Raw genomic sequence first — 57,671 nt, 5'->3', positions numbered from 1 at the left:
TTGGTGTTGGTCCGGGTGCTGTCGCCCATGCAGTAGCCGTAGTTCGTTTCGCCGATCTCGTTGCCGATCGGGGCGGCGGCGGGGTCCGAGGGGCAGAGCAGGGAAGTGATCTGCGTCCGCCACGGGGGGTAGGTGTTGGCGGTCTCCGAGTAGTTCGTATAGGAGGCGCCGTTGGCGTTCGGATTGCCGAACGCCAGGAACGAGGCCGTGGTGGCGGTCGCGCCGCTGCCGGTCGTGATCGTCAGCGGCTTGCTGACCTGCCCCCACAGGGCGGTCTGGTCGAGGTACGGCAGCAGGCCGACCAGCGGCGACATCATGCCGTGGCAGACCGAGCGGTCCGATTCGCCCGTCCCGCACAGCGGGAAGACGTTATAGGCGCTGTGATAATTATGGAGGGCCAACCCGATCTGTTTGAGGTTGTTCTGGCACTGGCTGCGGCGGGCCGCTTCGCGGGCCTGCTGGACGGCCGGCAGGAGCAGGGAGACCAAGATCGCGATGATCGCGATCACCACCAGCAGTTCGATCAGCGTGAAGCCGGTCCGGACGGACCGCCGGACGCGGGATGCGGGAGAAGCCAACGAGGACTCCGTGGGAGGCGCCGACCGCCGGAGGGGCGACGGCAGGGAAGAGGGGGAGGAATCGCCACGTTCCGCCGGCGAAGACCCGCCGCACCGGAAGAGATCGATTTACGAAGCGGGGAGTCTACTTCGCCCCCCTGTCCCCGCAAGATTCGTCCGGAAGCGAGAATCCCTGGTTCTGCGGGTCGGGAAAAATCTGAAATCGGGCCGCTTCGGGAAAAGTCGGCGTCGGTGGACCGGCGGCGTGATCCGCAGCGCCTCAGGCAGGGTTGGCGCCGGTCCCGAACGAACGCCGCCCGCCCGGGAGGTCCCGGGCGGGCGGTGCGCTCGACGTTCCTTCGGCCCGCGGGGCCGAGTCGTACGATTCCGGCTCAGAATTCGTCGACGACTTCGCCGCCGGTGCGGGTGGCCAACGCCCCCCAGACGCCGTAGGCGCTCTTGCCGCTGGCGGCCGGCTGGGGCAGCGTGCTGCCGGTGCCGGTCTGGGCGTTGATGGTCTCGGAGATGCTTTTCACGCTGCCGTCGCACATCACGACCTGCACGATGCCGGTGTGATAGCTGCCGGCGGACACGATGTAGTAGTTGCCGTTCTGACCGGGCGAGGCGCCGCGGGCGTTGTTGTCGTTGGAGCAGCTGGGGCCGTTAGGGGCGAGCACCGCGTTGAAGGCGCCGTACTGGTTCTCGTTGGAGCACCAGGCCCGACCGCGTTCGGCGTGGAACGTGGTGTAGCTGCCGCTCGCCCCGGTGGGGTAGTAGCCGGGGTTATTGGGGTCGGTGGAGTCGTTTAGGCAGGCGTTGACGTCCACGCGGCCGGAATCCGCCTGGCCGTTGGACATCACCCCGCCCTGCCAGGCCCGTTCGGGGGAGGGCCGGCCGATTTCGGCGAACAGCATGGTGTTGACCGTACCGTCGCGGGCGTCCCGCAGGCCGAGGCAGCGGCCCCAGGACCACATCCCGCGGGCCCGCCCGAGGTCGTCGTCGTGCAGGATGTCGCTGTCGCCGGCGTTGAAGGCGTAGTTCGTCTGACCGAGTTGATTGCCGGTGGGCGCCGGGGCGGGGTCGCTCGGACAGACCAGCGCCGGAATGACGGTCCGCCACGGCGGATAATTACCGGCCGGCTGCGAGTAATTGGAGGTGTTGGCCGGACCGAACGGGCCGAAATCGGGCGTGCCGTCGTTATTCGTGTCCAGCGGCTTGCTGACCTGATTCCAGAGGGCCGTCTGGTCCAGGTACGGCAGCATCCCGACGAACGGCGACAGGTTGCCCCACCCGCCGGCGCTCCGGAAGCTCGGGCCCATCCCGCACAGCGGGAAGGCCTTATGAGCGCTGTGGTAATTGTGGGCCGCCAAGCCGATCTGTTTGAGGTTGTTCTGGCACTGGCTGCGGCGGGCGGCTTCGCGGGCCTGCTGCACGGCCGGCAGCAGCAGGGAGACCAAGATCGCGATGATCGCGATCACCACCAGGAGTTCGATCAGCGTGAAGCCAGATCGCGCAGGTCGGCGACGCGGTTGGATCGGGGACGACATGAAGAACTCCGGGGGAGGGAACGCCGCTGGCCGGAGGGCGCCGCGGCAGGGAAAAAGGCGAAATGCCCGAGGAAACGCGAGGGCGACGCGCCGTCGCATCGTGCATCAACTTACAGGCATGCGTTCCGCGATGCGTCGGTCCAAAACGCAAAACCGCCGGACCGGTCAGTGACCGGCCCGGCGGGCGTTCGTCGCGGGGCGGGACGCGGGACGCGTCGCCTGCCCGAGGGAGTTCCGTCGAGGAAGCTCAGAAACCGTTCGCGGGCACTTCCAGCACCGGCAGTTCCGAATCCCACACCGGGGCGGGGGGCAGGGCCGCCCGGCCGACGGCCAGATCGTCCAGATCCGGCAGGTCCGGGATCTCCGGCGGCAGCGGGGCGGGGTCGGTTTCCTCCGCCGGGGCGTCCGGGGCGGCGGGGTTGTTCGGCATCGCCGGGGCCGCGGGCGGTTCGGTCGTCTCCGGGGCGGGCGTGACGGGCGCCGGGGCGGCGGGCGGAGCCGCGTCGGCGGGGTCGACCTCCGGCACGTCGATCGGATCCGGGGCCGGAGCGGGGACCGGGCCGAAGTCGCCCTCGTCCTCCACGGCCGGGGCGGGCGCCGGCGGGGCGACCAGTTCGTCCAGGCCGGCCGCCTCGGCGCCGAAGGGGCCGGGGTAGTCCAGGGCGCTCACGCCGGCCCGGTCCGGGCACATCGCCGCGTAGCGGGTGGGGGTGGGGCAGGGCTTGGCGTCGGGGCCGCAGCCGAACTGCGGGGTGCAGCGGCACAGGTCGCACTCGTCGTCGCAGCCGAAGAACTCCGAGATCGTGTCCTTGCAGCCGCGGCTGGGCACGAAGATCCGGTCGCCGGGCAGAATCTGGTAGTTCGTCGTACTGTCGCCCATCTGCACGAGGTGGTCGTAGCAGACCGGCAGCACGGTGCGGCAGTCGGCCGGCACCGACGGGCGGGCCAGGATGATGTCGCACCGCTTGGCGTTATCGGTCAGGCCGCCGGCGGTCAGGATGGCGTCCAGCACGGTCTCCCGGCCGGCCAGCTGGAACACGCCCGGCGTCTGCACGGCGCCCAGCACGTAGTACACGCTGCCGTTCGGATCGATCAGCCGCACGTTGACCTCGGCGGCGGTGGGGTCTTCGGCGATCGCTTCGGCGAGGACCTCGTCCCGCTCCGCCACCAGGGCGATGCGGCGGGCGACGACCTCTTCCACCTCGGCGACGCTCAGCCCCGCGACCGGGGGCCGGCCGAACCGACCGAGGTCGATCGTGCCGTCCGGCTGCACGGGCTGATCGGCGGGGAACCGCAGCGGGGTGTCGAACCGGGCCGGCTCCACCAGCACCGTGTCCCCCGGGGCGAGCCGGTAGGTGGGCAGTAAAGTTTTGGAGAACTCCCGCGGCACCTGGGCCGGCTGCGGCACAGAGCGGCGGGCCATGTCCGCCTGCGGGGTGAGGGGGTCGGCCTGACTCAAACCGCTCCCGGCGCAACCCGTCAGGGAGGCGGCGAGGCCCGTCGCGATCGCCGCGACCGCCAACGTGCGGCGGGCCAACAACGAGCGACGAAACGCGGACCGGAGAATGCGGCCCGGGCGAGAAAGGGGCGTCCGTGCCATGACTACCGCCGGGGGGAGGGAAACGAGACCGGCCGCGACGATGCGGCGTTGTCAAGTCAGATCGGCCGCCGCTCGCAATTCCGCCAGCCCGGGACGGGCGGTGGCGTCAGGCCGTCCGCCTGCGCCATGATGGGGGGACCTCTCGGGAAGGGTGGGTAAACTGGAGGGCCGTTCCGCCCCGGGCCTTCGGGGGCGGACCGCCCTGGGCCGAAGGATCGGCCGGACGCCGCGACGCTCCCCGGGCCGCGGCCGCGGTCCGGCTCGCCGGATTGTGCGGACGCCCGCGGGAGGCGCCGTCCGCCCGACGGGCCCCGGGCCGCCCCGCGCGGGATTACCGCTTCCGCGAGTGTTTCTCCCGTCTTAACCTCACCTCGCCCGCGGATGCGGGTCGATCCCTCTGGCGAACCTGACCGCGCCTGCCGTCACCGCCTTCCATGTCCACTGTTCCCCCCCCGTCGAAAGTCGGCTCGACGGCGGCCCCGTCGACCGATCCGGGCAGCCGATCCCGGCTGTGGTGGGCGACGTCGGCCGTGGCGTTGGTCGCCGTGGCGACCCGCGGGGCGTTGGCGTGGCAGTTGGACGCCGTCTGCCGCGACGCCCACTTCTACGAGATGCTCGCCGACCGGATGCGGGCCGGCGATCTGGACGGGGCGTTCCATAAGATTGAGTTGAACCTGTACGTCGCCGTGCTCGCCCTGTTGCGGGCGGCAGGGGAGGCGACGGGCTTCGGGGGGACGAACGCGGCGCTGGCGTGGGGCGTGCTCGTGGCGGGGCTGACCGTCTTCCCGCTGTTCGATTGGTGGAAGCGGCAGTTCGGGGTCGGCGTCGCCGTCGCCGGGATCGCCACGTTCGCGGTGCACCCGGCGTTCACGGAGACGGGCGTCGAACCGATCCGCGACGGGACCTTCTGGTTGCTGGTCGCCTGCACCTTCGCCGCCTGCCACCGGGCCGCCGAGCCGCAACTCAATCCGCCCGCCGGCGGCGGGCCGACCCCGCCGCGCTGGCGCTGGTTCCTGCTGGCCGGGCTGGCGGCGACCGCCGCGACGCTGACCCGCACCGAGGGCTGGTTGCTGTTCGCGGTGCTGCTCGGCTGGACCGCCGTGGCGGCGTGGCGGCGCCCCGCGGATCGTCCGCGGCTGTTGGGCGGGGCGACGGCCGCGGTGGCGACCGTCCCGGCGACGCTGCTGGCCGTCAACCTCACCCTGCTGCACGGCCATTCCCGATGGGAGTGGGGCCGGCTGGCCGTGCTCCGCCACATGTTCCGCTGGACCCGGCGGAAGCTGATCGGAACGCTGGCCAATAGCCCCGCCGCCGATCCGGCGGCGCACGCCGACGCCGTCGCCCAGGCTCCGGTCTTTCAGGACGCCGCCGTCGCCGCCACGGACCCGCACGCCCTCACCAGCGCCGCCGAGGCCGGCGACCCCCTGTGGTTGGTGTACGCCGAGGGCCTGCTCGGGGCCTACAAGCCCGTGTTCCTCCTGCTCTGCGGGGTCGGGCTGCTGTGGTACTGGCGGCGGATGCTCCGGCCGGACGCCCTGCCGTGCTGGTGCGTATCGCTGGGCGTGATGGCCGCGGTGTACCAGCGGCTGGCGCAGCACGGGGAGATCAACGGGCGGTACTTCCTGCTGCCGGCGCTGCTCTCCCTGCCGGTGGTCGGGTTGCTGTTGAACGACGCGGTCCGCTGGGCGTGGGCGTTTCTGCCGAGCCGGGATCGGGCGGGGGCGGTCCGGTCGCCGGTGCGGCGCTGGTGGCGGACGGCGTTCGTCGGGACGGCGCTGAGCGTGTTGGCGGTCCTGCACGTGGTCGACGGCCAGCAGGCGGACCACCCGGGCCGCGACGCGGAGCTGCACGTCGCCGCCGTGCTGGGGGACCGCCTGGAAGAGTCGCTGGCGAACGAACCCGCCGCCGCCCCGCGGGTGTGGGGCGTCGGGGCGGCCGCTCGGCTCGTGAAGGAGATGGAACGGGGGTTGGAGGACCGGGGGTTGGACGGCGAGGTGCGGACCGCGTTCGACGGCGTGCCGATCGAGGAGGCCGCGGCCGCCCGCCCGGACCTGATCGTGCTGCCGCGGAACTCCGGGCGGTCGTTCGACTTCGCCCTGACCGGGCCGGAGTGGCTCGCCGCCGGCTTCCGGGTGCTGCCCCCGCCGCCCGTGCACAAAGGCCGGCTCAACGAGCGCGAGATCGCGGAACGGAACATCTGGAACGGGCTGGTCGTGCTCGTGCCGGAGGACGCCGGCCTCGGCCGGACGCCCGCCGCCGCGACCGCCGCGGACGCCGCCGGCGCCCCCCCCGGCCCCTCGGCGCCGGCGACGCCCCAATCCCCGACCGAGCCGCAAACCGGCATCCGCGCGGCGGCGTCGTCCCGCGCCGCGCGTTACGCTGGCGCGCTCGACGGCTCCGGCCCGCCCGAATTCTCTGCGAGGCGCTGACCGTTCCGATGCCGCTCGTCCCCCTCGTTCCGCTCTCGCCCGAGACGCTGCCGTTGTTGTTCGCCCATGTCTCCATGGCCGGCGCCTTCGGCGAGCCGTGGCTGGACCCGTGGGTCTGGGCCGTGCTGTCCGGCATCACGGCGCTGGCGGCGGCGGGCGCCGGGGTGATGCGCTGGCTCGCCCCCCGGGTCGGCGCCGTCGACGCCCCGGACGGCGGCCGCAAGCTGCACCGTAAAGTCACCCCCCTGTGGGGCGGCGTGGCGGTGGCGACCTCCTTCGTGGCGGGCGTGGCGGTCTTATACGCCCTCGGCCGCACCCCCGCGGGGCCGGCCGCTCACCTCTGGGGCCTCACGCTGACCGCGGGGCTGTTCTGCCTCGTCGGCGCCTGGGACGACCGCCGCCCGGTCCGGGCCCGCACCAAGCTGCTGGGCATGATCCTCGCTGCGTTGCCGTTCGCCCTGCTCGGCCCGCCGGTCGCCCAACTGGAACTGCACGGCTACGTCCTCCGGTTTTCTGAATGGGGTCTGTGGGGGCAGGTCGGGGCGGTGGGGTTCACCGTGGTCTGGCTCGTCGGCTGGGCGAACGTCGTGAACCTCTCCGACGGGTTGGACGGGCTGGCCTCCGGCGTCGGCTGGATCGTGGCGATTTCCATCGCCGTGCACGGCGGGTTGATGGGCCAGTGGGGCGTGACCACGCTGGCGCTGGCGTTCTCCGCGGCGGTGTTCGGCTTCCTGCCCCACAACCTCCCCACCAAGCGGGCGAAGATCTTCCTGGGCGACTCCGGCAGCCTCTCGATCGGCGCCTGCCTGGGCATGCTGAGTTTGTGGATCGAAAGCAAAACCTTCAGCGGCGTGACGTTGATCGGCGTGCTGGCCGCCGGCGCCGTCAGCGGCTGGGACGTGCTGACCGCGATGGCCCGCCGCAAGCTGTCCGGCCAGAGCATCGCCGCCGCCGACCGTCATCACCTCCACCACCGCCTGCAGGACCGCGGGCTGAGCGTCCGCCGCACGCTCGCGGCGATTCTCGGGATGACGGCCCTCACCGCCGCCGCGGGCGTGATCGGGGCCCAGTTGCGGACGCCCTGGCTGGCCCCGGCCGTCTGTGCGGCGCTGTTCCTCACGCTGGCCGTCGCCAAGGTGTTCGGCCATCACGAAGCAGCCCTGCTGGGCGCCTGGGCCGGCGCCGCCTGGCAGCGGCGGACCGAATACGGCCTGCGGATCGTGCGGCCGTCGCGCTTGGACGACCCGTCGCCCGCCGACGCCGAACCCCCGTTGGACGTCGAACCCCTGTGGGACGCCGAGCCCCTGTTGGACGCCGAGCCCCGGTCGGACGCGGACTCCGCCGTCGACGAACCGACGCCGGTCCATCCCCACGCCGCCCGCCGCGCCGCCTGAGGCCCGTCGGCCGGGTCTTCGGTCCGGGCGCCGTCGCGGGCCGCCGTTGCGAGTTCGGCCGCGGGAGGCCACGATCCGGGCTCCCCCGGATCTCCCCCGGCGTTCCTCCACCCCTGCAGCGGTACCGTTCGATGGGCCTGTTTGATCGACTCCGCGGCGAACTCGTCGACATTATTGAATGGGTGGACGACGACCGTCACACCCTCGTCTGGCGCTTCCCCCGCTACCGCAACGAAATTAAGAACGGGGCCCAGCTGATCGTCCGCCCCGGGCAGACGGCGATCTTCGTCGACAACGGCCGCATCGCCGACGTGTTCGAGCCCGGCCACTACACGCTGAACACGGACAACCTGCCGATCCTCTCCACCCTCAAGGGGTGGAAGCACGGCTTCGAGAGCCCGTTCAAAAGCGAGGTCTACTTCGTCTCCACCCGCACCATCGGGGAGCTGAAGTGGGGCACGCCGAACCCCATCATGCTGCGGGACGACGACTTCGGCCCCGTCCGCCTGCGGGCGTTCGGCACCTACACCCTGCGGGCGCTGGACCCGCAGGTGCTGCTCAAGGAACTCGTCGGCACCGACTCCGCCCTGGAGACCGGCGAGATCACCGAGTTAATGCGCGGCGTGGTCGTCAGCGCCTTCGCGGACCTGCTGGGCGAATCCAAGATCGCGGCGCTGGATCTGGCCGCGAACTATCGGGAACTGGGCGACGACCTCGCCAAGATCGTCAACGAACGGATCGACGACGAATACGGCCTCGAAGTCCCGCAGCTGTATATCATCAACGTCTCTCTGCCGGAGAGCGTGGAGAAGGCCCTCGACGCCCGCAGCAGCATGGGCGTGATCGGCGATCTCGGCCGCTACCAGCAGTTCCAGCTGGGCAACGCCCTCGGCCAGCCGGGCGGCCCCGGCGGCGGGCTGGGCGAAGGCGTGGGCCTGGGCCTCGGCTTCCAGATGGCGAACCAACTGGCCCAAGGCAACTCGCAGATGGCCCCGGCTCAAGCGCCGGCCCCCCCGCCGCTGCCCGGGGCGACGATGTGGCACGTCGCCGCGAACGGACAGCAGAAGGGCCCGCTGCCCCAACCGCAATTGGAGCACGCCGTCCGCAGCGGTCAGGTCGGCCCGGACGCTCTCGTCTGGACCAACGGCATGTCCGGCTGGGAACCGGTCAGCAAGGTCCCGGCGTTCGCCAATCAGTTCGGCAGCGCCCCCCCGCCGCTGCCCGGCGGGTAGTTAGCCACAATCGATCGATGACCGATCAACCGCTAAAAATCGTTCTTTCAGGTGAGTGGCTGTACGACGGCGCCACGCCGATGACCGTCCACGTCGTGCAGATGGGCTACGACTATTGGTATGAGTTGGCGAAAGCCGACGATCAACTGGAGCCTGACGAGAAGCCCGATCTTAATCCGGACGGCGTGCGGTTCGATTTACTGTTCCGCACGCTTCCAAAATCTCCGCGGCATCCGGACCGCGCAGGCGGTCTCTCGGTGGATGAGGCGAAACGCCGAGCGGAGCAGTTGTTGCCCACTCCAATCCAGTGGCGATAGAAAAATCGACACCCAGAATTCAGGTTCAAACTAACCCGAAGCGTGAGCGAGGGCGGCGGCCGCAGGCCGGCGGGGGCCGGTTCCCTCGCTCACGCTTCGGGTTAGTAATTCCTCACCCCCTCACAGCGCCGCTTTGATTCGCTCCAGCGCGGTCTCGACGTTCTCGCGGCTGTTAAAGGCGCTCAGGCGGAAGTAGCCCTCGCCCGCGGCGCCGAAGCCGGCGCCGGGGGTGCCGACGACGTTGGCGTCGTTCAGCAGGCGGTCGAAGAACTCCCAGCTGCTGAGCCCGCCGGGCGTCTTCAGCCAGACGTACGGGGCGTTCTTCCCGCCGTAGACGTCGATCCCCACCGCGGAGAGGCCCTCGCGGATCAGCGTGGCGTTCTCCATATAGAAGGAGACCAGCTCCCCGGTCTGCTGCTGGCCGGCGTCCGAGTACACGGCCGCGGCGCCGCGTTGGACGATGTAGCTCACGCCGTTGAACTTGGTGCTCTGGCGGCGGTCCCACAGCTTGCCGATGGGGATCTCCGTGCCGTCGCTCGCCGTGCCGGTCAGCCCTTCCGGCACCACCGTGAAGGCGCACCGCACGCCGGTGAACCCGGCGTTCTTGCTGAAACTGCGGAACTCGATCGCGCAGTCGCGGGCCCCGTCGATCTCGTAAATGCTGCGGGGCACGTCCGGATCGGTGATGAACGCCGTATAGGCCGCGTCGAACAACAGCAGACTGCCGTGCTTCTGGGCGTAGGCGACCCACTCGGCCAGATACTCCTTCGAGGCGACGGCCCCCGTCGGGTTGTTCGGGTAGCAGAGGTAGACGACGTCCGCCTTCTCCTCCGGGATGGCGGGTTGGAAGTCGTTCTCGGCGGTCGCTTCAAGGTAGATCAGCCCTTCGTAGCGGCCGTTTTCGTCGGCCGGGCCGGCGTTGCCGGCCATCACGTTGGTGTCCACGTAGACCGGGTAGACCGGGTCCGCGACCGCGACTTTATTCGCCCCGTTGTCGGCGAGAATGTCGAGGATGTTGCCGCAGTCGCACTTGGAACCGTCGGAGATATAGATCTCCTCCGGGGAGACGCCGAGGCCGTTGAAATCGTGTTCGGCGATCGCCTCCCGCAGGAAGGGGTAGCCCTTTTCCGGGCCGTAGCCGCGGAAGGTGTCGCGGTCGCCGAGTTCGTCGATCGCGGCGTGCATCGCCTCGCGGATCGCCGCCGGCAGCGGCTCGGTCACGTCGCCGATGCCGAGCTTGATGATCGACTTGTCCGGGTTCGCCTCCTGAAAGGCCCGCACCCGCCGGCCGATCTCCGGGAACAGATACCCGGCTTTGAGCAGGCGGAAATGATCGTTGACGCGGGCCATGGGGGAGGTCGGAAGTGGGATCTCGGATGTCGGATGGATTCGCCGCGACCGGAGGGAGCGTTCGCGGGCGCCCATCATGGGGCTTCCGCCGGCAGGCTCAACGCCCGGGGGCGGGCGTTGAGGAGGAAGTCGTCGGCGAACCGCCTCACCCGTTCGTCGCCCTGATAACCCGCCGCCGTTCCGCTGTCCGTCTCCCACCGAGCCCCCGGGGAGAGGACCGTCAGCGACGGGTGGCGGACGCGGCCCCGCAGCACGTCGGCCACGACCAGGCCGACCCGCACCCGCGGGTCCTGTGGAACCGGCGCCCCCAGCCGCTCCAGCCCGCGGCGGTCGTAGTCTTCCGGCATGTCGTGACCGAACGGCCAGGTCCCGTCCGGGTCGTACCGCCGAATCTCGGCGAGCGTCATCGGTCGAATCACCCGGGCCTTCGGCACGCCCCCGGCGTACACCGCCCACCCCGGCCACACGTCCCAATACCCGCTGCGAGTCCCGAACGGCAGTAGCACGGCGGCCGCGATCAATAACCCCGCGGGCAAAGCCCGCGGACCGGCGGTCCGCAGCGTCGTCCACAGCGGCACGCCCTCCGACTTCGGGGCCGGCCAGAACAGCAGGAACTCGTGGGCGAGGAAGAAGGCGTTCCACAGCAGCACGCCCCAACTCTGATCGAGTTTCCACAGCGTCGCCACCACCGACGTGTGCATGAACACGGCCGCGATCAGCCCCACCCGCCGCAGGCTCGGTACGGCCAGCAGCACGGACAGGGCGATCTCCCACGCCGGCACCGCGAAGGCGATCGCCGAGACGGCCTTCTCGTCCAGCCCGTTCGCCTCCACCCCGAACAGCGACAAAAACCCGCCCATCAACCACGACCCCGGCCCCTCGGCGAAGGCGAGATCGAGCTTCGACAGCCCCGAATGAAACAACACCCCCACGGCCAGAACCCGCCCCAGCGTCACCGCCGCCCGATCGCCGGTCTCCGACTGCGGGCAGAGGCTCAACACCGCCCCTAACAGCAGGAATTGATACGCCCAGACCTGAATGCGGATCTGATTGAGAGCGAGAGCGAACGCGAGGGACAGGGTGAACAGGGCAGGGGCGAGGGCGAGCGCCCAAGTGAGCCCGAAGCGCAAGCGAGGCGCGGCGGCGTCTCCCCTCGCTTGCGCTTCGGACTCACGGGAAACCGCCATCCCGACGGCCCCGACCACGATGCCCGCCAGCGCGATCCAATCGCACCACGCCGGGGCGGGAATCAGCCAGGCGAATAACGGCAGTTGGGGAAAACTCGTCGGCGTCGGCGGGAGCCACAGCGGCCAGGTGACGCTGATCAACACCAGCGTCGCGGCGCCGGTGAGCCGGGTCAGCCAGAGGCGGCGGACGACGATCGGCAACGTCTTCATCGCAGTCGGACCCCGCCCTGGGTGAAGAGGAAGATCAGGCCGCACGCGATCAGCCCCGCGACCACCGCCAGCGTGATTTTAATCCACGAATACGGCCGCTCGCCCGTCACCCGGCCGGTTACGGCGTTGACGAGCACCTGGTGCGGTTCGCCTTTGTAGCGGTAGGCCAGCATCCAGACCGGCAACAGGAGGTGCTTGAAGGTCACGGCGCTGTGCCGGACGTCCATCGAACTGATCCGCTGTTCGTCCCCGCCGATCCGCCGGCGGACGTCGTACTCCAATTGTTGCCGCATGCGGGCGTCGGCGAGCTGGAAGCCCGGTTCTAACTCCACGTCGTAGGTGCGGACGAGGAACCCGGCGAGCAGCCGCTGGTCGTAGGGGTTCACCTTCGGCAGCGGCCACGGCTCCAGATCCTCGGCCAGGCCGCGACTGACCGCGTCGCTGGCGACCACCAGCGTGTCGTCGAAGAACCGCTCGAAGGCCCCGCTCGCCGGATACCACCGCGTTTTCCGCACCCGCCGCTTTTTGTCCCCGGTGCCGACGGTGACCCAATAATGCTCCCCCCGCTGGCCGTGATACCGGGTGAACGTGAGGGAATCGAACGTCCAATAGGGCAGATAGACGCCGTTGAATTTGCCCCGCACGCCTCGCTTTCGGAAATCGTTGGGGGCGAACCAGCGGCTGGCGACCCACTCCTTAAGGTTCTTCGCGGCCTGTTTTTCGGAGACCTGAAACGGCAGCACGCCGTCCAGGGCGATGCGGCTTTTCGCCTGCTCGGCGGCGTCCAGTTGCAGGGGCGTGGCGCAATAGGGGCACTCCGTGCCGGTGACGGTGCCGGCGAACAGCACCGTGCCGCCGCAGCTTCGGCACCGCACCTCCCGCATCTCGTCGTACTGGTGCGAGCCGGCGTCGTGCGTCTCCCGCAGGCGGGTCAGCATCGCCTGGAAGTCCCGCTCCTCGACGGCGGCGTCTTCGGCTTGCTCGACCGTTTCCTCCGCCCCGCAGAAGGGGCACTTCAACCCCTGCGAGCCGATATGGAACTCCAGCGCCGCCCCGCAGGTCGGGCAGGGGAAGGTGCGGCCCTTGCCGCGGTCCGTCAGGGCGCCGGCGAACCGGGTGGAGCCGTGCGGCTGCTCCTCCGGGGAGCGAGCCGGGGCGGGAACCGGCGGCGGGGCTTGCGAGGGAACCGGCGGGGGAGCGGGGGCGTCGGACATGGCGGCTCAGAAACTACCAGTCCGGGTGGCCTCCGTCGGCCGTCGACCGCTGGCGGTTTCTCGTCCCGACGCTCTGCGTCGGGACGCACGGGACGCACGGGCCGCACAGCCGCCGGACGCTCCGCGTCCCGAGAGCGTGATCGGCGTCCGTCAGCCCCGGACCGGCGGGCGGAGGAACGGGGCGGAGAGGGCGACGGCCGCCAGCAGGCCGCCGAACAGCAGCAGCGCCGGGTTCTCCGAACCGAGCCGTTCCCGGCTGAGGGCGACCAGCACCGGCCCCGCGGCGCACGCCGCCACCACGAGCGTCTGCACCGACCCGCGGATCGCCCCCAGCGCCCCGACGCCGAAGAACCGCGGCCACAGCACGTTCATCGTCACCGTCAACAGCCCCTGGGCGGAGCCGAACGCCGCCATCATCCCCCAGGCGAAATACCGGTCCTGAGCGACGAACAGCAGCCCGCAGCCCGCGGCGCCCAGCAGACCGACGACGCTCAGCAACAGCCGCGGCGGGACGCGGTCGGCCAGCACGCCGCCGAGGAACTGCCACCCCGCCATCATCCCGGCGAACACGGTGAAGCAGACGGCCGCGTCCGCCTCGCTCACCCCCCGTTCGCCCAGCATCGTGAGCAGGTGATAGAAGATCGCCGTCGCGATCATTCCCCACAGGCCCTGCACGGCCGCCCCGTACCAGAACTGCACGGTGCGGTAGGCCTGCGAGGCGGTGAGGGAGGCCCGCACGGTGTTGGGGCTGTTCTGCACGCCCGGCACGGGGCCGGCGGCGGCGTCGCCGTCCAGTTCCGACGCCCCGGGGGGCGGTTCGTCCGGGGAAACGTCCGGGGCGTCGCCGTCGACGCGCTGGCCGACGTCCGCCGGGCGGTTCCGATAGACGAAGAACAACACCGGCAGCAGAATCGCGGCGTTCGCCAGCCCGAGAAACAGGTAGCCCCGCCGCCAGCCCAGCCCGCCGAAGCCGCCGGTCTCCGCGGCGTCCACGGAGCCGGAGACGACGAGAATGAACACCGCCGGCAGAAAGGCGATCGCGGCGCTCTGCCCCAGCGCCACCAGCCCGCCGGCCAGACCGAGGCGGCGGTCGAACCACATTGCCGGGGTGTTCGAGGCGACCAGCGTCAGCGCCCCCTGACCCAGCGTTCGCAGCAGAAAGAAGCCCAGCGCCAGCACGACGAGGTTCGGGGCGGAGCCCGTCAGCGCGCACCCCGCGGCCAGCCCGACTACCAGACAGATCGCCACCGCGCGCAGGCCGTATTTGTCGATCGCCAGCCCCACCAGCGGCAACGGCGTCGCCGCGACCAGCGAGGCGACCATGTACGTCAGCGACAGGGCCGTCTCCGAGACGCCCAGATCCGCCAGGATCAGCGGGTTGAACACGCTCACCCCGTAAGTCTGCCCGACGCCGGTGCCGGCGTGCAGCAGGGCCGCGACCGGCACCATCAGCCAGCCGTAGAAGAACCCCGTGCGGGGCTTCGCCGGCGGCGCCGGGGCCTTCTGCGGGGCCGGCTCCTTCAACCGGACGGCGACGTCCGGACGAATCGGGGTTCGGGACGGAGGAGCGGCGGCGGGACGATCCGCGACGGCGGTGGGCACGGGGGACGTTGCGGGACCGGGGGCGGGCGGGGGGCCGGGGTTCGCCTCCCGGGATTGGCAACGGGGGGAGCGCGGGCGACCGACGGCGGCGGGAGTGGAGATCTTTCACGCCCCGCCGACCAGAGCAACCGCTCGCCCGCCGCGGCGGACCCAAACCGGCTCAATCCACGTTCGCCAATGGATCGGTCCGGTCGGTCTCCAACTCGAACAACCGCCGCACGTCCGGCCGGGTGAGGACGCGGTATTCCCAGACGACCAGAGCGAGCAAAGCGCCGACGACGCCGAGGCCGACGAGCAGAGGCGCTTCCCCGGCCGGTTCTCCGGACAAAGTGACGTCGAGTGGTCCGCCTGAGGCGACCAGCGCCAAAATGGCGAGCGGGATCAGGATCATCTCGATCCAGAGCAGGACCAACCCGCAGGTCCGCCAGCCCGAACTCAGTCGCAACAGGCCGGGACCAATAAATAGGCCGAGCACGCCGAAGTTGAGACTGATTCTGCCGTTCAGCAAGGCGGCGAGGACGTCCCAGGCCGCCAAAGCCCCGGTGATAATAAATAGCCAGGCGACGACCTTCAGCGCCGTCGGCAGGGGGCGGACGTCCGTCATTTCAACTCTCAACGGGTTCTCATTGAAGCCGGCGAAGCCGTCGGCGTTCCTACAGCTTCGTGCTGGCGTAGTAGTGCTCCATTCCGAAGTACATCACGGCGGCGACTCCGACGCTGGCGGCCAGCACGCCGGCTCCGATGAGGCGGGTGCGTTTGATCGTCCACCACATCACCAGCCCGGTCAGGCCCCAGCCGACCATCGCGATCGCCATCGCGTCCACGAACAACGACCAGACGAACCGATAGTTCCAGTGCGGCGGCTGGCCGTGCGAGGTGTGCAGCCGCAGGAAGAACGCCCGCGGGTTCATGCCGTCCTCGCCGGTGTAGCGCTCCACGTCGACGTGCCCGTCCTTCAACACGTACGTCACCCGGGCCGGCTCGCCGTCGACGGTCGCGAGGTAGTTTAATTTCGTCCAACCCAGCGGCCGCGGCGGGTTCTTCGCGTCGATCCCCGCTTTTTGCAGAACCGTTTGGGCGTCCCGCCGGCTGGACAGGAACGGGTCTTCGGGGAGCTTGAGGTTCGTCGCTTTAATCAGCGCCTCCGGCCGTTCGTCGTTCTCCGGGAAAGTCTCCACGGTGGCGGCCCCGGTGATCGGGTCGAGGTGCACCACCCGGCGGGCGCCACCCTCCCAGGTTTCGAACATGAGGTCGCCGGTATATTCCGGTACGCCGTCCGGGTGCAGGGCGACGGTCGCGTCGGCGGCGTGGGCGTCGAGGGCCGCGGTGACCTGCTCCGCGAGTTCCTCCGGCGTCGGCAGGCCGGTCAGCGAACCGCCGGCGTCGACGGGTTCGATCGTCGGGTGCGGAAATAAATCATGATGATTGAACATCGCCCCGGTCACGCCGTAGAGGAACACCCACGGCAATAAAAACAGACCGGCGTAGAGGTGCACCCGGCGGACGAGGATCAGCGCCCGCGTCTTGAGCGAACGCGGCCGGCGGACCGGCTGCGGCCGCTCGGCCGGGGCCTCGGACGGGGCGGCGGGCGACGGTTCGACCACAGACACGGCTTCCACCCGGGCGGGAACGCGGAACGCCGGCGAGCTTACCGATCCGTCCGCCGCCCCGCGATTCGCGGACGCCGAGACGCCGTTTCCAGACCAGCTCGAAGCGTCAGCGAGGGCGAGCGGGGCGCCCGCCGTTCTGCGGAAGGCCCTCGCTGACGCTTCGGGTTGGTGGTGCGAAGATCGGCAGCCGCCGGCTCAGCGGTAGGCGCCGTGGCAGTCGGCGCAGGTGGCGGCGGCCCGGTCGACGGCGGCCCGGAAGGCGGCGTAGTCCTTCGTCTCCCGGGCGGCCCGGACGGCGTCGTTGGCGGCGGCGGTGAGGGCCGTCGCCCACTGCTGGTAGTCCGGCTCGGCGGCGTTGTCGTAGGCCTCGTCGGCGGTGAAGCGGCCCAGGGCGGCCAGCACCGCGGCCTGCCGGGCCAGGTCGTCGCCGTGGTCCGTCAGGGCGGCGGCGTCGGGGGCCTCCTGCTGGAGATACTTCAAGGCGTCGCCCATCCGCTGCATGAGCGTGCCGCGGGGGGCGTCCAGTTGGCGGTCGAACTCCGCGACGGCGCCGTCGGGCGGGGGATTGCCGCCGAGGATCGAGTCCAGCGGGTCGAACGACGCCCGGGCCTCGTCCCGGGCCGTGCGGCCGCGGGAGCCGGCCGCCTCGCCCACTCGGACCGCGAGGGTGCGGACGGCGTCGGCGTTCTCCTTCCAGGGCACGCGGCCGGGGTGCTCCGCGGTGATCTGGGCCATCGCCGCCAGCACCGCGGCTTCTTCGGGCAGATCGGTCTGCATGCGATTGAAGGCCGCCACCGTGCCCACCGCGGCGGCGAGCTCGTTGCGGGCCCGTTTGATTTCGTCCCGCAGGTCCTCGGCGGAGATCACCGCCCCCCAGCCGCTGGCGTCCTCGCCCGTTTCCTCCTCGCCCGCGGCCCCGGCGCCCAGGGGCGCGCCCATGCCGGCGGGGGGCAGGGCGCCGCGGCCGGCGTCCGCCGGGGCGTTCGTCGCGACGCCGCCTGTGCTGCGGGGGGCGGACAGGCCGGAGCCGATGCCCGCCAGCAGATTGCGGGAGCCGGCATCGGTCGTCCCCACGGCGGCGACCCCGCCGGTCGCCCGGTCCGGAGCCGTGGCGTAGGCGTCGTAGGGGATGGTTTTGTTGAGCCACTTCCGACCGGCGGGGTCCGTGAAGGGGGCGATGCCGCCGTCGGCGGTCGCCCGGCCGGCCGGGGCGTTGCTCCCGGGGGCGCCGTTGGGAGCCGGCGCGTCGTTGGAGGCGGGGGAGCCGTTCGCCGAGGGGGTGCCGTTGGCGGCGGGCGTGCCGTCGGAGTCGGAGCCGCCGCACCCCGCCGCGGCGACCGCGACGCCCGCGGCGAGAACGACGGCGGCCGGTCGGCTCCACGGGCGACCGAGCCGCGTGCGATCGGCGAGCGAGCGGGGGGGAGCGAACTTCATCCCGAGAGTCTCCCGCCGGGCCGATTCCGCGACAACCCCGCTCCGGCCCGCGCCAACCCGGTCGGCCGGCGCCGCCGGCCGGCGCATCGGCCGGTTCGTTCGTCCCCGGGATCGAAAAGTCCTCGGCGCGCCCGGACAGCGGGTAAGCTGGCGAACGCGGCCTCCTGTCGTCGTCCGCCGCGCCCCCCGTTTGGATTGCTCCGCATGACGCCCCCCGAAAGGCTCCCCGCCGCCCTGCCGCCCCTCGGCCGGTCCGCCCGCTCCGGGTCCGCCCGCTCCGGGTCCGCCCGCTCCGGGGCCGCCCGCTCCGGGGCCGCCCGCCGCCGGGCCGGGTCCGCCCTCGCCGCGGTCGGGCTGCTGTCGTTGGTCGGCGCCGCCCCCGCCGACCCGCCGGCCCTCGCCGCCCCGGGCGCCGCCGGCGACGCGTTCTCCGGTTCCGCCCTGTCGGCCCCCGCCGCGTCGGACCCCGGCCTGATCCCCGGGTTGGCGGCGCCCGCGGAATCGTATGAGTCGACGCGGACGCCGGCGCCGACGTTACGGGCCGAGCCGCTCCGCACGGAGTCGTGGCGCTCCCTCGCCGCTCCGTCCGACGCCGGTGCGCCCGTCGTGGCGACGCCGGAACGCTTCGCCGCGCCGGAGGAGGACGCCGACGAGGACAAAACGGAACGTCGCGGCTGGCTCAGCTTCTCCCCACGGCGGATCCGGACGGCGTCGAACTTCGCCGGGTTCACCGACTTCGGCGACTCGTTCGGCCTCGGCGGGACGGGCGGCGGGACGGTCCTCTACGGCGAAAGCGAGGGGGGGAGCTACGGCGGAGATTCCGGGTACGAAACGCCGACCCTCGCCCCGCAGCCGGACCCGATCTCCTCCCCCCGCACGGCGTACCGCTCGCAGGACCTGGAGGACGTCGGCCCCGCCCCGGCGCCGCGGCCGGTCCCGATGGACCCCGCCGACGCCGGCCCGGTCGGCGACGACGACTTCCGTCCGGTGCCCCCGCGGACGGTTCCGCCGGCCCCTGCGGCCGCCCCGCCCCGGCGGCCGTCGCTCACGTTGCCCTCGGACACGGTGATCCGCAACGGCGTGCCGGTCCGCGACCTGCGCACCCCCGAACCTTCGCCGTACGCCCCGTACGTCGACGGCGACGCCCGCCCTTACGGCGCCCCGCTGCCGCCGACCGGCACGCCCTTCGGCGAACCGTACGGCGGGCGGCTCGGCAACCCCTACGCCGGCCCCGCCGGGTTGGGCGCCGGTCCCCTGGCGCCGCTGGGCTCCGCCGGGGGGATGTGCGAACTGGGCCTGTGCGACGGCGTCGTGCCGCTGTTCACCCGATTGGAGATCGAAGATCCGGACCACGTGCACCCCGCCGCCGTGCGGCAGGTGGTGGCGGTCGCCGACCCCACCCGCCCGGCTCCGCCGATCGGGCTGGCCAAGCTGTTCCACCGCGAATGCACCGGTTGCCGTCAGGGCTGCCGGGAGTGCGATCCGCTGTGCGACGACGGCGCCGCGTTGGTGTTCGTCGAGGTCTGCGTGCCCCCCTGCCGACCGGAGGAGGTGAAGGTCACCCGCCACGGCCACCGCGTGCACATGGACTTCGGCAAATACGAAGTCACCCTGACCGGCCGCGACGGCTACGTGAAGGTCGACTACGACGACTGAGGGGCGGCCGCAGGCCGCAAGCTCCAATGTTCAAGAACCCAAGAACCAAAGACGATCGGGGCCGCCGTCCCGATTTGGTTCTTGGGTTCTTGGTCCTTGAGGCTTCCCCGTGAACGTGACTGTCATGGGCCTCGGCACGCACGGCGGCGGGGCTGGGGCGGTGCGGGATCTCTGCCGGCGGGGGGCGCGGGTGACCCTGACCGATCGGCGGACGGCGGAGGAACTGGCGGCGCCGCTGGCGGCGCTGGGCTGCGAACCGGCCGTTTTAAAACTCGGCGGGCACGACCCGGCGGACTTTTTGAACGCCGATCTCATTGTCGCCTCGCCCGCGGTGCCGTTCCGGCATGAGTTATTGGAAGCGGCCCGCTCCGCCGGCGTGCCGGTGACGACGGAATTGGCCCTCGCCGCCGCGGCCCTGCCGGCGGGCGTCACGACCGCCGCGGTGACCGGCTCCAACGGCAAAAGCACGACCTGCGCCTTCCTGCACGCGATGCTGCGGGCCAAACACGCCCGCCTCGGCCGCGGCGCCGCGTGGCTGGCCGGCAACGGCGGGGGCAGTTTATTGGACGACATCGACCGCGTCCGGCCGGGCGACGCGGTGGTGTGGGAGGTGAGCAGTTTTCAACTCGAATATCTCCGCGAAACCGCCCCGTTTCGGGGAGCCCTGCGGGCGGACGCCGCGGTCGTGACGAACTTCGCCCCGAACCACCTCGACCGACACCAATCCCTCGCCGCCTACCGCTCCGCCAAGCAGGGGTTGCTGGAAAACCTGCGACCCGCGGACACGGCCGTTTTGAACGCCGCCGACGCGGACGTGAGGGACTGGCCGACGGCCGCCCGGCGGGTTCTTTTTGAAACCCGGCCGTGCCCGCTGCCGGGCGCTCATAACGCCCAAAACGCCGCCGCCGCGGAGGCCGCCGCCCGGGCGCTGGGGTGCACGGCGGAGGACGTCGAAGAGGGCCTGAAAACCGCGGTTCTCCCCCCGCACCGGCTGCAAGGCGTGGCGGAGCGAGACGGGGTGCGGTTCGTCGACGACAGCGCCGCGACCACGCCGGAGAGCGTGATCGCGGCCTTGGAGGCGCTGCCCGGCCCGCTGTTTTTGATCGCCGGCGGAGCCGATAAAGGCGCGGACCTCGCCGCCGCCGCCGCCGCGATCGCTCAGCGGGCCGCCGGGGCCTATTTCATCGGCACGACGGGACCGCGGTGGCGGGACTTGGTCGCCGCGGCGAACCCAAAATGTCCGGCATTGAACTGCGGCACGCTCCCCGCGGCGTTCGCCGCCGCCGTGGCCGCGGCCCGGCAGGCCGGGGGCGGCACGGTGTTATTATCGCCCGGCTGTTCGAGTCTCGATCAATTCGCCAGCTACGAAGCCCGCGGGGCCACGTTCGCAGCGATGGCGTCGGATGACGTCGATTCCTCGCTGCTCGAATAATTGTCCGGCCCCAGCGCCGGCAGTTCGATCTCAGTGTCGTTCGGGTCGAGCCCCGCGGGGATCTCCACGGCCCAAAGATGTTCCTGCCCGTTGACCGTCGCCCGAACTGTGGCGGGGCCGGGCGGGAGTTCGCTAGGCTCCTGCGATGACAGGAAGCCGGGGCCGATCTCCGAAACCGCGACTTCCCGATCGCCGCACAACAAACTCAGCGTGGTTCGCGCCGAGAACGGAGCGGACGGAACGGTCGGCGACGTTTGCGAAGGCGCCTGAATCATGATGCCGCACTTTCAAGAGGCCACGGAGCGAGCGGAGCGATTTGACGACCGGTACCGCATAGTCTACACGACGGAACTGGGAGCCGGCTATGACGGAATCGTCCTCGGCATGGCGGCCCCCTCGGCGGTCAAGGCTCTCCGCCACGAGCGGTTGTACCGAAAGGAGGTCGCGGTTTATCGCCGATTGGAAGAGCACGGCGTCCGAACCGTCGACGGCTTCCGTATTCCCCGGCTGATCCGAACGGACGACGAACTCTGGACGTTCGAGATGAGTTGGGTCAATCCCCCGTTCGTGCTCGACTTCGCCGGGGCCTACTTGGACGAGGAACCGCCGTGGGCCGGCGACGAGGAGGTCTACGGCACTTGGCTCGCCGAGAAACAGGAGCAGTTCGGCGCCGAGCGCTGGTCGATCGTCGCCGGCGTGCTGGCGACGTTTCGGCGGTACGGCGTATATTTGGCCGACGTGAAGCCCGGGAATATTGAATTCGCCGACGATCCGTAGGGGCCGCTGCGCGGACCGTCGCCCTGAGTTCATATCCCGCAGCACGGTCCGCTCAGCGGACCCTACAGCGGCGTCTTGCCCGGGGCGCCGGGCTCCTCCCGGACCAGCCGGGGGACGGCGTAGCCGGGCAGGCGGGCGTGCAGTTCCGTCATCAACGCCGCGGCCCGCTCGTCGGAGACCTCGAAGTGCCCGGCGCCGGTCACGCGGTCTAATTGGTGCAGGTAATAGTTCTGCACGCCGAGGTCCGCCAGGCGTTCGCCCAGGGCGGCCAGGGCGTCCGCGTCGTCGTTCACCCCTTTGAGCAGCACCGCCTGGTTTAACACCGGCACGCCGCTTTTGACGAGGGTTCGCAGCGCCTCGCCGCAGTCGGCGGCCAGTTCGTTTGCGTGGTTGGCGTGCACCACGACCCACGGCGTGAGCCGCGTGGACGACAGCAGGCCCAGCAAGTCGTCCGTGACCCGGTCCGGCAGGACGATCGGCAGGCGGGTGTGAATCCGCAGGCGGGTCAGGTGGGGGATCGCTTCCAAACGCTCCACGACCTGCCGGAGGCGGTCGTCCGTGAGCATCAGCGGGTCGCCGCCGCTGAGCAGGACCTCACGGATCGACGGGTCGCCCTCCAGGTACTCGAACGCCGGCGCCCAGTCCTCCAGCCGCCGGGGGTCCTCGCCGTAGGGGTAATGGCGGCGGAAGCAGTACCGGCAGTGCACCGCGCAGGCGCCGGCGAGGATCAGCAGCGCCCGGCCGCGGTATTTGTGCAACAGGCCGGGGACCGGGCGGGCGTCGGCGTCGCCCACCGCGTCGGCCGCGTAACCCGGCGGCGGGGGAGCGGTCTCCTGGCCCAACGGCAAGACCTGCCGGAGCAGGGGGTCGGCCGGGTCGCCGGGCCGCATGCGGGCCAGGAAGCTGCGGGGGACGAAGACCGGGAACAGCCGCTCCGCCGCCCGGCCCGGTTCCCGCAGGCGTTCCGGCAGACCGAGGGCGTCGATCAGGGCGTCCGCGGTGCGGAGCGACTCCGCCAGCGACCGCATGTAGGCCGGCTTGGGGGCGGACTTCGCGGCGGGCGGCGCCGGGACCGACGGCGGTGCGGGGGCGGCGGGCAACGCGGGCGGGTTTCCGGGCGGGGGGCCGTTTGCTACGGTTCCCCACCGCACCACACCCCCCGTCGGCCGTCAAGGCGGACGCGGGGCCGCTCGCGTTTCCGCTCACGCACTCCCCGCACAAGGCCCCCTCGCAGGGTCACGGATCATGGCCTCCATTAACGTCGGCGACTGGAAGAAGGGTCTCAAACTGGAGCTCAACGGGGAACCGTACGAGATTCTGGAGGTCAACTTCGTCAAGCCCGGCAAGGGCCAGGCGATTTATACGACCAAGATGCGGAACCTGCTCAAGGGCACGATCATCACCAACAAGTACCGCTCCGGCGACTCGCTGGAGGGGGCGGACGTCCGCAAGGGGGCGGCCCAGTACAGCTTCCGCGACGGCTCAAGCTACGTGTTCATGGACGAAACCACCTTCGAGCAGCACCCGCTGCCGGTGGAGAGCGTCGAGGACCGGATGAAGTTCCTCAAGGAAGGCGACACCGTCGACCTGCTGTTCTGGAACGAACGGCCGATCGACATGACCCCGCCCGCCCAGGTGCAGCTCGAAGTCACCTACACGGAGCCCGCCGCCCGCGGGAACACCACCTCCAACGTGACCAAGGCCGCCACCGTGGAGACCGGCGCCGAGGTCCAGGTGCCGGCCTTCATCGAGCAGGGCAACGTCATCAAGATCGACACCGAGAGCGGCTCCTACATCGAGCGGATCTCCAACTGACCCCTCTCTCGCAGGAGGCCCCCCGCAGGAGGACCGGGCATGGACGCCCCCACCGTCGTCGTGATCCTCGCCGCGAGCGCCGCGGCGCTGAAGATCCTCGCCGATCTGACCACCCGTCACCTGGCGATGGAGCGGATCCGTCTGAAGAACGAGGCCCGCGCCGCGGAGATGGAAGCCGCGATCAACGCAATGGCGCAGGCGACCGCGGCCGCTTCCGCTTCGACCCCGGACGCGGCCGGCGGAACGGGCACGCGAGCTGCCGCGTAAAAGCTTCCGGGCGGGCGGTCCGATCCGCCCACGCCGGTCGACTTCGGCCGGGTCCCGGCCGGCAGGCGGTGCGTAGAGTCAGGCCTGGCGGGATGCCGCCGACGTGTCGCCGCTCAACGCGGACTGCCCGCGGCCGCCCGTTCTGCCCGAGAAGGCTGTTTGGCGGGGCCGGCCCGATGGTGGAAGAACCCGTCCGGCTCAAGGGGCCGATCCTTGCGATCGTCACGGAGCGCCGCGACCTGGACGGCTATTCCCGACCACGGCGGAGCTTCGATCAATTCGAAATCGATCTGGAGATCGGCGAGACGTATTACCTTGTGACCGCGGACGAAGCAGAGGGAGATCCGTCCGACGAAAGCGCCCCATCAATGGACGCCTGCTGGGGCGACGTTCCCTAACCGCGACGAGAGAGCGGGCGTCGACCGCCCGTCAATTCCACTTGCTCACTTGGGCGACGGCCCGGTGGAGGTGGCGTTTGAGAACCGGCTTCTCCGCCGTGGGGGCGTCGGGGAGGAGGGCCGTCAGCAGGTCGACCGCCTGGCCGGCGCGGCCGGCGTGCAGGGCGATCAGGGCGAGGTCGCGGCGCTCCGTATAATCGGCCGGGCAGAGGGCCGAGAGCCGCGTCTGCACCGTCCACGCCGCCGGCCAGTCGCCGCGGCGGGCGTGGATCGCCTTCAAATTGTTCAGCACCCGCACCACGATCGCCCGCGGCGGGGCCGGGTGCAGGCTGTCGGCGATCTCCGCGGGGGCGAGGTCGCAGCGGTCCATCAAAAACTCGACCGCCTCGTCCGCGTTCATCACCCGACCGCCGTGGTAGGGGTCGCAGAACAGCGGGCCGGCGGCGGTGTCCAGCCGGGTGAGGAAGTGGTGCGGGGCGTTCACGCCGACCAACTCCAGCCCCACCCGACGGGCGACGTCCATATAGATCAGCGACAGGGCGATCGGCAGGCCGGTGCCGGTCTCGATCACCTGATGAATCAGGGAGCCGGCGGGGTCGTCGAAGGCCGCTTCCCCGCCGCACATTTCATGGTCGCCGCACAGCACGTCGGCGAGGGCGGTGAGGGCGGCGCGGCCGTCGGCGGCGGCGGCGACCGGGCCGCGGGCCTCCGTCGCCCGGGCTTTCAGCCAGCGCAGCGTGTCGGCGGGGTCGCAGGCGGGGTCGTGGTCCCGGGCGATCTCCAGCGCCACCGCGGTGAGGTTCACGTCCCGGCGGCGACAGGCCAGCTTCCAGAACTCGCCGTCCGGCTCGGCCTTGGCGGGGCGTTCCTCGGTTCCCTCGTCGATCAAGAGGCCCTCCTCGGTCAGGGGGCGCTCGTCCTGGGAACCCGTCGCCGGGGCGTGGCCCGCGGTCGGCGATTCGGACATGACGTGCGACACGGGGGCGGGGCGACGGGGGGAGGAAAAGTTCGGTCCAACGCGGGCCGCCGGGGCGACGTCGCGAACGGGCCGGCACGGGGAGGATAGGTCTCCGCCCGCGGGCCGGGAAGGGGATCCCGGCCGCGCCGCGATCGACGCACCCGCGGTATGCTGCGTTCTCGTCCCCTGCTCCCGCCGCTGTCGCCGTTCCATGAATTCCCCCGTTTTTCGCCGCCCCGCCGCGGCGCTGCTCCTCCTCGCCGTCGCCCTGTCGTCCGGGGCCGGCCGCGGCGTCGGTTGGGCCCAGGAGGACGCCGCCCCCGCGGCGGAGTCCGTAAAACCGGGCATCAACGACCGCTTCCTCGCCGAGGATCTCGACGCGGAGGAATGGGCCGGGCGATTTGAAGTGGAAAGCCGGGAGGCGTTCGCCGCCCGGAAGGCCGTCGTCGCCGCATTGAACGTCGAGGCGGGCCAGACGGTCGCGGACGTCGGCGCCGGGACCGGCACGCACATGGAGCTGTTCGCCGCGGCGGTGGGGGAGGGCGGCCGGCTGTTCGCGGTCGATCTGGCGCCGGCGTTCGTGGCCCGGCTGCGGGACCGGGCCGCCGACCGCGGGCTGTCGCAGGTCACGCCGGTGCTGTGCTCGGAACGCTCCGTGCTGCTGCCGGCGGACTCCTGCGACCTTGTTTTCAATTGCGACACCTATCACCACTTCGAGTTCCCCGACCGCACGCTGGCCTCCATTTATTCCGCCCTCAAACCCGGCGGACGGCTCGCGGTGATGGACTTCGAACGCATCCCCGGCGTCAGCCGCGAGTGGACGCTCGGGCATGTGCGGGCCGGCAAGCAGACGGTGCGGGCGGAGATCGAAGCCGCGGGCTTCGAGTTCGTCGCCGAGCCCGAGGTGGAGGGGCTCTCCGAGAATTATTTGATGATCTTCCGCAAGCCGTCCCCCGCGTCGGACGCCGCGGAGTGACGGCCGAACCGACGCCCGGCGAACCGACGCCGACCGAATCCGGCGAGCCTTTCCCCGAAGCCGTCGGCGGCGGGACGTTCACCACGGCGGCGCTGGCTGCGGTGGTGGCGGCGTCGATGATCGGCGCCGGCGTCTGGACGACCTCCGGTTATACGCTGGAGGCCCTCGGCACGCCGGGGCGGGTCATGTTGGTGTGGGCGCTGGGCGGGGCGCTGGCGCTGTGCGGGGCGGCGGCGTACGGCGGGCTGGCGGAACGCGTGCGGGGCAGCGGGGGCGAGTATTTATTTCTCGCCGAAACGCTGCACCCGCTGGCCGGATTTTTGGCCGGGTGGGTCAGTTTATTGGCCGGTTTCACCGGGGCGGCGGCGTTCGCCGGGCTGACATTAGAGGAATACCTCTGGCCGGACCGTCCCGACGAAGTCCCGGCGGGACTGCTCGCCGCCGCCGCAGTTTTGTTGTGCGGCGCGCTGCACGCCCTGACGCCCCGCGGGGGGACGCGGACGCAGACCGTCGTGGTCGCGGTAAAACTGGCGCTGATCGCTGCGTTCTGCCTTTATGCGGGGGACCGCTGGCTCCGCGGGTACTTTGTGAATTGGGACGCCTTCCCGAGGGAGCCGCCGGCGGAGGCCCCGGCCGGGTGGGCGCTGATCGCCGCGCTCGCCGGGCAGTTGGTGTGGGTCTCGGCGAGCTACTCCGGCTTCAACGCCGCGGTGTACGTCGCCGGGGAGGCCCGCGATCCGGGGCGGAGCGTGCCCCGGGCGATGCTGTGGGCGACGGCGGCGGTGACGGTTCTCTATTTAATGTTGAACGCCGTGTTCGTGTTCGCCCCGCCGCGGGACCGGGTCGCCGGGGCCGGCGACGTGGCGGCGGTCGCGGCGGAGTTTCTCGGCGGGAACCGGCTGGAACTGGCCGTGCGGGCGGTGATCAGCGTTGGGCTGCTGACGAGCCTGTCGGCGTTGGTGCAGACCGGCCCGCGGGTGTACGCAAAAATGGCCGCCGACGGGCTGTTCCCCCTGCCGAGCCTGTTTCGGTTGCGGGAGGACGGCTCCGCCCCGCCGTCTGCGGTCGTGTTGCAGGCCGTCCTCATCGCGGGGCTGTGCGTGGGCGGGGCGACGATCCGGGGGCTGCTCGATTATCTGGGGCTGACGCTCTCCCTCAGCGCCGCGGGGGCGGTGGCCTGTTTGTTCTTATTAAAGAGACGGGGCGAACCGGTCCCGGCGTGGCGGTTGGCGTGCGGGGGGATCTTCGTGCTCGCCACGGTCGGGTTGGCGATCGTGAAGTTGCTGAACCCCCCGCCGTGGTTCCACCCCCTCGGCCCGCCGGCCGGGCTGGCGGCGACGGTCGTCAGCGGGGCCGTGCTGTATTGGCTGTTCGTCAGCCGGCGGTCCGGACCGCTTTAATACGATTCGCGTTGAACCGTCGCGGCAATCCCAGCCCGGAGCGCGCGCTCCGGCGGTGAGTCCGTTCACCGGACGGCCGCGCCGACGGCCGACGCTCGCGCATCGGGCTGGTAACGGCCGCTACGAATCGGCGAGTTCTTCCTCCAGCGTGCCGTCGTCGAAGCCGACGCGGACGAAGGTGCGGGCGGCGGGGAAGGTCCGGTCGATGCCGGCCCGCAGGCTGGCCAGGCGGCGTTGGAAGTCGGCGATCTCCGCGGCGAACTCCGGCCGGCGGGCGGGCAGGGCGGCGGGGAGCACGTCCCGCAGGACCGTCCAGGCGCCGAAGGTCCGCTCCGCGGCGAGCAGCGCCACCTTGGCGCTGCCGGCCCGGTCCTTCGCGTGGCCCCGGGCGTCCGCCCAGGCGGCCCGCTGCAACTTCGGCCCCAACTGCACGCCGTACCAGCGGATCACGTCCAGCGCGTCCGCCGGCGCCACGCCGCAGGGGTGCACCGCGGCGGCGTCGCAGGCGATCTGGGCCGCCTCGCCGTGCTCCCGCAGCCAGCGCAGCAGATCGACGGCCAGCTCCCGGGCGGCGGCGGCCAGCGGGTCGGTCGGGGCGTCGGGCGTCTCGATGGCGGCGTCGCCGTCCCAGTCGTCGGCCTCGGCCTCCTCGTAGATCGCCGCGGCGGAGCCGTCGCCCTCCCAGACTTCGTCCACCGTGGAGGCGTCCGCCGGCCGCAGGTCGCCGCGGGCGTCCACGCCGTACACGGTCTTCAACGCCCGCCAGAAGCGGGCGCGGCGGTCGGCGTCGGTGTCGGCGGGGTCCGCCAGATCGCCGACCTCCAGCTCGAACGCCCGCAACCGGCAGCGCCCGGCCAGCGGGCAGCGCTCGCACCAGCGGTCGCAGTAATCGGAGACCCCGTCGATATACGGCCCGTCGGGACCGTGGGTCGGGGCGGCGTCGGCGGAGATTCCCATCGCGGGAAGTCTACGCCGCGGGCGGGGGGGGAGGAGGGAGGAGTGTTGAGTGAGGGGTGTTGAGTGAGGAGCGAAGGGACGGGCGGCGGTTCCCCGTCACTCCACACTCCTTACTCCTCACTCAATACCCCCGTCCGCCGTCCTCACCCGCGCGGCCCGCTCACGGGTGGAACCAGAACACCAGGGCGAAGAACAGGTACATCGCCAGGAACATCGCCCCCTCCAGCCAGTTCGATTCCCCGTCGGACAGGGCGTTGCCGGCGATCAGCACCGCCGCGGCGAGGCTGAGCAGTTCGAACAGGCTGAACTCCAGCGTCATCAGGTCGCCGGGCCCCCAGCCGTTCATGAACCCGCTGGCGAACACCAACGCCGGGGCGACCAGCAACGCAACCTGCAAACTGCTGCCCATGGCGATCTGGAAGGAGAGCTCCATCTTGTTCTCCCGGGCGACCCACACGGCGACCAGCCCCTCGGCCGCGTTGCCGACCACCGCGACGATCACCACGCCGAGGAACAATTCGCTCATGTCCAGCGTGCCGCTCTCCCGGAACAGGTCGATCGCGTGCACGAACGCCTCCGACAGGTAGGCGACGCACAGGGTGGCGCCCAGCAGCACGCCGGCGGCGACCTTCACCGACCACTCCGGCGCCTCGTGCTCCGCCTCGTCGGAGCGCAGCAGGAAGCGGTGCGTCCGCAGGCTGAAGATCAGCATGAGCACGTACAGCCCCAGCAGGATGCCGGCGCCGGCGAGGGTCACCTCGTCGGTGTACTCGGCGGCGATCGCCTTGGCTTCGGCCAGCCGTTCGGCGCGGGTCGGGGCGGCGGCGGGCGACTCTCCGTCGGCGGCGCCTTCCACCGCCTCCGCGGCCGCGGGAACGAGCGTCGGGTCGAGGCCCGGCAGTTCGGCGACGAGGTGCACCAGCGCCGGCACGGAGAGGATCAGCACCGTGACCCACAGCATCCCCACGTTGGCGTGGGCGCCGGTGCGGCTGAACCGCTGGGTCGTATATTTCGTCCCGCCGTAGACCATCGCCGCCCCCAGCACCAACAACAGGTTGCCGAGGATCGACCCCGTCACGCTGGCCCGCACCACGGGGTACAGTTTCGGGCCTTCGGAGAGGGCGAAGACGGCGATGATCAATTCGGTGATGTTGCCGAACGTCGCGTTCAGCAGGCCGCCCCACAGCGGGCCGGCGTAGAGGGCGACCTCCTCGGTCGCTTTGCCGATCAGCGTGACGGTGCCCAGGATCGCCAGGGCCGCGGCGATGAACAGCCACGTCGCCGAACCGTGCGTGGCCTGCAGGACGATCACGAGCGGCAGCCCGACCGCCAGCAGCACGGCGAGTTTCGGCAGCGTCTTCCAGAACGGTCGGGTGCGATGCGGCACGACCGGCGAGCGGGGGGCGCCAGCCCCGGGAGACGCACCGTGAGAGGAACCGGCGGGGGGCGGGGCGGGATCGGCCATGCCGGCGTGTGTCCGCTTTCCCCGCGCCGGTGTCCAGCGATCCGGGGCCGGGGGCTGCGCCCAGGGGACGCCGTCGCGGTGGGGAGCGGCCCCGACCGTCGGCAATGGCTAACTCCCTTTTCACAATTGGCAAGTCCGCCGCCGCGTACGGTTGACGCGGCGGTTCCGGTCCTGCAGGATGCTTCGATCGGCGGCCTGCCGCCCCGCGCGTCCGCGGGGAACTGCGACGGGCCCCACTTCAAGTTTTTCTGTGCGTGCGGCGATGGCTGAAGGTGTGATCAAGCGGGTGACCGATAAAGGCTTCGGCTTTATCGACGCCGGCACCGGCAAGGACCTGTTCTTCCACATGAGCAACCTCGAAGGGGTTCGCTTCGAGGAACTCTACGAAGGCCAGCAGGTCGAGTTCACCCAGGGCGAAGGCCCCAAGGGTCCGCGGGCTGAGCACGTCCGCCCGATCGGCTGAGGCCCTGCTCGTTCCGGGGGCCGTTCCGAGAGCGGCTCCCGCACGACGACCCTCGCACGACGGCGTGCGATCGCCGATTCTTTGGATCGGCGACCGTCACGGTCGGCGTCCGCTCCCTCGACGGATTCGACCGCGACCCATAAACTCCCCGCCCCGCCTCTCCCCGGTCCCGCCGGCGTGACGCGGGGCGGTTCTCGTTCGAGTCGGCCCGCGGGGCTCCCTCGGACGCATCCCCACTTCCCCGGCGCTGCGGCCGCGTGCCGCCCCCGGCGTTTCCCCCTCCACCCCTCGGCGGCCAGCCCCGCCGGCCGAACCCCAGGCTGTTGATGTTTCGCTGTCAAAACTGTGGCACCGTCGTTCCCCCGCGGACCAAAACGCGGTCGGCGATCGTGCAGCGGCGTCCGGTGGAGTACGCCGAACGCACCGCCGAGGTCCAGGGCCGCCGCGGCCGCGCCCGCACCCGCGTGATTGATCGCGGCGGGTTCGGCCATGAGATCATCCGCGAACTGAAGATCTGCCCCGCCTGTGCGGAGATCCTCGAAGAAGCCCCCATCCCGGAGAAGCCGGTGCGGGAGGTGTTCGAGGACGAAGATTACGACATGGACGACGACAACGACCGCGACGACGACGACGACAAGGACTGACCCGCCGTCGCTGTCCCGCCGTCGCCTCGCGCGTCCGCCGACCGCCGCGTCCCGGCTCCCCCGTGGGGCCGGGACGTTTTTTTATCGGGCCGTCCCGGGGAGGACGTTTTCTCCCCGGTCGTCGCCGCGGGTTTCGCCCCGCGGGGGAGCGGGCGGCGTCGGGCTATGACGGCGGCCCCCGAACCCCCGTCGAGCAGGAACCCCCAATGCGTGCGATCGTCTTCCGAGACTACGGCGGCCCGGACGTCCTCGAACTCTCGGAGCGGCCCGAACCGGAGTACGGCGGCGACGAGGTCCTCATCCGGGTCGCCGCGGCGAGCGTCAACCCGATCGACGCCCGGCTGCGGGCGGGCGAGATGAAGTGGATGCTGCCGGGCGGCTTCCCGCGCATTCCCGGCTACGACGTGGCCGGAACCGTCGTCGCCGCGGGGGATCGCACGGACTTTCGACCGGGCGAGCGGGTGGTGGCGTTCCTCGATCACCTCTACGGCGGGGCGTACGCGGAACTGGCGGTCTGCTCCGCGGACAGCATGATCCCCCTCCGCGACGGCGTGCCGTTCGACGAGGCCGCCGCGATCCCGCTGGCGGCCTCCACGGCCCTCCAGTCGCTGCGGGATCACGGCAAGATGGAGTCCGGCGACCGGGTGCTGATCAACGGTGCCAGCGGGGGCGTCGGCGCCTTCGCGGTGCAGATTGCCGCGGCCTACGGGGCGACGGTGACCGCCGTCGCCGGCGGGGACAACGAGCAGTTCGTGCGGGATCTCGGAGCCGCGGAGTTCCTCGACTACAAACAGAGCGACTTCACGCAGTCGGATCAGAAGTGGGACGTCATCTTCGACGCCGCCGGGAAAAGCTCCTTTGAGCAGGCGAAGGCCGTGCTGACCGAGGACGGCCGCTACGTCACGACCGAGCCGAGCCTGAAGAACGCGGCCGTCTCCCTGCTGAGCTGGCCGCGGGACCAGCAGAGCAAGGTGATGCTGGCCCAATCCCGGGCGGAGGACCTGACGGAATTGATGCGCCTGTACGACGCCGGCCAACTGAAGGTGACGATCGCCCGCCGCTTTCCCCTCGCCGAGGCCGCCGCGGCCCATCGGATGCTCGAAAACGACAGCTTCCGCGGGAAGATCGTACTGACGGTGGAGGAAGCGGCGGCGTGAGCCGACTCCTGCGGTCGGTTGTTGGCCGAGGAGGCGCGGTCGGTAGTGCGGCCGTTCAATGCCCCGTCATGCGTCGGCAGACTGCTATGAGCGTCCGTTCGTCTTGGCCTCTCGTCGCCTCGTTTCTCGTGACGCCGGGCGCAACCGCCGTGGCCCAGGACGACCCCGGCGGGGACGCGTGGAAACCGCGGCTCGTCGTTACGACCGACCTCGGGGCGGACCCGGACGAGGAGCAGTCGCTCGTCCGCCTGCTCGTCTGTGCGAACGAGTTCGACATCGAGGGGCTGGTCGTGTCGACCAGCTGTTGGAAGAAGTCGCAGAACTCGACCGCGATGCTCGACCGCGTTTTAGACGCCTAAGCGGCTGCGGAACCGAACCTGCGGGCGCACGCCGACGGCTACCCGACGGCCGCGTCCTTGCGGGCGGTCGCCGTGATGGGGCAGACGGGGTACGGCATGACCGACGTCGGCCAAGGCAAAGACAGCCGAGGGTCGGACCTGATCATCGCCGCGGCGGATCGGGACGAACCCGCCCGGTCTGGGGGAACCTGTGGGGCGGGGCGAACACGCTGGCGCAGGCGATCTGGAAGGTGCGGGAGACGCGGTCGCCGGAGGAGTTGCGGAAGTTCCTCGGCAAACTGCGGGCGTTCGACGTGCTCGGGCAGGACGACGCCGGGGCGTGGATCGTCAAGAACCACCCGGAGTTGCTCTACATCCGCGCGACCGGCGTTTACGGCTGGCAGCCGTCCGTCGAGTACCTGGACCGGTTCGTCCAGAGCCGCGGACCGCTCGGGGCGGTTTACCCGGACCGCAAATGGGCGACCGAGGGCGATACGCCGGCCTTCATGCACCTCTACCCCAATGGCCTAAACAACCCGGACGAGGTTCACCACGGCGGCTGGGGCGGGCGGTTCCGGCGGGAGAAGGAGAAGAACATCGCCGGCATGTCCTGCGTCAAAGCGGGAGAGAAGGCGTTCGAACCTTACGAGATGCACGGCAACACCCCCGAGGGCGCCAAAGCGATCAGCCGCTGGCGGCCAGACTACGACAACGACTTCGCGGCCCGGATGGAGTGGAGCGTGAACGGCGACTACGCCGCCGCCAATCACCACCCGGTCGCCGTGGCGAACGGCGACGGGTCCCGCCGCGTCCTGACCGTGTCCGTCGCCCCGGGCGCGACCGTCCGCCTCGACGCCGCCGGGGCCCGCGATCCGGACGACGACCCGCTGACGTATTCTTGGACCTACTACGCCGAGCCGAGTTCCTACCGCGGACCGGTCGAACTGTTCGACGCCTCCTCCGAGGTCGCGACGGTCGCGGTCCCGGCGGACTCCGGCGGCAGAACGCTCCACGTCGTCCTGAGAGTCCGCGACAGCGGCTCCCCGCCGCTGACCGCGTACCGGCGGGTCGTGGTCGAGGTGAACGAACGCCGGGGGGCCGGCGCTCCGTAAACGACGTCGCCCCCACAGGTCCTCGCGGCGGAGGGCCCGTGGGGGCGAAGTCGGGATGACTGGATTCGAACCAGCGGCCTCTACGTCCCGAACGTAGGCGTCTGTTCTGGAAAACCCTGTTATTGTAGGTTTATATGGAGGCGTCCGAGGCCCGATTCTCCCCCGAATCTTCCCGAAACGGGCCTATCGGACGGGCCTTTTTTCGTCTACGTACTGGCGTTCAGGTGATCCTGGACGAGGGGCGCTCCGATGCCGAAGAAACGAGAGATGAAGTTCCGGACCAAGGACCAGGGGGGCGGCGGCGGGGCATCGACCGCGGCCGGTACTTCCACCGGCAGAAGCGGGACGACGAGACCGTGGAGGAGTTCTACCGCCGCCTCCTGCCGAAGTTCCATCGGTAAGGCGACGCTCGACGGGGAGGCCGAAGTCGCCGACCCCGACCGCCGGGCGTGGGAGGGGCTGATCCGCAACGTCGCCCGCACGATGGACGAATGTGCGGGGAACGACACGCCCGAGAACCGTCGGACGTGGGTGATGCTGAACGACCTGCGGAACAGCTACCGGGCGTTGCTCGACGCCGGGCAACCGTGCGGCTACACGCCCGAACGGGTCGAATCGGACCCCGAGTGCATGGTCATCATAGACGGCTGCTACCCGGACGGCCCGCCTGAGGTGCCGCCGCCGTGGGACATCCCGATCGGGCGTCCGTCGCCGGCGGGTCTGACGGTCGGCGGGGCCGTCGGGAGGGCCTGAAGGAGAAGACGGCCGAAGCCAAAGGTGGGCAGATCTCCAAGGGTCGTCTAGTGAATCGTCACAGGATCGGTTGCGGGTAGAGCGACTTGAGCTTCACGCGAGCCCGCTCGGTAGTGAACTGCCAGTCCACGCCGGTCTGGCGGGCGTTCCGATCCGCCGCCCAGGCGGCGGCCTCCGACCGCACCTTATTAACTTCGGCGATTCGCCCGTTCAGGCACTGACGCGTCAACGCCGACAGCTCGCACTCGGACGTGTTCAGCCACGAGCCGTGCTTCGGCGCGTGGACCAGTTCGCGCTTCCGCGCTAGCCGACGCGCCTCCGCCGGCGGAAACGCTTTGTAGAGCGAGGCGGCCGCGTGCGTGTTCAGGTTGTCGCAGACCAGCGTGATCCGCTCGGCCTTGGCGTACCGCGGACCGTCGACCAACGACCGAACCTGTTCGGCCAGTCGACCGCCGTCTTGCGGTCCGTAACGCGGACGCTCCGCCAGCCGCCCAGCGGCTCGTTGAACATCCAGACGCAGCACCAGCCGTGGCGAATATATTCATGATCCTCGCGGGCGACGGCTCCCCGCCTGGTCGGCCGCGGCGTGCGGACGTGCTCGATCAACTGTTTGGGCTGCTCGTCCATGCAGATCACCGGTCGGGCCGGGTCGTACGGCCGGCGGTAGACGTCCAAGACCCGCTCCATGTCCGCGACGAAGGCCGCGTCGTCTTTGGGCGGCGTGCACCACTGCCGCTTCAGGTGCGGCTTGACGTCGTTTTTTGAAGAGCCCGCCGCACCGTCTCGTGCGAGACCGACTCGACGACTTCCAACTCGACCAGTCGGTCCGCCAGCAGCCGCAGGCTCCAGCGGCTCCGCCCCTCCGGCGGCGTCGAGCAGGCGATCGCCAGCAGCTGCGCCTCCGCCTCGCCGTCGAGGAGCGTCTCGGTCCTCACGGTTCGTTTGCGGCGTTCGAGCGACGCCAGCGGCCCCTCCTCGCAGGCCCGCTTCCGCCAGGATTCGATACTCCGAACGCCGGCCTTCACCTCGCCGGCGACGTCGACGTCCCGCAGGCCCGGCCCGCCGCCGGACTGATCGCACAACAGCAGAGCCCGGGCCTTCTGATGCTTGCCGGCGGCGACGTTTTGCCGCCGCGCGATCGCTTCCAGGGCCGACCGCTCCTCGGCGGTCAGCTTCAATACGTATCGCTTGTGCACGGCGGTCCTCCTTGGACGAAACGGGATCCGACCACCCAGCATACCAACCCGCAGGCTCCAGAGTGACGGTGCACTAGCAGGCTGCTGAAAAACTCGCTCGCAGCGGCGGCCCGGTCGCGCTAGCTTCGGAGCCTCGTTTCCCGAGCCGAGGCGCTGCGATGCGTGGACGAGCTGATCGCCAGCCGAAGATGTTTTTCTCGATCGATCTGGAGTCCCGGATCCGGCCGGATCACCCGCTACGCCCCCTGAAGAAGCGGGTCGACGCGATCCTGACCGGCTTGAACGAGCGGTTCTCGGCGGCGTACAGCCGCACCGGGCGGCCCGGCGTGCCGCCCGAACGACTGCTCAAAGCGTTGCTGCTCATGGCGATCTACTCCGTCCGCAGCGAGCGGCAACTGGTCGAGCGGATCGACACCGACCTGCTGTTCCGCTGGTTCCTCGACATGGACCCGGCCGAGGACGCCTTCGACGCCACCTCGTTCACGCACAACCGAAAGCGGCTCGAAGAGCACGGTCTGGCCGCGGCGTTCTTCGAGGCCGTCGTGTCCGAGGCGATCGCCGCGGGACTGTGCAGCGACGATCACTTCAGCGTCGACGGCACGATGATCGAGTCGATGGCTTCCGCCAAGAGCTTTCAGCCGATCGAGTCGGTCGAAGACGACGGGAGCGAGCAAGACGGCGCCGCCTTTAAGAGCCGCAACGCCGAGGTCGACTTCCGCGGCCGGAAGCGGACCAACGCCACGCACCGCAGCCGCACCGACCCCGAGGCCAGGCTGTACTGCAAGGGGCCGGGCAAGCCGGCCCTGCTGGCTCATCTGGGCCACTCGCTCGCGGAGAACCGCAACGGCCTGATCATGGAAGTGGCCGTGACCGAGGCCAACGGCACCGCCGAGTCCGAGGCGACGATCGAGATGCTGGACCGGTATCGCCGGAAACGCGGCCGCTCGCCGAAGACGCTCGGAGCGGACAAGGGCTACGACAACGGTCCGCTGCTATTGAAGCTCGAAAAACGCCGCATCACCCCGCACGTGGCGATGCGCGACGCCGAGCCGGCGGACCCGAAGACCGCCCGCAAAGATCGACGGGAGAAAATCGAGGCGCGTCTGCGCATGAAAGCGCGACTCGAAACCGTCGAGTACGCCGTGTCGCAGCGCGTCCGAAAGAAAGTGGAGGAGGGGTTCGGCTGGCTCAAGACGATCGCCGGGCTGAACCGCAGCCGGCACGTCGGCCGCTGGAAGCTCCGGCAACAGCTGGAGCTTTCCGCGGCGGCCTACAACCTGCTCCGCGTCCAAAAGCTTAAGCCGGTCTGAACGGGACGGGGGCGACCGTGGCGAACGCCCGACCCGCTTCGGACGGGGTCCGTTCGACGTCCTCCAGCAAGTTCGGTCCGGCCGATCCGCTTCAGAAAAATAGGCCGACGGAGACAAGCCGAACCACGATCGCCCCGCCGATAATAATACCGTTTTTCAGCAGCCTGCTAGGAGGCAAGAACGTCACGCCGGAAAAGGCCGGCGGCCCGAGTGCCAGGGACGTGTGGTCGGCGAAAGAAGCGGCGATTGCCGGGGGGGGCGGCGGGTCTTATTCTATCGGGGTCCATCGATCCGTTGGGGGCGGGGCGACCTCGGGGCCGGGTCGTTTCGGTTCGCTTTCTTCCCAGAGGTTTCGTGAACGAACCCCTTGTGACGCCGACGCGGCTGGCGGCGGTCTGCTGCGCGGTCTGGCTGACCGCGGCGGCGCCCGCCCGGGCGGCGGGACCGGCGGCGGACGCCCCGGCGGAGCCCACGCCGGCGGAGGCCCACGCGGCCCGGTACGCGGCGCTGGTGGAGCCCTTCCTGCGGCAGCACTGCTGGGATTGCCACGGCGACGGCGAGGGCATGGCCGGCTTCCGCGTCGACCGGCTCTCCCCGCACGCGGCGGCGGGCGAGTCGGCGGCCGGGTGGCTGGAGGCGATGGATCAGATCAACCTCGGCGCCATGCCGCCGGAGGAGATGCCGCGGCCGGACGCCGACCGGGCCTTCGCCGTGACCCGCTGGATCGCCGAGGGCCTGAAGGAAGCGGAGCGGGCCGCCCGGGCGACCGGCGGCGCCCACCCGATGCGACGGCTGAACCGCCGCGAATACGCCCACACCGTCCGCGACCTGCTGCGGCTCGACCCGAAGCTGCTGGCCCCGGTTGTGGAGGACCTGCCGGCGGACGGGAAGGTCGAGGGCTTCGACCGGCTGGGGGCGGCGTTGTTCTTCGACCGCACCCAGATCGAACAGAGCCTCGCCGCCGCGGAGCGGATCGCCGAGCTGGCGATCGTCGACGCCGCCCCGCCGCCGCGGCAGTCGCTGACCTGGGAGCCGGAGCAGGCGATCGTTCCCCCCCGAAACGAACTGAACTACGCGGAGTACTCCGGCGTCGACGGCCACCGGGTCGAGGCCGGCCCGCCGCCGCTGGAGATCGGCGAGGACGGCGTGCGGTTCGTGGACCGGGTGGGGAACCGCGGCGACGGCCCCTTCCAGCGGCTGTGCCGGCAGACGCCGAATCTGGCGGGGGTCGTCACGCAGGACGGCTGGTACCGCGTGCGGCTGCGGGCCGGGGCGGACCCCGGCCGCCGCCGGGAGCCGGTCCGGGTGCGGATGGAATACGCCGCGAAGACGCCGCTGGCCGAGGCGTGGGAGTTCGAGATCACGGCCCCGACCGACGCCCCGCAGACGGTCGAACGCACCGTCTTCCTCCGAGCCGCCGCGGACGGCGAACGCCAGAAGCTGAACCTCTCCTGGACCCCGGCCGACGAGGCGGTCCGCCCCACCGAGGAGCACCAGACGCACGTGCGGGCCGTCAAACAGGCCCGCGGCGCCCTGCGCGACGCGGTCGCCGGCGGGGACGAAGCGGAAATCGCCCGGCGGCGGGAGGACCTGGCCGACGCCCAGCGGGCCGCGGCCGGCTTCCGCGGGCCGGCGTACGAACTCGCCGGACCGCTGGACCGCGTGCCGCAGTTGTGGATCGACCGGCTGACGATCGACGGCCCGTATCCCTCCGGCGACAACGTCTACGAACCGGAGGTGCACGTCGCCCGGTTCGAGGCGGAAGCGGGGCCCCGCGACGACGGCTTCATGGGCATCCGTCCGCACCGCGAGACGACGACCAACCGCTTCGTCGTGGACGAGAAACTCGAGGTGCGGGCCGGCCCGGCGCCGTACGACATCCGCGAGACGGACGTGCTGTTCCGCCAGGGCGGGCCGACCTATCAGAAGGGCAACCCGTGGGGCCGGCTGGCGACGATCACGGTGGACGATTTGATTACGGAGGACGGCTACTACCGCGTCCGCGTCCGCTGCGGCGCCGACCCGGGCACGCGGGGGGAGCCGGTCAAACTGGCGGTGGCGTACAACTTCAAAACGCCGCAGGAAAAGCTGGTCGCGGTCGACGCCCTGCCGGCGCTGGACGACCCGGACGTGGTCGAGGCGACGCTGTTTCTCCGCCGCGGCGCCGACGACCAGCGCCGGCAGATCACGCTGCTCTACTCGGACCTGCGGGACTACATCGTCTCCACGCCGGAGTTCAATCAGCTCTTTCAGGACACGATCGGCGCCGTGGGCAAGATCGAGCGGGCGACGCAGGCCGGCGACGCCGCCGAGGCGGAACGGCTCACCGCCTCCCTCCGGGAGGCCCGCGCCCGGGCCAAGGCGTGGCCGGGGCCGACGCAGCACATTAAACCCGAATATGAGAACGTGGAGCCGCCGACGTTCCTGTTGGATTGGGCCGAGGTGGAGGGGCCGCTCCAGGAGCAATGGCCGCCGGCCAGCCACCGGCTGATCCTGTTCGACGGCGACGAGCGGCAGGATATGGATTACGCCCGCGAAATCGTCGCCCGGCTGCTCCCCCGGGCCTATCGCCGCCCGGTTTCCGAAGATGAGATCGACGCCGTGATGCGATTGGTCGAGGCGAGTTACGAACGGACCGGCGACTTCCATCAGGCCCTGCGGCGGGGGCTGACGCGGATTCTCGTCTCCCCCGGCTTCCTGTTCCTCAACCGCCCGGCGGAGACGGCCCCGGAGGACGCGGCGCGCTTCGCCCAGTACGCCCTGGCGAGCCGGCTCTCCTATTTCCTGTGGAGCACGACGCCGGACGAGGAACTGCTCGCCCTCGCCGCCGAGGGCCGGTTGAACGACGACAGCGTGTTGCGGGCGCAGGTCGAGCGGATGCTCGCCGACCCCCGCAGCCGGGCGCTGACGGACGGCTTCGGCGCCCAGTGGCTCGGCGTGAGCGAGTTCGGCAGCGTCATGCCGGCCGATCAATACCGCGAATACGACGTCGAATTGGAGGAGGCGTCCAAACTGGAGGCCCTCGCCTTCTTCGCCGAGGTCTTGAACGCAAACCTGCCGATCACGACGTTCCTCGATTCAGACTTCGTGATGATCAACGAGCGGCTGGCCCGTCACTACGAAATCGACGGGGTCGAGGGGCCGGAGATCCGCCGCGTGGCGATCGGGTCGGAGGTCCCCCGCGGCGGGGTGTTGGGGATGGCGGGCCTGATGACGCTGCTGGCCGACGGCACCCGCACGCTGCCGGTGCGGCGGGCGAATTGGGTGTTGGCGACCCTGTTCAACGACCCTTCCCCGCCCCCGCCGCCCAACGCCGGCGAGGTGCAGCCCAACACCGCCGGCGAGCGGCTGACCGTCCGCCAACGGCTGGAACGGCACCGCGACGAGCCGACCTGCGCCTCCTGCCACCGGGCCCTCGACCCGTACGGTCTGGCGCTGGAGAACTACGACGCGATCGGCCAGTGGCGGACGCACGCCAACGGCGAGGACTTCCGCGGCCGCAACGTCCCGGAACTGGACGTCTCCGGCGCGCTGCCCGACGGTCGGGAATACTCGTCTCTGGAAGAATTTAAAGCCGCCCTGCTGGCCGACCGCGACCGCTTCGCCCGGGCCTTCGCCGAGCGCCTGCTGACCTACGCCCTCGCCCGCCCGATCGGCTACGGCGACCGCGCGACGGTGGACGACCTCGTCGCCGCCCTGGAGGCCGACGGCGACCGCCTGCAAACGCTCATTCACACCGTCGTGCAGAGCGACGCGTTCCGCACCGAATAATTCCCCCGTGATACACCAACCCGAAGCGTCAGCGAGGGCGTCCACGCCGCAGACGCGGCCCCCCGCCGGGCTGCGCCCGACGACCCTCGCTGACGCTTCGGGTTGGTCTCCCGCCCTCCCGCCCCGCCTCCCCCGATGTTCAGCCGCCCCCGTCTCTCCCGCGAGACCCTCTCCCGGCGTTCGCTGCTCCGCGGGGCGGCGGGGGTGTCCGTCGCCCTGCCGCTGCTGGACGCGATGGGAGTCCGGGCCTGCAGCGAAGAGACCGCCGACCGCCCCGAGCCCGGCCGCACCGCCGACGGCGCGCCCAAGCGGGCGGTGTTTTGCATGTGGGGGCTGGGCCTGAACGGCCGGGACTTCACCCCGCAGACCGAGGGGCCGGACTTCGAAACGACGCCGATCCTCGCACCGCTGGAGCGGCGCCGGGGGGACTTCACCGTCGTCTCCGGCTTGAAGCTGACGCACTCCGGCGGGCACGGCGGGGACCGCACCTTCCTCACCGGCACCGCCACCCACGAGGCCGGTTCCGAACTGCGGATCTCCTGCGATCAGGAGTTGGCGGCGGTCGTCGGGCGGGACACGCGGTACCGGTCGCTGGTGCTCGGGGTGAAGCGGGGCACGGGGTTCGGCCAGCCGCAGGACCACACGCTTTCCTGGACGAAGTCCGGCACGCCGCTGCCCGCTGAGAACCGGCCGCACGTGCTGTTCGACCAACTGTTCCGGCCGGACTCCGTCGAGAGCGTCGCCGCCCGCGAGGCCGCCTTCGCCCGGCGCAGCAGCGTGCTGGACTCCGTGCTGGAGGACGCCCGCGACCTGCACCACGCCCTGGGCGCCGGCGACCGGGCCAAGCTGGACGAATACCTCACCGGCGTCCGCGATCTGGAGGTCGCCATGCAGGAACAGAAGTCCTGGCTGCACCGCCCCAAGCCGGAGGTGGACCCGATCGACTTCGGCTCCGATCAGGGCCTCGATCCGTCCAAGAGCGGGCTCGATTATCGCCGTTATCAACGGCTGATGTTCGACGTGATCACGTTGGCGCTGCAGACCGATTCGACCCGCGTCGTCTCCTATATGCCGCGGATGGACAACAGCGACGGCACCGGCGCCTGGAAGTCCGAGGGGAACCCGTACGGGTATCACACGATGACCCACCACGGCGAGGACCCGGACAAGCTGAAGTGGTTCACCAGGTCCGACGTGCTGTATATGCAGGAGTGGGCCTACTTCCTGGACAAATTGAAGTCCGTGAAAGAGGGCGAGGGCACGCTGCTGGACCACTGCCTGGTGACGTGGGGCAGCACCGGCGGGACGATCAACGCCCACAACAACCACCACCTGCCGGCGATCCTCTGCGGCGGGGCCGCGGCGGGGATCCGGCACCGCGGCCACCTGGTGCAGGAGGACCGCCGCCTGGGCGACCTCTGGGAGACGGTGTTCAAGGCGATGGACGTGCCGACGCCGGCCGACTTCCAGGGCGGCGAAGCCGACGGCCCGATCGCGGACCTGCTGGCCTGAGTTCCGCCGCGGCCGCCGCGGCGGGGCGATCCGCCGCCGTTGGACAGCGCCCCGCCCCGCGCGGACGATGGGCGGCTCGACCGGGCGGGGACGAGGGGATTGCCAACGCGTCGCCCGAGGGGGCCGCCCCGCCTGTCCCGAGTTCCGTCCGACCGCGCCGCGTCCGTCCGCCCATGAACCGGCTCCTCCCGCTCCTCCTGCTCGCGGCGCCCGCCGTCGCGCAGGCCGCCGGCTTCGCCAACGGGGTGAAGATCGGCGAGGTCGCCCCCGACTCCGCCGTGCTCTGGGTTCGCCTGACCGAACACGACGAGGCCGGCCAACGGGTGAGGCAGTGGACGCCCGAGGCGCCGAACTGGACGGCCCCCGGCCGGGCCGGCGAGGTTCGCTTTAAAATCACGGCGGACGGGTCCGACGAGAGCCGGACCACCGGCTGGGCGGCCGTCGACGGCGACGACGATTATTGCCATCAGACGACCGTCGACGGGCTGGCGCCCGACACGCTGTATCACGTCGTCGCGGAAGCCCGCGCGGGGGACGAAACCGCGACCTTCGACGCCTCCTTCCGCACCGCCCCGGCGGCGGATTCGGAGGCGCCGCTGACGTTCACGGTGTCGACCTGCCAGGAGTTCGACACCTGCGACGACTTCCAAAACGGCCACAAGATTTATCGCTCGATGCGGGAGCTCGAGCCGGCGTTCTTCGTGCAGACCGGCGACACGCTCTATTACGACCGGAAACAGCCGCTGGCGAAGGACATGGCGACCGCCCGCTACCGGTGGAACCGCATGTACGCCTTCCCCAACTTCGTCGCCTTCCACCGTCGCGTCCCGACTTATTGGATGCACGACGACCACGACCTGCTCAAGGACGACGCCTGGCCCGGCCAGACCTACGGGGATCTCACCTGGGAGCAGGGATTAAAGATCTGGGACGAGCAGGTCCCGCAGTCGGACCGGCCGTACCGCAATTTCCGCTGGGGGAAGCACGTCGAAATCTGGCTGCCCGAGGGCCGCGAGTTCCGCTCGCCGAACAATCTGCCGGACGGCCCGGAGAAGACGATCTTCGGCGCGGAGCAATGGCGTTGGCTGGAGACGTCGATGCGGGACTCCGACGCCACGTTTAAATTGTTCATTTCCGCCACGCCGGTCGTCGGTCCCGACCGCGCCCGCAAAAAGGACAACCACGCCAACGACGCCTTCGAACACGAGGGCCGCCGGCTGCGGGCGTTCCTCAATTCCGTGCCGGGCTGCTTCGTGATCAACGGCGATCGGCACTGGCAATATCACTCCGTCGACGCGGCGACCGGCCTGAACGAGTTCGGCTGCGGCGCCTCCACCGACGCTCACGCCGGCGGCTGGAAGCCCGACGACGTTCGGCCGGAGCACCGCTTCCTCCGCGTCAAAGGCGGCTTCCTCTCCGTCCGGATCGAGCCGACCCGGGCCGTCGTCACCCATCACGACGTCGAAGGCCGGCCGGTTCGCCGGACGACCCTGACGCCGTAACCTCGCCGCTGTTCTCCACAGCGTTTCCTTTAAACCCTCCCCGTTTCGATCGCTCCGAAAATGACGTTCGTTCAACGCTGCCTCCCGGCCCTCGCGGCCCTCGCCCTGCTGGCCCCGGCCGCCCTCGCCGACGACGCCCAGTCCGACGACGGCTTCACCCCGCTGTTCGACGGCGAAACGCTCGAGGGCTGGAAGAACCCCTACGAGTGGGGCGAGGCGGAGGTCGTCGACGGCGAGATCCGCCTCAAGGCCGATCGCAAATTCTTCCTCGTCACCGAGAAGGAGTACGACGACTTCATCTTCGAGGGGGAGGTGCACCTCCCGGAGGGCCCGGCGAACAGCGGCTTTATGTTCCGGGCGAACGTGGAGCCCAACAGGGTGTACGGCTATCAGGCCGAGGTCGACGGCAGCGACCGCGGCTGGTCCGGCGGGCTGTACGACGAGGGTCGCCGCGGGTGGTTTATCAGCCCGAAGCGCGGCGACAAGGCGAGCGAGAAGGCGTTTAAGGAGCGGGCCGGCGACACGTTCAAGCGGAACGGCTGGAACACCTACCGCATCACCTGCAAGGGCGACCACATCACCATCGCGGTCAACGGCACGGTCACCAGCGACTTCCGGGACGCCGTCGACGCCAAGGGCCACCTCGCCATCCAGCACCACGGCGAGAAGGGCGCGGTCTACCGCTTCCGCAACCTCCGCGTGAAGTCGCTGGACTCCGACAAGTAACCCCCGCCGGCGGGAACGACGTCCAGGACGACCGAGGCCGCCCGCCCCGACCGCACGGGGTGCGGCGGCGGTCGCGGGTGCGGCGGCCGGCCCGCCGCGGACGCATCGGACGGTTCGGATGATTGTCCCGGGGGTCCCCGCTAGGCTCGGCCGCCCCCCGACCGTTCCGCGAAAGCCCCGACCGTGCGACCGCTCGCCCTGCTCCTCGTCTGCCTCGGCCTCCCGCACGCTCCGGCGGCGGCCGCCGACCGGGCCGCGGCCCCGCCGAACGTCGTGATCGTGTTCCTCGACGATCAGGGCTACGGGGACCTGTCCTGCTACGGCTCCGAGACCGCGCAGACGCCGCGGATCGACAGCCTCGCCGCGGACGGGATGAAGTTCACCAGCTTCTACTCGGCCTATTGCGTCTGCTCCGCGTCGCGAGCGGCGCTGCTGACGGGTTGCTATCCGCCGCGGATCTCGATGCCGGGCGTGCTGGGGCCGAACTCCCGCGTCGGCCTGCACCCGGACGAGGTCACGATCGCCGACCTGCTGAAAGACCGGGGCTACGCCACGATGTGCGTCGGCAAGTGGCACGTCGGCGACCGGCCGGCCACGCTGCCGACCGCCCAGGGCTTCGACCGCTACTTCGGACTGCCGTACTCCAACGACATGGCCCGTCAAAAGGGCTGGGGCAACGACCCGCCGGCGCTGGACAAAATCTGGCGGCGGAAGAAATGGGACATTTATCAAAACGACCTGCTGCGGAACGAGGCGAGCGTCGAATCGCCGGTCGATCAGACGACGCTGACGCAGCGGTACACCGAGGAGGCGGTCTCGTTCATCCACGAAAATAAGGACCGGCCCTTCCTGCTCTATCTGCCGCACACGATGGTCCACGTGCCGCTGTTCGTCACGGACGACCGCTGGGTCGAGGACCCGCACGAGGCGTACCGGCTCGCGGTGGAGCACGTGGACTGGTCGGTGGGCGAGGTGCTGGACGCGCTGGACGAATTGAACCTCGCCGAGAACACCCTGGTCGTTTACACCTCCGACAACGGCCCGTGGCTGAGCAAGCGGCATCACGCCGGCTCCGCCGGGCCGCTGCGGAACGGTAAGGGCACGACGTGGGAGGGCGGCATGCGGGTCCCGGGGCTGTTCCGCTGGCCCGGGGTGATCCCCGTCGGGACGACGACGGACCGGGTCGCCGGGACCGTCGACCTGCTGCCGACGCTCGCCGAGGTCGCCGGCGCCGAACTGCCGGACCGGCCGATCGACGGCCACAGCCTGCTCGGTCTGCTGAAGGACCCGCAGGCCCCCTCGCCGCACGACGAGCACGGGCTGTTCTATTACAAGAACGGCCGGGTCGAAGCCCTGCGGCAGGGCCGCTGGAAGCTCCGCTTCGGCGGCAGGAACGCAGCGAACGTCGAGCTGTACGACCTCGACGCCGACGTCGGCGAGTCGACCGACGTGGCCGACGCCCACCCGGACGTCGTCGAGCGGATGACGGCCTTCGCCGAACGCTACGACAACGACCTCAAGGCGAACCAGCGGCCGCTCTGGACCGCCGGGAGGTAAGGCGCGCCCCGGGCTCACGGCCGCGACGGGCCGCCCCCCAACACTTCCAGCAGCGCCGCTTCGGTCGGGGGGTGGGGGCGAAAGTTGCCGGGGCGGCGGCCGCGGGCGATGTCGAGCGGCGTGTCGCCGCGGCGGTTCTTGCGGTTCCAATCGGCCGGGTCGGCCCCGCGGGCGGCGAGCAGGCGGACGACCGCCGGGCGGTTCTTGTAGGCCGCCCCGTGCATCACGGTGTCGCCGCGGCCGTCGACGGCGGTCAGGTCCGCCCCGCGGTCCAGCAACAGGGTGACGGCCTCGACCGCCTCCGCCTCCGTCCCGGCCGGCTCGTCGCCGCTGCCCAGCGGGCCGACGCCCGCGGCCGCCAGCAGCGGCGTGGCGCCGTCGTTCGTTTTCAAAGACTCGTCGGCGCCCAGTTCGAGCAGCGTCCGCATCAGCGGGACGTCGCAGGACTCGCAGGCCAGGACGAACGGCGTCGCCCCGGCCTTGTTCAACCCGGGCCGGCCCCGCGGCGTGCGGTCCAGCCGGGCGTTCACGTCCGCCCCGGCCGCGACGAGTTGGCGGACGAACGCCAAACTGCCCAGCCCGCCCGAGCCCCGCGGCGGCGGGTCGCCGTCGCCCCCCAGCGGTTTGCGGACCTTGGAGATCGCGTGCAGGGCCGTCACCCCGCCGGACCGGCCGTTCGGATCCGCCCCGGCCTCCAGCAGCGCGGCGGCGAGGGCGAAGTGGCCGTTCTCCACCGCCAACCCCAGCGGGGTTGTGCCGCCCTCCAGCCCGTCGCGGGGCCGCTTCTTCACCGTCGCCCCGGCGTTCACGTCCGCCCCGGCGGCCAGCAGTCGCGCGACGACGTCCCCCCGGCCCTGCCGCACGGCGAACAGCAGCGCGGTGAACCCGCCCGGCGTCGCCGCGTCCCGGTCCGCCCCGGCGGCGAGCAGGCGGTCCACGGCCTGTCCGTTCCCCGCCGCGGCGGCCCACATCAGGGCCGTCTGCCCGGCCCGCTCCGTCGCGTTCGGCTTCGCCCCGGCCGCCAGCAGGGCGTCGATCGGCCCGACGGCGCCGGTCCGGGCGGCGGTCATCAGCGGCGTCTCGCCGCCGGGGGCGGGCCGGTTCGGGTCCGCCCCGGCGGCCAGCAGGGCCGTCACGCAGGCGGCGTCCCCCGCCTCGCAGGCCAGGGAGAGCGGCGTCACCCCGTAGCGGTTCACTGCGTCCGCCTCCGCCCCCTCGCTCAGCAGCCGCCCCACCGCGGCGGCGTCGCCGACGGCCGCGGCGTCGTGCAGCGGGGTGGTCGCGGGAAGCGCGTCCGGCGGGGCGGACAGGCAGAGAAGCAGCAGTCCGGCGGCGGTCACGCGGCGTCTCCCAGCAGGCCGGCGACGGTGCCCTGGCTGTCGCCGAACGACTCCGCCGGCACGCCGACCTCGTGCAACAACGTGAGGTGCAGGTTCGCCAGCGGGGTCGGCTCGGCGAACCGTACGTGCCGGCCGCCGGCGTGGTTCCCCGCGGCCCCGCCGGCGACCAGCACCGGCAAGTCCGTGTGGTCGTGCACGTTCGGGTCGCCCATCCCGCTGCCGTACAGGTAGAGGACGTGGTCCAGCAGCGACCCGCCGGCCTCCGGCACGGCGGCCAGCTTCTCCAGGAACTCCGCGAACAGGCCGACGTGGAAGCGGTTGATCTGCGCCACCTTCGCCACCTTCGCCGGGTCGTTGCCGTGGTGGGTGAGCGGGTGGTGCGGGTCGGTCACGCCGGCCTCGACGTAGGTGCGGTTGCTGGTTTCGCGGGCCAGCTGGAAGGTGATCACGCGGGTCGCGTCTCCCCGCAGGGCCAGCAATTGCAGGTCGAACATCAGCCGGGCGTGCTCCGCGTAGGAGGCCGGCACGCCGGTCGGGCGGTCCAGGTCCGGCAGATCGCCCTCGGCCGCGGCGGCCTCGGCCCGGTGCACCCGCCGTTCGACCTCGCGGACGGCGTCCAGGTAGCCGGCGACGCGTTCCCGATCGCCGGCGCCCAGTTCAGCGCCTAATCGTTTGAACTCCCCGACGACGCTGTCCAGCAGGCTCCCGCGACGCCGCAGGGCCGCCCGGCGCTGCTCCGGCGTGCCGCCCTCGCCGAACAGGCTTTCGAAGACCAGCCGGGGGTGGGCCTCGGCGGGCAGCGGATCGGTCGGGGAGGCCCAGGAAAGGTTGTTCTGATAGACGCAGGCGTAGCCGTTGTCGCACTGGCCGACCATGCTCATCAGGTCCATCGCCAGTTCCAGCGACGGCAGCTTGGTGTCCGTCCCGAGATGCCGGGCGGCGATCTGGTCGACGGTCGTGCCGAGGCGGTAGTCGCTGCTCTCGGTCCGCTTCGCCTCGGCGGCGGAGAGGAACGCGGCGTTGGAGGTGGCGTGCGTGCCGGGGTAGGCCTTCCGCAGTTCGAGGTTCCCCACGACCGACACCCTGTCCCGCACCGCTTCCAGCGGTTCCAGCGACGGCGGCAACGCCCCCAGCGCCTCCCCGCCCGGCGTGCCTCCCTCCGGCGTCCAGCGGGAGGGGTCGCAGCCCATCGGCATGTACACGAACCCCAGCCGCCGCAGCGCCGCGGGGGCGGCCGGCGTGGCCTCCTGAGCGGTGAGGGCCGGCGTCATCGCGTCCAACAACGGCAACCCGACCGCCGCCCCGGCCCCCTTCAGCAGCGTACGACGGGGCAGGGCGCGACGGGCGACGAACACGGGGCGGCTCCTGGGAGGGGATGCGGCGGCCGAACGAATCGGCGCCGGCTGATGATAGCAGATCGCGGGCGGCTCGGGTTCCCTTCCCGCAGGTCGCGTGCGGAACGGCCGCTTCGCGGACGGTCGGGGCTCGGACGCCGCGCAGCGGCGAACCCGGCCGCGGCGGGATCGCCCCCGCGGCCGGGCCGCTCGGTCGGGTTGTCACAGTCGGTTCTGACAGCACGCAGGTCGTTCGCCGCCCCGCCCGGTCTGCCGGGGCGACCCGGCGCCGGAGCCCGGCCGGTGTACGCCGGGGCAGGAGTGGAGAAGGAGGATTCGGGCACACGGCGTTCGCCGGGCTTCGGAAACGGCCCGCCCGCGGCGCCCGGGGCCGGACGAGCGGCTGCTCGATGGCTCTCCCGGACGGTCGCGCGGCGGGTGTCGGCGTCCGTGCCGACGGGCGGGGAGGCGGATCGCGCCGGTCGGCTGCGCAGGCCGACGGGCGCGGGGGCGAGCGAACGCGGCGTCCCTCACCAAGGTCGGCCGCGTCGTTCGCCCCACGAGGCGCCCGCCGGCCGCCCGCGTCGGTGTGGGCGGGAACGGCGGGGCCTCGCCCTACGCGGGAACGGGACCTGTTTTGCCGGAACCCGTTGCCGGATCAGCAGTTCGGCGTACGAACCGGCCGACGACCCGACGCTCCGCCGGATCGGGCGGCCGTCGCAGAACCGTCCCCGCCGCTCGCCCGGGGCGGCCGATTCACGTCGACACGCCTTTCCGAGACGTCTTGCCGGCCGACCCCGGCCACCCCGCCGCGGGTCCCCGATTCACCCCGATTGGTGAGGTTCCAGAAGCCAGTGTGACAGGCGTACCCTGAACCTCCGACGGGCCGTAGGCGTCTCAGTCTACAGTTACTGACGCTTTCCGATCCCGCGGCCCTGCCTGAAAATCTGCAGACCCCCAGATGGGTTGTACCTGTAAATAGAGCCGTGTGACATGCCCGATCCCGTTCCAGAGTTGCTCAAGGCGAAGGGGCCGATGCTGGCCTCCGCCGTCGCACGTTTGCTGGTCGAGGGCGGCGTCTCGCCCGCGGCCGCACGGCAGCGAGTTAGTCGGGCGGCGTCACGAGGGCAGGTCCACCGACATCGCGGGCTGAACCTGCCGAATAGGGACTCCTTCCTCTGGGCCCCCGGACAGAAGAACGACGCCGAGTTCTGGGAGGGGCTGGCGAGGGCCCTGCGCTCCAAGAACTCGATCCACGCAATCGCCGCCGATGCCCTCGCCGCCCGCGGCGGGATCGTGCGGGAGGAGGATTTCAACCGGTTCAGCGGAGCCCCGCGGAAGCTCACGAAGCAAGTTTCCGCAGGCCGCGTCCGGGAAGGTCTCACCGCCGTCGGGGCTCTTCACCAGATCGCGGAGCCCGACGGGGCCGTCCGCCTCCTCCTTCATCACGACTGGCCCGGGTTCTACCTAGACGGCGACGGGGCCGCCCGCGGCCGCGATCTGGCCGAGCGGGTCGTCATCGACGGCACCGGCGAGTGGCTGCGACGGACCGGGCTGGGAGCTTTCAACCTCGTGAAGACGGATTCCTCGCCAGGCGGGGCTGAATTCGGCCACTTCGACTGGGCCCTCACCGCCCCGAGCTACGTCGTGCCGATCGGTCGGCCGGGCGACGACAAGAACCGCAAGACGGGGTTCGTGACGGTCGACGTGCTGCTCGGCGACGATCTCACGGACCGGCATATCGCGTTCTTTCTCCGCAAGGTGTCGGTGCTGCGGAACCTGAGTAACACCCCGCCGTTCCTCGCCGTGCTGGTCGCAGGCGGGTACGACAGGTCCGCGTTGCAGGCCGGCCAACGGGCGGGGGTGCTGCTGCTGACCCCGGACCACCTGTTCGGCGGCGGGACCGGGGCGGCACTGAGGGAACTGGTGAAGACGCTGACGAACGCCGGGGCGGTGGCGGCGAAGAACCCGGACAAGTTGGCGCAGCTGCTCGGGACCCTGTCGAAGATCGAGGGCGCGGCAGAGAGCCTGCGGGGGCCGCTTTTCGAACTGCTGACCGCCCATCTTGCTAAGAAGCTCCACGGCGGCGGGGTGGAGGTGCGGGAGCCGGTCAACCTGCCCGACGGCCGCCAGACCGATGTGGACGTGCTGTGCAAACTTGGCCGCACGGACGTATGGCTGATCGAGTGCAAGACCGTTTCGCCGGGTAAGGCCGTCGACGACGATCTGGTCAAGAAGTGGGTCTTCGAGCAGATCCCGCTGCTGCGGGCGTGGCTGGACATGCGGCCGGACCTCCGCGAGCAGAAGCACCACTTTGAGTTCTGGACTTCCGGCGAGTTGTCAGCCGACGCCCTCACGCTGCTGACAGCGGCGGCCGGGGCGAAGAAGTACGCAGTCGGTTGGAAGGACGGGGCGGCGGTGGAGGCCGCCCTCGCCGACACAAGGAACGCCCCGCTGCGGAAGGTATTCCGCGAGCAGTTCCGGAAGCACCCGCTGAATCGGCTGACTGACTAACGCAACTCGGGACCAGCTTGCGCGATCACGTCGTCCGCCGCCCGCAGGCGGAACGGCACGCTCTCCGCGATGGCCGTCAGTAGGGCGGCGGTCCGGCAGGGTGGCATGGTCTTCGACTGGGTGCCATGCTCTCACCGGCCGGCGGAGCGGCCGCGGAGCCGGACGGGGTGAGCATGCCGAGCGACGTTCGCCCGTCCTCCCTGACCGCCGCGTCACTCGCATGCTCACCCGACTCGTCCGCTCCGCTCCCGAGCCGTGAGAGCATGGCACCCGGCGCCGCCCGTCCGCGAGTCGCTGCCCGTTCGAGGGTTCTGCGCACGAACCAGACGCCCGTAGGGTCCGCTCTGCGGACCGCCCTCTCCGCCGACGCGGTCCGCACAGCGGACCCTACGGCGAGGCGCCCGCCGCCCGCATCCGGAACGGGACGCTCTCCGCGACGGCGGTCAGCAGGGTCGCGGAGCGCCAGCCGCCGCTTTCCGCTCGCCGCACGATCGCCCGGACGGCGGGGGCGTCGTGGGGGGTGAGGCCGCGGCCGAGGGCGTAGATCAGCAGCTTTTCCGTCAGGGCCGTGGCGAACAGGTCGGGGCGGTCCAGCAGGGCCGCTTCGAGGTCGGCGACGCCGGCGAGCGATTCGCCGCCGGGGAAGCCGCCGGTCGTGTCGACGGGGCGGTCCTCCTCCAACCGGCGCACGCGGCCGACGGCGTCGTAGCCCTCCAACGCCAGGCCGAGCGGGTCGATCCGGTCGTGGCAGACCGCGCAGGCCGCGTTCGCCCGGTGCTCCGCCAACCGCTCGCGGACCGGCAGGCCGGCCGCCACGGTGTTGTCTTCCAAATCCGGAATATCCGGCGGCGGGGGCGGCGGCGGGGTGCCGAGCAGGTTCTCCAATACCCACGCCCCCCGCAGCACCGGCGAGGTGCGGGTCGCGTAGGAGGTGACCGTCAGCACGCTCCCCTGCCGCAACAGGCCGCCCCGCGCGTTGTCCGGCAGGGGCACCTTGCGGAACCGGCTGCCGCGGACGCCGGGCAGGCCGTAGTGCATCGCCAGCCGTTCGTTCAGGTAGGCGTGGCCGGGGGCGAGCAGGTCCGTGACCGGGCGGTCGGTCCGCAGCACGTCGGCGACCAGCAGTTCGGACTCCCGGCGGAAGGCGTCGCGGAGGTTGTCGTCGAAGTCCGGAAACCGCCGCATGTCCGGGGCGGCGCCCTCCAGATTGCGGAGCCGCAGCCACTGGCCGGCGAAGTTCTCGGCGAGGGCGTCCGCCCGGTCGTCCGCCAGCATCCGCCGCACCTGCCGGCCGACTTCGCCCGGCCGGGAGAGTTCGCCCCGCTCCGCCAACTCCAGCAGTTCGTCGTCCGGCCCGCTCGCCCAGAGGAAGAACGATAGCCGCGAGGCCAGTGCCACGTCGTCCACCGGGTAGGCCTCACCGTCCGTCAGGCCCGGCGGGTCGCGTTCGATTTTGAACAGGAAGTTCGGGTTCACCAGCACGCCGGCGACGGCCAGTTCCAGCCCGGCGTCGAAGGCCCTTTCCCCGGGCTGCGCGGCGTCGCGGCCGGCGTCGTAGAGGGCGAGTAGCGGGGCGAGGTCGGCGTCGGTCACCGGTCGGCGGTAGGCCCGGCGGGCCAGTCGGGCGAGGGCCGCGGCGGCCCGGTCGTCGTCGCTCAGGCCCTCCGACAGCCCGCCCAGCAGCCGCCGCCGACTGGGGGAGTCGCCGGCCTCGGAGGCGCCCAGCGGGCCGCTGATCGTCACCTGATAAACCGCTGGCGTGCGGCGCGGGTGACGGTAGAAGTTGAACCGCGCGTCCGGCGGCCGGCGGGCGGTTTCGATCAGGGAGCGGCCGACCCGGGCGAACGTCGCCCCCACCGCGTGCGGCCCCGCGGGAACGTTCAGCCGGACGGTCAGGTGCCGGTCGACGGCCGCGTGGTCCGGCGCCTCCCAGCCGTCCGTTCCCTTCTTTCTGCGGGGCGGTTCGACGGTGAACGACGCGGCCGGCTCCCCGTCGAGGAGGATTTCGAACCGGTGCGGGCGGTCGAGGCCCTCGACCTCTTCGTTGCGGTCCCGCATCAGCCGGACGGCGATCTCGTACTCGCCCGTGCGGGGGAAGTCGTGGGAGACGACCGTCCCCCCGCGGGTGCCGGGCGGGAGGCCGGCGGCGTGGGCCTCCTGGGTGCGGTCGGGGGGCAGCCGCACGGTGACGCCCCCCGCCCCGCCGGGGCGACCGACCGCCTGCCGGGCGATGCGCTCGGCGGCGGAGACGAACCGGTTCAGCCGGGTCGGGGAGAGCCCGCCGACGGTCACGTTGTCGAACCCGTGCCCCTCCTGATCGGCCGGCAGCAGCTCCGCGGCGTTCACCTCGACGGCCAGCAGATCGCGGACGGCGTGCCGGTACTCGGCCCGGGTGAGCCGCCGGAACGTCGCCGTCCGCCCCGGCCGCGGGGTGCGCGCGGCGGCGGCGTCGAGGCCGGACTCCAACGCCCCCAGCGCCGCCGCGACCGCGGCGGCGTCCGGCCGCGGCATCTCCGCGGGCGGCATCTGCCCGGTCCGCACCCGCCGCACGACGGCCTCCCAGACCGCGGCGTCGGCCGCGGGGTCGTGCGGGTCGGCGGCGGCGAGGTCCAGCCCCCCCTCGGCGGCCGGCCCGGCGTGGCAGTCGAGGCACGCCTGCTCCAACAACGCCGCAACCGGCTCCCCCGCACCGGCCCCGCCCCCGCACAGCGCCCCGACGAACGCCCCCGCGAGGACGGCTCGGGTCGCCGTTTGGATCACGGGACGGATCACGGGAGCGTGCGGTGGGAGGAATCTTCGAAGCGACCGGCGCGTCTCGGGACCTCCTGCCCGACGGTCCGACCGCGGTTCCACCGCCATCCTGAGCCGCCGCCGCCGCCGCCGCCACCTCGACACGCCCCGCACCGCCCCCGGCCGAACGCCCGTCGCCCGCCGGCTGGGCGGGCTGCGACGCCATCTGGAGCTGAGCAGCGCGCGGACGGCCGCGTTGAAACTCGAATCGGAGGTGCAGGCGGCGTCACGGACGTCGAGGGCTTCGACCACGGCGATCGCCACGGCCGTCGCCAGCCGCCCTGACTCCCCGGAACGAGTCGCAGTCGAGGGCGAGAAAGGTCTCGCAGAGTCAGCTTGGAGTCAGGCGGGAGTCAGACTGAAGAGTCGCAGCGAGAATGCCGCGAGGCGTTGCGTTGGCCCTCGGGGTCGATCAGCGGCGCCCGCTTCGATCGTCCGCAGAGCGGCGGGCGCTTTACGGAAGGGGCGTCGCGCCGCCAAACTCCCGGCGTCCCCAGCCACATGCGGGGCCCACGCGCCCCCTTTATGAGTCCTCGAAGCAGTGCCGCAAATTCTCGCCGGCGGAGCGGTGCTGCTGACGGGGGCCGCGGGGTTCGTCGGGGCGGCGGTGGGGGAGAAGCTGCTCGCCGCCGGGACGCCGGTCGTCGGCGTGGACGACCTCAACCCGTACTACTCGCCGACGCTGAAGCGGGCCCGGCTGGAGCGGCTCGTCGCGGCGGCGGAGGCGTCGGGGGCCGAGTTCGACTTCCGCCAAATCGACCTGGCCGACCGAACCGCCTGCGAAGAAATCTTTGCGTCGCGGCCGTTCGGCGGAGTGATTCACCTCGCCGCCCAGGCCGGGGTGCGGCACAGCCTCGACAACCCTCACGCCTACGCCGCAGCGAACCTGACCGGGTTCCTGAACGTCCTGGAGGGCTGCCGCCGGCAGGCGGAGGCGTCACGCGAGGACGGGGAGTCGCGACCGCCGCACCTGGTCTACGCCTCCAGCAGCAGCGTGTACGGGGAGAGCCCGGAGCCCGTGCTGTTCGTCGACCGCCCGGCGGACCACCCCGTCAGCCTGTACGCGGCGACCAAGCGGGCGAACGAGCTGATGGCCCACAGCTACGCCCACCTCTACGGCCTGCCGTGCAGCGGCGTGCGGTTCTTCACCGTCTACGGCCCGTGGGGCCGGCCGGATATGGCCGTGTGGAAGTTCACGGAGCGGATCCTGCGGGGCGAGCCGATCGACGTGTACGGCGAGGGGCGGATGCGGCGGGGGTTCACCTACGTCGACGACGCCGCGGAGGGCGTCGTCCGCCTCGCCGCCCGCCCGCCGGGACCGGCCGCAGGGCCGGCCGCGGGGCCGCCGACGTCGCCGGACGTCGGGGCCGGGCCGTTCCGCACCTACAACCTCGGCAGCCGGGAGCCGGTGGAGCTCATGCGGCTGATCGAGGTGATCGAATCCGCCTGCGGACGGCGGGCGGAGAAGCGGTTCCTGCCGATGCAGCCCGGCGACGTGGTCTCCACGGCCGCCGACGTCGGACCGCTCGAGGAGGCGATCGGCCTCACGCCGTCGACCCCCATCGAAGACGGCGTCGCGGCGTTCGTGCGGTGGTACCGTGACTACCACGCGGCGTGACGGCCACGGGTCCTTCCGCTGGCGCCGGGCGGTCGGAAACGGGTTGCACTGCGGGCGAAAGGCCCCCGTTCGGGGGTCTTTTAACCTGGGGATCGGCTCGTTTTCGGGCGGAACGGCGGCAACGTCTTGCCCCGCCTCGGCTTCGGTCGGAAGATTAAATCCGAGCGGCTCGATGTCAGGGAGGGTCGGCCGGCGGCGTCCGTCGAACGCCGACGGTCGGCTTTCGCCGTTCCTTCGTTCCGATCGCCCGCCCCGCGGCCGCTCTGCCCTTCCGGTGTCATGATCCGCCCCTCCCCCGCTCATCGCCGCCGCCGCATCATGGTCGGCATGATGCGGCGGTCGAACGGCGATGCATCCGCGGGTCGGTTCGACGTTTTCGGCGAGGGTGCGGACGACGGAGATTCGCCCGACGGCCAGGCGAACGCCCTCGGAGTTCCGGGCGTGAACGACAGGAGCGGCTCTCCCGCGACGACGGTGACCGAGGACGACGGAGAGGCGGAGCCCACGACGCTCGTCGTCGAGCGGCCGGAGCCCGCGGCGGTTCGCTCCGTTCCCGCGGTTCCGGAACGCCGGCCGGAACGGGCGGACAAAGACGGGCGGGACTTCCCCGTCGGCCCTCTCAGCCCCCTCGACGGCGCAGCGTTCCTGTTGCCGAACTGGGATCCGGGAGATCCGTCGCGGCCGGAGGTCGTGCTGCGGGACGCTCGGGACGGCTCGAAGATCCGGTATCGCTTTGCGGCGCCGCAGGCGGTGATCGGCACGGCCGCGGGGGTGCACATGCCGGTCCGTGGCGAGGGGCTGGCGGCGCGTCACGCGGTGTTGCAGGCGCTCCGCGGGGGGGTGCTGTGTCTGGCGGGCGAACCGGGCGGGTTGAGTTCGAAGGAACGGCGGACGGACGCCCTCCTGCTGGTCCCCGGCAAGCAGGTGCGACTCGGCCCGTACGAGCTGACGCTCCGCAGCGGGTGCGCCGCCCCGCCGGGGAGCGGTCGGCCGCGCCTCCGACTCCTGTACCCCCGCACGGAGACGCCGCCGGAGATGAACTCCCCGCGGTTCTGCCTCCTGCCCACGGACGGCCGCCGGGCCGGCGCCGCGCTCACCCCTCTCCGGCCCGTGGCGACGGTCGGCCGGCGCCGGGGCGCCGATCTCGTCCTCGCCGCCCCCGCCGCCGACGCGCTGCACGCGCTGCTCCTCTACGGAACGGACGGCCCCTGGGTGGTCGACCTGCGAAGCGCCGGCGGCACCCGCGTCAACAACGCCCCCGTCCGCCGCCGACGCCTTGCACTGGGCGACGTCGTCGCCTTCGGCGGAGAAGAGTTCCGCCTGCTGCCGGAGGAGCTCGATCCGCGACGGATCCCCCCAGCGAGAGCGCCGCGGACCGCGTCAACCTCCCCGTAAACCTGCTCCGCCCGGGGGTGGCTGAAGCCCTCGAATGACGCCGTCGTCAGCTTGTCATTTCGATTAAAGCGAATGCGGCCGGTGACCGCCCGGGGAGGAGGAGGTCGCCGGGAGGTGAGACCAGGCCGCTACCCGCTGGCGGCCAGTCGACCGACGCGATTGCGGAGGCGATTTCTATAGAATCGTCGGTTCTTGAGATCAGCTCACGCTTCGACGCCTCAACCCGCTTGGCCGTACGCGATCGACGTGGGGCGAGTTTGTAAGACTTCTCCGCCGCCCTCGGAGACGGGCCGCCTGCGACGACGATTCCTCCGTGCCGTCGTTCGGCGTGCCGAAGTCACACGACCACGAACAGGATGGCGCCGGCCATCTCGAACGATTCTGCGACGGCGGTCAGCAACGCGCCTTGGACGTTCCGAGAGCGGCCTTCGCCGTGCTGACCGGCCACTGTTTCCCATCCCACAGCGCCAATAAGGAACAGGCCTCCGAGGGCCACCATGCCCCAGCGGGTCGCCGAGGGCAGACGGCGGAGAAACGGAACGGGGAAGACGGCGAATGCGGCAGCGAACGCCATTCCGACGAAGACTTATTTATAGGGCGCTCTTCAGGTAGCCGCAGCGCGTGGGCGGCGGGATCGTCCGCTTTCGAGCGTCCCGTTCCCGCCCGTCGGCGCCGCCGCGGTTTCTTCCAAGGAACGCCGGGCCGAAGTCCTGCGGGAGTGCGACTCCGGACGGGGCGCCCGCGAGGTCGCCGCCCTGTTTCGCGTCTCCGAAAGCCGGGTGCGGCGGGTCAAGTAGGAGCGGCCGATCGCGGCTGGACCGTCAACGGTCCGACGCTGTGCCGGGCGTTGCGGAC

Annotated in this window: 44 protein-coding genes, 1 tRNA gene and 3 pseudogenes (1 of these 48 running past the window's edge); 28 read left to right on the top strand and 20 right to left on the bottom strand. The window is 71.3% G+C overall.

Translation table 11 applies throughout. From position 1 onward, the window contains the following. The 3 genes from ACG2DA_RS02330 to ACG2DA_RS02320 all read right to left on the bottom strand — a co-directional run. A protein-coding gene (locus ACG2DA_RS02330) for a DUF1559 domain-containing protein (RefSeq protein ID WP_395253850.1) crosses the window boundary here: on the bottom strand, positions 1-578 show its 5' portion. 592 nt of this gene lie to the left of the window's left edge; only the first 578 of its 1,170 coding nucleotides appear in the window; it begins with the start codon at positions 576-578; its stop codon lies off the left edge, out of view. A gap of 371 nt (positions 579-949) precedes the next feature. Beyond that, positions 950-2,104, bottom strand: a complete 1,155-nt coding sequence (locus ACG2DA_RS02325; protein WP_395253849.1) for a DUF1559 domain-containing protein — start codon at positions 2,102-2,104, stop codon at positions 950-952. 247 nt (positions 2,105-2,351) lie between these two features. Then, on the bottom strand, positions 2,352-3,641 hold the full coding sequence (locus tag ACG2DA_RS02320; protein ID WP_395253848.1) for a polysaccharide biosynthesis/export family protein: 1,290 nt from the start codon (positions 3,639-3,641) through the stop codon (positions 2,352-2,354). 497 nt (positions 3,642-4,138) lie between these two features. Here ACG2DA_RS02320 and ACG2DA_RS02315 point away from each other — a divergent pair, with 497 nt between their 5' ends. From ACG2DA_RS02315 to ACG2DA_RS02300, 4 genes are all read left to right on the top strand, one after another. Continuing rightward, complete coding sequence (locus tag ACG2DA_RS02315) at positions 4,139-6,133, top strand: glycosyltransferase family 39 protein (protein ID WP_395253847.1); 1,995 nt, start codon at positions 4,139-4,141, stop codon at positions 6,131-6,133. A gap of 8 nt (positions 6,134-6,141) precedes the next feature. Continuing rightward, on the top strand, positions 6,142-7,527 hold the full coding sequence (locus ACG2DA_RS02310; protein ID WP_395253846.1) for a glycosyltransferase family 4 protein: 1,386 nt from the start codon (positions 6,142-6,144) through the stop codon (positions 7,525-7,527). A 131-nt stretch (positions 7,528-7,658) separates the two neighbouring features. Then, a complete protein-coding gene (locus tag ACG2DA_RS02305; RefSeq protein ID WP_395253845.1) occupies positions 7,659-8,759 on the top strand; it encodes an SPFH domain-containing protein in 1,101 nt (366 codons plus the stop codon). Positions 8,760-8,776: 17 nt separating this feature from the next. Then, on the top strand, positions 8,777-9,076 hold the full coding sequence (locus tag ACG2DA_RS02300) for a hypothetical protein (RefSeq protein WP_395253844.1): 300 nt from the start codon (positions 8,777-8,779) through the stop codon (positions 9,074-9,076). Positions 9,077-9,196: 120 nt separating this feature from the next. Here the strand turns inward: ACG2DA_RS02300 and ACG2DA_RS02295 are convergent, their stop codons facing one another. From ACG2DA_RS02295 to ACG2DA_RS02265, 7 genes are all read right to left on the bottom strand, one after another. Beyond that, positions 9,197-10,426, bottom strand: a complete 1,230-nt coding sequence (locus tag ACG2DA_RS02295) for an LL-diaminopimelate aminotransferase (RefSeq protein WP_395253843.1) — start codon at positions 10,424-10,426, stop codon at positions 9,197-9,199. Between the two features lie 74 nt (positions 10,427-10,500). Then, complete coding sequence (locus tag ACG2DA_RS02290) at positions 10,501-11,823, bottom strand: hypothetical protein (protein ID WP_395253842.1); 1,323 nt, start codon at positions 11,821-11,823, stop codon at positions 10,501-10,503. Continuing rightward, positions 11,820-13,037, bottom strand: coding sequence for a hypothetical protein (locus ACG2DA_RS02285; RefSeq protein ID WP_395253841.1), 1,218 nt, complete (start codon positions 13,035-13,037; stop codon positions 11,820-11,822). The genes ACG2DA_RS02290 and ACG2DA_RS02285 overlap by 4 nt, the downstream gene beginning before the upstream one ends. A 150-nt stretch (positions 13,038-13,187) precedes the next feature. Continuing rightward, entirely contained in the window at positions 13,188-14,639 is a 1,452-nt protein-coding gene (locus ACG2DA_RS02280) for an MFS transporter (RefSeq protein WP_395253840.1), read from the bottom strand. 160 nt (positions 14,640-14,799) lie between these two features. Beyond that, a complete protein-coding gene (locus ACG2DA_RS02275; protein WP_395253839.1) occupies positions 14,800-15,243 on the bottom strand; it encodes a hypothetical protein in 444 nt (147 codons plus the stop codon). A 49-nt stretch (positions 15,244-15,292) separates the two neighbouring features. Further along, a complete protein-coding gene (locus ACG2DA_RS02270; protein ID WP_395253838.1) occupies positions 15,293-16,258 on the bottom strand; it encodes a PepSY domain-containing protein in 966 nt (321 codons plus the stop codon). Positions 16,259-16,444: 186 nt separating this feature from the next. After that, positions 16,445-17,683: a hypothetical protein gene (locus tag ACG2DA_RS02265; RefSeq protein WP_395253837.1), complete on the bottom strand. Its 1,239-nt coding sequence runs from the start codon at positions 17,681-17,683 to the stop codon at positions 16,445-16,447. Between the two features lie 204 nt (positions 17,684-17,887). Here ACG2DA_RS02265 and ACG2DA_RS02260 point away from each other — a divergent pair, with 204 nt between their 5' ends. From ACG2DA_RS02260 to ACG2DA_RS02250, 3 genes are all read left to right on the top strand, one after another. Then, the gene (locus ACG2DA_RS02260; protein WP_395253836.1) at positions 17,888-19,339 is read left to right on the top strand and encodes a hypothetical protein; all 1,452 of its coding nucleotides are present in this window, start codon (positions 17,888-17,890) and stop codon (positions 19,337-19,339) included. 109 nt (positions 19,340-19,448) lie between these two features. After that, positions 19,449-20,771 (top strand): Mur ligase family protein, encoded by a 1,323-nt coding sequence (murD, locus tag ACG2DA_RS02255; protein ID WP_395253835.1) that lies wholly within the window; start codon positions 19,449-19,451, stop codon positions 20,769-20,771. Positions 20,772-21,047: 276 nt separating this feature from the next. Beyond that, on the top strand, positions 21,048-21,548 hold the full coding sequence (locus ACG2DA_RS02250; RefSeq protein WP_395253834.1) for a hypothetical protein: 501 nt from the start codon (positions 21,048-21,050) through the stop codon (positions 21,546-21,548). A 62-nt stretch (positions 21,549-21,610) separates the two neighbouring features. Here the strand turns inward: ACG2DA_RS02250 and epmB are convergent, their stop codons facing one another. After that, on the bottom strand, positions 21,611-22,576 hold the full coding sequence (epmB, locus tag ACG2DA_RS02245; RefSeq protein WP_395253856.1) for an EF-P beta-lysylation protein EpmB: 966 nt from the start codon (positions 22,574-22,576) through the stop codon (positions 21,611-21,613). Between the two features lie 217 nt (positions 22,577-22,793). Between epmB and efp the strand changes: the two genes are divergently transcribed. The 3 genes from efp (at position 22,794) to ACG2DA_RS02230 (ending at position 24,028) form a co-directional block, all read left to right on the top strand. Continuing rightward, complete coding sequence (efp, locus tag ACG2DA_RS02240) at positions 22,794-23,363, top strand: elongation factor P (RefSeq protein WP_395253833.1); 570 nt, start codon at positions 22,794-22,796, stop codon at positions 23,361-23,363. Positions 23,364-23,402: 39 nt separating this feature from the next. Then, positions 23,403-23,630 (top strand): hypothetical protein, encoded by a 228-nt coding sequence (locus ACG2DA_RS02235; protein ID WP_395253832.1) that lies wholly within the window; start codon positions 23,403-23,405, stop codon positions 23,628-23,630. Positions 23,631-23,806: 176 nt separating this feature from the next. Then, entirely contained in the window at positions 23,807-24,028 is a 222-nt protein-coding gene (locus ACG2DA_RS02230; RefSeq protein ID WP_395253831.1) for a hypothetical protein, read from the top strand. A 31-nt stretch (positions 24,029-24,059) separates the two neighbouring features. Here the strand turns inward: ACG2DA_RS02230 and ACG2DA_RS02225 are convergent, their stop codons facing one another. Beyond that, positions 24,060-24,995, bottom strand: coding sequence for a SirB1 family protein (locus ACG2DA_RS02225; RefSeq protein ID WP_395253830.1), 936 nt, complete (start codon positions 24,993-24,995; stop codon positions 24,060-24,062). Between the two features lie 202 nt (positions 24,996-25,197). Between ACG2DA_RS02225 and ACG2DA_RS02220 the strand changes: the two genes are divergently transcribed. Next, the gene (locus tag ACG2DA_RS02220) at positions 25,198-25,962 is read left to right on the top strand and encodes a class I SAM-dependent methyltransferase (RefSeq protein ID WP_395253829.1); all 765 of its coding nucleotides are present in this window, start codon (positions 25,198-25,200) and stop codon (positions 25,960-25,962) included. Continuing rightward, positions 25,959-27,362 (top strand): APC family permease, encoded by a 1,404-nt coding sequence (locus tag ACG2DA_RS02215; protein ID WP_395253828.1) that lies wholly within the window; start codon positions 25,959-25,961, stop codon positions 27,360-27,362. The genes ACG2DA_RS02220 and ACG2DA_RS02215 overlap by 4 nt, the downstream gene beginning before the upstream one ends. Before the next feature lie 120 nt (positions 27,363-27,482). Here the strand turns inward: ACG2DA_RS02215 and ACG2DA_RS02210 are convergent, their stop codons facing one another. Both ACG2DA_RS02210 and ACG2DA_RS02205 read right to left on the bottom strand, forming a co-directional pair. Beyond that, complete coding sequence (locus ACG2DA_RS02210) at positions 27,483-28,319, bottom strand: hypothetical protein (protein ID WP_395253827.1); 837 nt, start codon at positions 28,317-28,319, stop codon at positions 27,483-27,485. A gap of 160 nt (positions 28,320-28,479) precedes the next feature. After that, positions 28,480-29,706 carry a calcium:proton antiporter gene (locus ACG2DA_RS02205; protein WP_395253826.1) on the bottom strand — a complete coding sequence of 409 codons (1,227 nt, stop codon included), beginning with the start codon at positions 29,704-29,706 and terminating at the stop codon, positions 28,480-28,482. A gap of 340 nt (positions 29,707-30,046) precedes the next feature. Here ACG2DA_RS02205 and ACG2DA_RS02200 point away from each other — a divergent pair, with 340 nt between their 5' ends. The 5 genes and pseudogenes from ACG2DA_RS02200 to ACG2DA_RS02180 all read left to right on the top strand — a co-directional run bounded on the left by ACG2DA_RS02200 (position 30,047) and on the right by ACG2DA_RS02180 (position 33,498). Beyond that, on the top strand, positions 30,047-30,247 hold the full coding sequence (locus ACG2DA_RS02200; RefSeq protein ID WP_395253825.1) for a cold-shock protein: 201 nt from the start codon (positions 30,047-30,049) through the stop codon (positions 30,245-30,247). 326 nt (positions 30,248-30,573) lie between these two features. Continuing rightward, positions 30,574-30,891, top strand: a complete 318-nt coding sequence (locus tag ACG2DA_RS02195) for a hypothetical protein (protein ID WP_395253824.1) — start codon at positions 30,574-30,576, stop codon at positions 30,889-30,891. Positions 30,892-31,097: 206 nt separating this feature from the next. After that, entirely contained in the window at positions 31,098-32,048 is a 951-nt protein-coding gene (locus ACG2DA_RS02190; RefSeq protein ID WP_395253823.1) for an NAD(P)-dependent alcohol dehydrogenase, read from the top strand. Positions 32,049-32,116: 68 nt separating this feature from the next. After that, positions 32,117-32,901: pseudogene (locus tag ACG2DA_RS02185) on the top strand (DUF1593 domain-containing protein); the annotation flags it as partial. Beyond that, positions 32,893-33,498: a hypothetical protein gene (locus ACG2DA_RS02180; RefSeq protein ID WP_395253855.1), complete on the top strand. Its 606-nt coding sequence runs from the start codon at positions 32,893-32,895 to the stop codon at positions 33,496-33,498. The pseudogene ACG2DA_RS02185 and the gene ACG2DA_RS02180, both read left to right, overlap by 9 nt. Before the next feature lie 51 nt (positions 33,499-33,549). Here the strand turns inward: ACG2DA_RS02180 and ACG2DA_RS02175 are convergent. Then, positions 33,550-33,672, bottom strand: a tRNA-Pro gene (locus ACG2DA_RS02175). 93 nt (positions 33,673-33,765) lie between these two features. Here ACG2DA_RS02175 and ACG2DA_RS02170 point away from each other — a divergent pair. After that, complete coding sequence (locus ACG2DA_RS02170; protein WP_395253822.1) at positions 33,766-34,251, top strand: hypothetical protein; 486 nt, start codon at positions 33,766-33,768, stop codon at positions 34,249-34,251. Between the two features lie 58 nt (positions 34,252-34,309). On the opposite strand, the pseudogene ACG2DA_RS02165 reads toward ACG2DA_RS02170, so the two are convergent. Then, positions 34,310-35,489 (bottom strand): annotated as a pseudogene (locus ACG2DA_RS02165) (IS630 family transposase). A 146-nt stretch (positions 35,490-35,635) separates the two neighbouring features. Here ACG2DA_RS02165 and ACG2DA_RS02160 point away from each other — a divergent pair. From ACG2DA_RS02160 to ACG2DA_RS02135, 6 genes are all read left to right on the top strand, one after another. Further along, positions 35,636-36,757, top strand: a complete 1,122-nt coding sequence (locus ACG2DA_RS02160) for an IS5 family transposase (RefSeq protein ID WP_395253821.1) — start codon at positions 35,636-35,638, stop codon at positions 36,755-36,757. Positions 36,758-37,111: 354 nt separating this feature from the next. Beyond that, positions 37,112-40,528 (top strand): DUF1592 domain-containing protein, encoded by a 3,417-nt coding sequence (locus tag ACG2DA_RS02155; protein ID WP_395253820.1) that lies wholly within the window; start codon positions 37,112-37,114, stop codon positions 40,526-40,528. Positions 40,529-40,663: 135 nt separating this feature from the next. Further along, a complete protein-coding gene (locus tag ACG2DA_RS02150) occupies positions 40,664-42,040 on the top strand; it encodes a DUF1552 domain-containing protein (RefSeq protein ID WP_395253819.1) in 1,377 nt (458 codons plus the stop codon). Positions 42,041-42,213: 173 nt separating this feature from the next. Continuing rightward, positions 42,214-43,542, top strand: a complete 1,329-nt coding sequence (locus tag ACG2DA_RS02145) for an alkaline phosphatase D family protein (protein ID WP_395253818.1) — start codon at positions 42,214-42,216, stop codon at positions 43,540-43,542. 60 nt (positions 43,543-43,602) lie between these two features. Next, the gene (locus ACG2DA_RS02140; RefSeq protein WP_395253817.1) at positions 43,603-44,268 is read left to right on the top strand and encodes a DUF1080 domain-containing protein; all 666 of its coding nucleotides are present in this window, start codon (positions 43,603-43,605) and stop codon (positions 44,266-44,268) included. A gap of 183 nt (positions 44,269-44,451) precedes the next feature. Further along, positions 44,452-45,825, top strand: coding sequence for a sulfatase (locus ACG2DA_RS02135; protein ID WP_395253816.1), 1,374 nt, complete (start codon positions 44,452-44,454; stop codon positions 45,823-45,825). A gap of 14 nt (positions 45,826-45,839) precedes the next feature. Here the strand turns inward: ACG2DA_RS02135 and ACG2DA_RS02130 are convergent, their stop codons facing one another. Both ACG2DA_RS02130 and ACG2DA_RS02125 read right to left on the bottom strand, forming a co-directional pair. Next, positions 45,840-47,165 carry an ankyrin repeat domain-containing protein gene (locus ACG2DA_RS02130; RefSeq protein ID WP_395253815.1) on the bottom strand — a complete coding sequence of 442 codons (1,326 nt, stop codon included), beginning with the start codon at positions 47,163-47,165 and terminating at the stop codon, positions 45,840-45,842. Further along, entirely contained in the window at positions 47,162-48,520 is a 1,359-nt protein-coding gene (locus tag ACG2DA_RS02125; RefSeq protein WP_395253814.1) for a DUF1552 domain-containing protein, read from the bottom strand. Before ACG2DA_RS02125 ends, ACG2DA_RS02130 begins: the two co-directional genes overlap by 4 nt. Positions 48,521-49,492: 972 nt before the next feature. Between ACG2DA_RS02125 and ACG2DA_RS02120 the strand changes: the two genes are divergently transcribed. Next, a complete protein-coding gene (locus tag ACG2DA_RS02120) occupies positions 49,493-51,013 on the top strand; it encodes a hypothetical protein (RefSeq protein ID WP_395253813.1) in 1,521 nt (506 codons plus the stop codon). Positions 51,014-51,400: 387 nt separating this feature from the next. On the opposite strand, the gene ACG2DA_RS02115 is transcribed toward ACG2DA_RS02120, so the two are convergent. Then, positions 51,401-53,785 carry a DUF1592 domain-containing protein gene (locus tag ACG2DA_RS02115; protein WP_395253812.1) on the bottom strand — a complete coding sequence of 795 codons (2,385 nt, stop codon included), beginning with the start codon at positions 53,783-53,785 and terminating at the stop codon, positions 51,401-51,403. Positions 53,786-54,344: 559 nt separating this feature from the next. Here ACG2DA_RS02115 and ACG2DA_RS02110 point away from each other — a divergent pair. Both ACG2DA_RS02110 and ACG2DA_RS02105 read left to right on the top strand, forming a co-directional pair. Next, a complete protein-coding gene (locus tag ACG2DA_RS02110) occupies positions 54,345-55,421 on the top strand; it encodes an NAD-dependent epimerase/dehydratase family protein (protein WP_395253811.1) in 1,077 nt (358 codons plus the stop codon). A 279-nt stretch (positions 55,422-55,700) separates the two neighbouring features. After that, positions 55,701-56,816, top strand: a complete 1,116-nt coding sequence (locus tag ACG2DA_RS02105) for an FHA domain-containing protein (protein WP_395253810.1) — start codon at positions 55,701-55,703, stop codon at positions 56,814-56,816. 337 nt (positions 56,817-57,153) lie between these two features. On the opposite strand, the gene ACG2DA_RS02100 is transcribed toward ACG2DA_RS02105, so the two are convergent. Further along, a complete protein-coding gene (locus tag ACG2DA_RS02100) occupies positions 57,154-57,390 on the bottom strand; it encodes a hypothetical protein (protein WP_395253809.1) in 237 nt (78 codons plus the stop codon). A gap of 133 nt (positions 57,391-57,523) precedes the next feature. Between ACG2DA_RS02100 and ACG2DA_RS02095 the strand changes: the two are divergent. Next, positions 57,524-57,613 (top strand): annotated as a pseudogene (locus ACG2DA_RS02095) (hypothetical protein); the annotation flags it as partial. Between the last annotated feature and the right edge of the window lie 58 nt (positions 57,614-57,671).

It is taken from the genome of Alienimonas sp. DA493 (assembly GCF_043951915.1).
Lineage (GTDB): Bacteria > Planctomycetota > Planctomycetia > Planctomycetales > Planctomycetaceae > Alienimonas.
This window is presented reverse-complemented; position numbering and strand designations above follow the sequence as displayed.

Excerpts from the sequence above, each read along its gene's own strand:
- ACG2DA_RS02325 (WP_395253849.1), bottom strand. The coding sequence starts at position 2,104 with ATGTCGTCCCCGATCCAACCGCGTCGCCGACCTGCGCGATCTGGCTTC.
- ACG2DA_RS02315 (WP_395253847.1), top strand. The coding sequence starts at position 4,139 with ATGTCCACTGTTCCCCCCCCGTCGAAAGTCGGCTCGACGGCGGCCCCG.
- ACG2DA_RS02310 (WP_395253846.1), top strand. The coding sequence starts at position 6,142 with ATGCCGCTCGTCCCCCTCGTTCCGCTCTCGCCCGAGACGCTGCCGTTG.
- ACG2DA_RS02305 (WP_395253845.1), top strand. The coding sequence starts at position 7,659 with ATGGGCCTGTTTGATCGACTCCGCGGCGAACTCGTCGACATTATTGAA.
- ACG2DA_RS02300 (WP_395253844.1), top strand. The coding sequence starts at position 8,777 with ATGACCGATCAACCGCTAAAAATCGTTCTTTCAGGTGAGTGGCTGTAC.
- ACG2DA_RS02295 (WP_395253843.1), bottom strand. The coding sequence starts at position 10,426 with ATGGCCCGCGTCAACGATCATTTCCGCCTGCTCAAAGCCGGGTATCTG.
- ACG2DA_RS02290 (WP_395253842.1), bottom strand. The coding sequence starts at position 11,823 with ATGAAGACGTTGCCGATCGTCGTCCGCCGCCTCTGGCTGACCCGGCTC.
- ACG2DA_RS02285 (WP_395253841.1), bottom strand. The coding sequence starts at position 13,037 with ATGTCCGACGCCCCCGCTCCCCCGCCGGTTCCCTCGCAAGCCCCGCCG.
- ACG2DA_RS02275 (WP_395253839.1), bottom strand. The coding sequence starts at position 15,243 with ATGACGGACGTCCGCCCCCTGCCGACGGCGCTGAAGGTCGTCGCCTGG.
- ACG2DA_RS02265 (WP_395253837.1), bottom strand. The coding sequence starts at position 17,683 with ATGAAGTTCGCTCCCCCCCGCTCGCTCGCCGATCGCACGCGGCTCGGT.
- ACG2DA_RS02260 (WP_395253836.1), top strand. The coding sequence starts at position 17,888 with ATGACGCCCCCCGAAAGGCTCCCCGCCGCCCTGCCGCCCCTCGGCCGG.
- ACG2DA_RS02250 (WP_395253834.1), top strand. The coding sequence starts at position 21,048 with ATGCCGCACTTTCAAGAGGCCACGGAGCGAGCGGAGCGATTTGACGAC.
- epmB (WP_395253856.1), bottom strand. The coding sequence starts at position 22,576 with ATGCGGTCGCTGGCGGAGTCGCTCCGCACCGCGGACGCCCTGATCGAC.
- efp (WP_395253833.1), top strand. The coding sequence starts at position 22,794 with ATGGCCTCCATTAACGTCGGCGACTGGAAGAAGGGTCTCAAACTGGAG.
- ACG2DA_RS02235 (WP_395253832.1), top strand. The coding sequence starts at position 23,403 with ATGGACGCCCCCACCGTCGTCGTGATCCTCGCCGCGAGCGCCGCGGCG.
- ACG2DA_RS02230 (WP_395253831.1), top strand. The coding sequence starts at position 23,807 with ATGGTGGAAGAACCCGTCCGGCTCAAGGGGCCGATCCTTGCGATCGTC.
- ACG2DA_RS02225 (WP_395253830.1), bottom strand. The coding sequence starts at position 24,995 with ATGTCCGAATCGCCGACCGCGGGCCACGCCCCGGCGACGGGTTCCCAG.
- ACG2DA_RS02220 (WP_395253829.1), top strand. The coding sequence starts at position 25,198 with ATGAATTCCCCCGTTTTTCGCCGCCCCGCCGCGGCGCTGCTCCTCCTC.
- ACG2DA_RS02210 (WP_395253827.1), bottom strand. The coding sequence starts at position 28,319 with ATGGGAATCTCCGCCGACGCCGCCCCGACCCACGGTCCCGACGGGCCG.
- ACG2DA_RS02200 (WP_395253825.1), top strand. The coding sequence starts at position 30,047 with ATGGCTGAAGGTGTGATCAAGCGGGTGACCGATAAAGGCTTCGGCTTT.
- ACG2DA_RS02195 (WP_395253824.1), top strand. The coding sequence starts at position 30,574 with ATGTTTCGCTGTCAAAACTGTGGCACCGTCGTTCCCCCGCGGACCAAA.
- ACG2DA_RS02190 (WP_395253823.1), top strand. The coding sequence starts at position 31,098 with ATGCGTGCGATCGTCTTCCGAGACTACGGCGGCCCGGACGTCCTCGAA.
- ACG2DA_RS02180 (WP_395253855.1), top strand. The coding sequence starts at position 32,893 with ATGCACCTCTACCCCAATGGCCTAAACAACCCGGACGAGGTTCACCAC.
- ACG2DA_RS02170 (WP_395253822.1), top strand. The coding sequence starts at position 33,766 with ATGAAGTTCCGGACCAAGGACCAGGGGGGCGGCGGCGGGGCATCGACC.
- ACG2DA_RS02160 (WP_395253821.1), top strand. The coding sequence starts at position 35,636 with ATGTTTTTCTCGATCGATCTGGAGTCCCGGATCCGGCCGGATCACCCG.
- ACG2DA_RS02150 (WP_395253819.1), top strand. The coding sequence starts at position 40,664 with ATGTTCAGCCGCCCCCGTCTCTCCCGCGAGACCCTCTCCCGGCGTTCG.
- ACG2DA_RS02145 (WP_395253818.1), top strand. The coding sequence starts at position 42,214 with ATGAACCGGCTCCTCCCGCTCCTCCTGCTCGCGGCGCCCGCCGTCGCG.
- ACG2DA_RS02140 (WP_395253817.1), top strand. The coding sequence starts at position 43,603 with ATGACGTTCGTTCAACGCTGCCTCCCGGCCCTCGCGGCCCTCGCCCTG.
- ACG2DA_RS02120 (WP_395253813.1), top strand. The coding sequence starts at position 49,493 with ATGCCCGATCCCGTTCCAGAGTTGCTCAAGGCGAAGGGGCCGATGCTG.
- ACG2DA_RS02105 (WP_395253810.1), top strand. The coding sequence starts at position 55,701 with ATGATCCGCCCCTCCCCCGCTCATCGCCGCCGCCGCATCATGGTCGGC.
- ACG2DA_RS02100 (WP_395253809.1), bottom strand. The coding sequence starts at position 57,390 with ATGGCGTTCGCTGCCGCATTCGCCGTCTTCCCCGTTCCGTTTCTCCGC.